Below are 54811 nucleotides of genomic sequence, written 5' to 3'. Positions count from 1 at the left end.
CGAGAGGCGCCCCGCCCGGAGATGCCTTTAGGTGCGAGCCTTCGCATGGGCGTCGGACCGGGTATCCAGGGGCGCGAGGAACTGCGCGACAAGCCACCCACCGGGTCGCGGCCCGAAAAACACCTGCGGCGCCGGACGCGTCCGGCAGGGGCGCCCCGGGGCGCAGGGGCGCTCGGGGGCGCCGGGCCCCGGGAGGTGCGGGACCCGGCGGGAGGCTACTCGGCGGGGGCGACTCCCGCGCGGAGGAGCCCGTAGGTGTAGGCGTCCTCCAGGGCCTGCCAGGACGCCGCGATCACATTGTCCGCCACCCCGACCGTCGCCCACTCCCCCGTCCCGTCACCCGTGGTGATCAGCACCCTGGTGGTGGACTCGGTGCCGTGGCGGCCCTCCAGGATCCGGACCTTGTAGTCCACCAGCTCGAACTTGGCGAGCTGGGGGTAGATCCGCTCCAGACCGACCCGCATCGCCCGGTCGAGCGCGTTGACCGGGCCGTTGCCCTCCGCGGTGGCGACGATCCGCTCGCCCTTGGCCCACAGCTTGACCGTGGCCTCGTTGGCGTGGGTGCCGTCGGGCCGGTCCTCGGTGATCGCCCGCCAGGACTCCGTACGGAAGTACCGGGGGGCGCGCCCGTCGGCCTCGGCGCGCAGCAGCAGTTCGAAGGACGCGTCGGCGGCTTCGTAGGTGTACCCCTGGAGTTCGCGCTCCTTGACCCGTTCGACGACCCGGCCGACCAGTTCGCGGTCGCCGCCGAGGTCGATGCCGAGTTCCTTGCCCTTCAGCTCGACGGAGGCGCGGCCCGCCATGTCGGAGACGAGCATCCGCATGGTGTTGCCGACCAGCTCGGGGTCGATGTGCTGGTAGAGGTCGGGGTCGACCTTGATCGCGGAGGCGTGGAGTCCGGCCTTGTGGGCGAAGGCCGAGACGCCGACGTAGGGCTGGTGCGTGGAGGGCGTCAGATTGACGACCTCGGCGATGGCGTGGGAGATCCGGGTCATGTCGGCCAGCGCGCCGTCGGGCAGCACCCGCTTGCCGTACTTGAGCTCCAGCGCCGCGACGACGGGGAAGAGGTTGGCGTTGCCGACCCGCTCGCCGTAGCCGTTGGCGGTGCACTGGACGTGGGTGGCGCCCGCGTCGACCGCGGCGAGGGTGTTGGCGACGGCGCATCCGGTGTCGTCCTGGGCGTGGATGCCGAGCCGGGCGCCGGTGTCGGCGGCGACGGTCGCGACCACGGCCTGGACCTGCGCCGGGAGCATGCCGCCGTTGGTGTCGCAGAGGACGACGACATCGGCGCCCGCCTCGGCGGCGGCCCGGACGACGGACTTGGCGTAGGCCGGGTTGGCCCGGTAGCCGTCGAAGAAGTGCTCGCAGTCGACGAAGACGCGGCGGCCCTGCTCCCGCAGATGGGCGACGGTGTCGCGGATCATGCGGAGGTTCTCGTCGAGGGTGGTGCGCAGGGCCAGCTCGACATGGCGGTCGTGGGCCTTGGCGACCAGAGTGATCACGGGCGCGCCGGAGGCGAGCAGCGCCTGTACCTGGGGGTCGTCGGCGGCGGCCGTCCCGGCGCGGCAGGTGGCGCCGAACGCCACGAGCCGTGCGTTCTTGAACTCGATCTCCTGCTGGGCGCGGGCGAAGAACTCGGTGTCCCGGGGGTTGGCGCCCGGCCAGCCGCCCTCGATGAACCCCACCCCGAAGTCGTCCAGATGCCGGGCGATGGTCAGCTTGTCCGCGACGGTGAGGTTGATGCCCTCGCGCTGGGCGCCGTCGCGGAGTGTGGTGTCGAAGACGTGGAAGCTGTCGTCCGTGGTGGGCTTCGTCGTCATGGCTGGTGCTGCTCCTGTCGGATGAGTGGCTCCCGGAATGGCTGGCTCCACTTGCCCCTATCCTCTCGCGCCCGTCGGCCTCGGCCGGGGGTGGGGCCGGAAGCCTGACAACGAAAAGACCCCTCGCGGATGCGAGAGGTCTGCGCGCGGGTCTGGGACACGGTGACGGGGTCGTACGGGATCGTCGCGTCGACGACCGTCACTGCGGACCGGCGCGCCTGCCGCCGATAATCATGGCGAGATAGGGCACGCCCGCATCCTGCCATATATCTCCCGAACCGGGCCTGCGGGTCTCACGATACGAAACCCCCGAGGTCACGGCGGGCCTCAGCCCGCCGTGACCTTCTCGACCCCGGTCTCCCCGCCGTCCCGGGGCCCCGGCACGGTCCGGCCGGTGCCCACGGTCTTCAGATCGATGTCGCGGGTTTCCCGCATGGTGAGATAGACGATGAGCGAGACCGCCGCGCAACCCGCCACGTACCAGTAGTAACCGGACTCGGCGCCCGACCGCTTGAACCAGAGGGCGACGTACTCCGCCGTGCCGCCGAAGAGGGCGTTGGCGATGGCGTACGGCAGCGCCACCCCGAGCGCCCGTACTCCGGTCGGGAAGAGTTCGGCCTTCACACAGGCGTTGATCGAGGTGTAGCCGGTGATCACCAGCAGGGCCAGCAGGGAGAGGCCGAAAGCGGGCCAGAAGGAGCCCGCGTGCCGGAGCAGCGTCATGATCGGCACGGTCAGGAAGGTGGAGCCCAGGGCGAAGGTGATCAGCAGCGGGCGGCGGCCGATCCGGTCGGAGAGCGCGCCCGCCAGCGGCTGGATCGCGGCGAAGACGATCAGCGCGCAGAAGGAGACCAGGGTCGCGGTCTCCTTGGGCAGCCCCGCGGAGTTGGAGAGGTACTTCGTCAGATAGGTGGTGTACGTGTAGTACGCCACGGTCCCGCCCGTGGTCAGGGCGATGACCAGGAACGCCTCCCGCTTGTGGACGAGCAGCGCCCGGATGGTGCCCTTCTCGGCGGCCGGGGTGCCGCCGGCCGCCGCGTCCACCTCCTCGTACACCTCCGTCTCCAGCATGTTGCGCCGCAGATAGAAGACGACGGCCGCGCCCAGCGCCCCGATGATGAACGGGATGCGCCAGCCCCAGCTGTGCAGCGCCTCGTCGGACATGGTGCGCTGGAGGACGATCTGGAGGCCGAGGCCGAGGATCTGGCCGACGGTCATGGAGACGTACTGGAAGCTGGAGGCCAGACCCCGGCGGCCGGGGGCGGACGCCTCGGTGAGATAGGTGGCGCTGGCCGCGTACTCGCCGCCGACGGAGAGCCCCTGGAGCAGCCGGGCGATCAGCAGCACCGCGGCGCCGCCGTATCCGGCGACCCCGTAGGTGGGGGCGACGGCGATCAGGACGGCGGAGGCGGACATCAGGGTGACGGTGAGGGTGAGGGCCGCCTTGCGTCCCCTGCGGTCGCCGACCCGGCCCAGCAGCCAGCCGCCGACCGGGCGCATGAAGAAGCCGACGGCGAAGATGCCCGCGGTGTTCATCAGCTTGGCGGTGTCGTTGCCCTCGGGGAAGAACGCCCCCGCGAAGTAGGTGGCGAAGCTGGCGTAGACGAACCAGTCGAACCACTCGACCATATTGCCCGCGGAGCCGACCCAGATCTTCTTCCAGTGCTCTCGTCCCATGGCGGGAACCGTGCCGGAGCCCTGTCCCGGCCGACAAGGGTTGCACCGGCAACGATCAGGAGTACTTGCGTACGTTGCGTTCCCGCCCCGGACAATGGTGTGTTATCAGCTGTCCGGGGGCTCCGGGGATCCCGGCGCCAGCAGGGAATCGGCCAGGAATTCGCGTACGTGTACGAGTGCTTGCTCACGCCCCGTACCGGGCAGGCCCACCGCCACATGGACGCTGAGCCCGTCGAGCAGGGCCCGCAGCCGGACGGCGAACCGGTCGGGGTCGACCTTCCGGAACTCGCCGTGCGAGACGCCGTCGGCGAGCAGCGCGACCAGGTCCCGGTGCCAGGCGCCCTCGACGGCGGCCTGCCGGACGCGGGCCTCGTCGCCCATGCCCGCCGAGCGGTTCCACACCTCCAGCCAGAGGGTCCAGTGGGGGTCGCGCGGCCCGTCGGGGAGGTAGAGGCCGACATAGCCGGTGAGCCGTTCGGCGGCGGGGGCCTGCCGGGAGAGCAGGGCGGCGCGCTCGGCGCCGAGCCGCCCCTCGCTCCATTCCAGCGTCCGCAGCAGCAACTCGTCCTTCGTACCGAAGTAGTAGAGGAGATGACCACTGCTCATACCGACGTCCCGGCCGAGTCCGGCCATGGTCAGCGCGTCGAGTCCGTGTTCGGCGATGGTGGCCATCGCCGCGGCGAGTACGGACTCCCGGGGCGGGGCGACATTGCGCCGCCGGGCGGGCGGGGTCATCGGACGGCCCCCTCGCCGGTGCGGGACGGGCCGCCCCGCGCCGCCGCCGTCGTCGTCGTCCGGGCGGTGTCCGCCCCGCGCCCCGGCCGCTTCCCCCGTGCCGTCTCCGGCAAGTGCCTCACCCGTTCGTTCCTTCGTGCCCGGTGTCCGTCAGATTCTCGGGGCCCCGCCACCGCCGCCGCCCGGCCCGCCGACCTGGGTGATGTCGGACGGGACCGCGGGTTCGGACGGGGAGAGCGCGAGGCTCTGGTAAAGATCCTCCACACAGGTGTCGTGGAGGTACTGCGTCAGGGTGGCCCGTACGCCCATCACATCGCCGCCCGCCTCGATGTGTTCCAGGGCCCGGCAGGCGTAGCCGCAGGCCTCGTACCCCTGGTCGTCGGCGGCCTCGACGGCGGCCAGGCCCGCGTAGAACTGGGCGCGCTGACCGTGGTCGTCGCCCGCGACGCCCCCCATCGCGTACAGCAGGGTGCGCCGGGCCTGCGACACCAGGCCCGCCGCGAGCTGGACCCGGCCCTTGAGCATCCCGATCCGGGCCGTGGTGCACCAGTCGAGCCACTCGGGTACAGGGTGGGCCTCGCCCCGGCTGCGGGCCTCGGCGACCCGGCCGACCAGGCGCAGCGCTCGGGCGTACTCCCCGTCCCGTACGGCGCGTTCGGACTCGACGGCGTCCAGCCAGTCGAGCACTCCGGCGGCCGGGGTACCGGCGGCGGTGAGCAGGGCGCGGGCCGCGGCCAGCGCCGCCGCGGGCTCGCCCGAGCCCTCGCCCTCCGCGCCGCCGACGGCGCGGTCCTCGGCGAGCAGAGCCGAGTGGGCCAGTGCCGCCGCCTCCAGCAGGGGGTCCCCGGCTTCGGCGGCGGTTTCCCGGGCCCGCCGGAGGCTGGCGCGGGCGGCGTCGGTGTCGCGCAGGGCGAGGAGTTCGATCCGCCCCTTGAGCAGCAGGCTCTCGGCGAGCGCGGACCGTACGGCCGTCTCGTCGGACAGGTCCCCGCCGTCGGCGCCGGAGCCGTCGCCGGCTCTCGTGAGCAGCGCTCCGGCCGCCTCGGTGTGTTCCGCCACCGTCGCGGCCAGTTCGGCGGGCTCCGTCGTCCAGTACAGCCTCCGGTGGGCCCGGGTGTCCGCCTCGAAGTCGGCGATACGGGTACCGCCGGGGGTCGTTGTGCCGGAGTCGTCTGCGGTTGGGGACATACTCACTCACCTCCACGGGAAGAACGGCCCCTCAGCACCCCGTGGGCCGTCCGCCGTCTCATTCTCCCCCGGCGTCACGCCCGACCGCGGGCTGTTGCTGGGTGACGCAATGGATTCCGCCACCTCCCGCGAAGATCGTCCGAGCGTCGACCAGGACGACCTCCCGGTCCGGGTAGAGGCGCCGGAAGACCGCGGCGGCCTCCTCGTCGCGCGGATCGTCGAAGGCGCAGAGCACCACACCGCCGTTGCAGACGTAGTGGTTGATGTAGGAGTAGTCGGTCCAGTGGCCCTCGTCGTCCCTGACGGCGGTGGGCGCGGGCACCTCGACGACCTCGACCGGCCGCCCCCGGGCGTCGGTCTGCCGCCGCAGGAACTCCACGTTCCGGGCGCAGAGTTCATGGTCGGGGTGGGCGGGGTCGGGCTGGGTGTGGGCGACGATCACCCCGGGGCCCGCGAAGGCGGCGACGATGTCGACATGGCCGAGGGTGCCGTAGCCGTGCGGCGGATAGTCCGCGGTCAGTCCCCGCTCCAGCCAGATGGCCTTGGTGGTGCCGAGCCGGGCGTGGATCTCGGTCTCGACCCGCTCCTTCGTCCAGCCGGGGTTGCGTTCCGGGCCGAGCTGGACGGTCTCGGTGAGCAGGACCGTGCCCTCGCCGTCGACATGGATCCCGCCGCCCTCGTTGACCAGCGGCGAGGAGTGGACGGGGACCCCCGCGACCTCGGCCACGGCGCGGGCGATCCGGGCGTCGTGGTCCCAGCGGGCCCACTTCTGGGCGCCCCAGCCGTTGAACACCCAGTCCACGGCGGCCAGCCGGGTGCCGTCGGTGACGAAGGTGGGTCCGATATCGCGCATCCAGGCGTCGTCGAGGTCGCGTTCGACGAGCTCGATGCCGGGGCCGAGGAGTTCCCGGGCCCCGGCGCCCTGGCCGGGGCCGACGACCATCGTCACGGGTTCGAAGCGGCTCACGGCCCGGGCGACCGAGGCCCAGGCGCGCCGGGACTCGGCGAGTTCGGCGGCGTCGGCGAAGGTGGTGTTGGGGACGGGCCAGGCCATCCAGGTGCGCTCGTGCGGGGCCCACTCGGGCGGCATACGGAACATCGGGGGTACTCCCGGGGGTGGTGCGGACGGCGGGCGGCGGTCGTGGGCCGCCTGTGGGGATCGGGGGTTCAGAGGAAGTAGAGGCGGTTGAGGGAGACCGATTCCGCGGCCTCGGAGCGGATCGGATCGCCGTCGAGGGTGACGAGTCCGGTCCGGGCGTCCACGCCGACGTCGCCGACGCGGTTGTTGAGCAGCAGATCGGCGGGGCCGATGCCCCGGGTGCCCCGGACGGCGACCCGGCGGCGCCGGGTGGGCAGCAGATCGCCGCCCGCCGCGACGGCCGCCCCGGCGACGAAGGCCACCGACAGCTCGGCGGGGGCGGCGCCGTACGCCCCGAACTGGGGTCCGAGGACCAGTGGTTCACAGGTGTCGGTCGCGGCGTTGGGGTCGCCGGTCACCCCGTAGGCGGGAAAGCCCGATTTGAGGACGAGCTGCGGCTTGGCGCCGAAGAAACGGGGGTGCCAGAGCACGATGTCCGCCATCTTGCCGGGCTCGATGGAGCCGATCTCGTGGGAGAGGCCGTGGGCGATCGCCGGGTTGATGGTCAGCTTGGCCAGATATCGCAGGACACGGGCGTTGTCGTCGTGCGCCCCGTCGTGGGCGCCGTCCTCCGCGAGCGGACCGAGTTCGGCCTTCATCTTGCCCGCCATGGCGAAGGTGCGGCGTACGGTCTCCCCCGCACGGCCCATGCCCTGGGCGTCGGACGAGGTGATCCCGATCGCCCCGAGGTCGTGCAGAACGTCCTCGGCGCCCATCGTCCCGGCCCTGATCCGGTCCCGGGCCATGGCCGCGTCACCGGGCAGGTCGGTCTTCAGATCGTGGACGGAGACGATCATCCCGTAGTGTTCGGCGACCGCGTCCCGCCCGAAGGGCAGGGTCGGATTGGTGGAGGAGCCGATGACGTTCGGCACGCCCGCCATCTTCAGGACGTTCGGTACGTGTCCGCCGCCGCAGCCCTCGATGTGGAAGGCGTGGATCGTCCGGCCCTCCAGCACCCGCAGGGTGTCCTCCACGGACAGGCACTCGTTCAGCCCGTCGCTGTGCAGGGCCACCTGGACGTCGTGCTCGTCGGCGACCCGCAGGGCCGTGTCGAGGGCGCGGGTATGGGCGCCCATGTCCTCGTGGACCTTGAAGCCGCAGGCGCCGCCCTCGGCCAGCGCCTCCACCAGGGGCGCCGGGTGGGAGGACGAGCCGCGCCCCAGGAAGCCGATGTTCACCGGCCAGGCGTCGAAGGCGTTGAAGGCGTGCTTCAGGGCCCAGGGCGAGTTGACGCCGACGCCCCACACCGGGCCGAACTCCTGGCCGATGATCGTGGTGACGCCGGAGGCCAGGGACGCCTCCATGATCCGGGGCGAGAGCAGATGGACATGGGTGTCGACAGCCCCGGCGGTGGCGATGAGACCCTCGCCCGAGACGATGGTGGTCCCGGTGCCGGTGACCACGTCGACGCCGTGGAGGGTGTCCGGGTTCCCGGCCCGGCCGACGCCGGTGATCCGTCCCTCGCGGATCCCGATCGACACCTTGCGGATGCCCAGGACGGCGTCGATGACCAGGACGTTGCTGATGACGACGTCGCAGGTGTCGCGGACTGCCGCGGCCTTGAGATGCAGTCCGTCGCGGGCCGTCTTGCCGAAGCCCGCGAGGAACTCGTCCCCGGGGTGCTGGGAGTCCGACTCGACCCGGACGACGAGCCCGGTGTCGCCGAGCACGACCCGGTCCCCGGCGCGGGGTCCGTGGACCGACGCGTACTCGTACGGATCGATCCCGCCGTTCCCCCGCGGTGCCGCGCTCATCGGTCCGCCCCCAGATAGCCGCAGGCCACCGCCCTGCGCAGGGCTTCCTCCCGGGCGCCGGGCGCGTCCAGCGGGCCGTCGACGAGTCCGGCGAAGCCGATCGCGATCCGGTCGCCGCCGACGGGCAGCAGCCCGACCTCCAGGCTGCCGCCCGGGTCGAAGCGGACGGACGATCCGGCGGGCACGCAGAGCCGCATGCCGTACGCCGCCGAGCGGTCGAAGTCGAGCCGCGGATTGGCCTCGAAGAAGTGGAAATGGGAGGTGACGCTGACGGGCACGTCGGCGGTGTTGCGGACGGTCAGCACCACCGCGGGGACGGGCTCCGGGGTCGCGGGGCCCGGGATGATCGCGCCGGGCGCGGCCGGGTTCGGCCCGGTGGCGGGACCGCCGATGGGATCGGAGACCACCGCGAGCCGGGAGCCGTCGTCGAAGACCGCTTCCACATGGACCTCGGTCACCACATCGGCGACCCCGGGCAGGACGTCGCCGGGACCGAGGACGGACCTGGCCGCCTCGATCGCCTCGGCCAGCCGCCGCCCGTCCCTGGCCGCCTCGCAGACCGTGTCCGCGATCAGCGCCGTCGCCTCGGGGACATTGAGCCGCAGCCCCCTGGCCCGGCGCGCCCGCGCCAGTTCGGCGGCGCCGAAGAGCAGCAGCCGGTCCCGTTCCGTGGGGGTCAGTCGCATCCCGCCCACCTCCTTTTGAGCGCCACTCTAACCAGCGGGCGTGCCGATGAGAAGGATTCGCGGCGGGTTTTCGAGCGTCGCTCTAAGACGGGGTTCGCGGCGACGACGGGAGCGTATGGTCCGGGTCGGCGGCGTAGAAGGCGAGGGCCCGCTCGTAGCCGCGGACGGAGGGGTCGTCGCTGGTGCGCGCGAGCAGCTCCAGCAGCAGCCGCAGGGACTCCCGGTGGCGGCCGGTGTTGTAGAGCGCCAGCGCGAGGAAGGCCCGCAGTCCGCCGTGTTCCGGGAAGGCGGCGGCCCCGGCGCGCAGGGTCCGCTCGGCGTCGTCGAACCGGCCGAGCACGCGATAGGTGCTGCCGAGACCGAGATACGCCTCCGCCCGGTCGGCCGCGGCGAGTCCCTCACTTTCGGCACCGCCGCCCGTGAGGGCGCGCTCGTAGTAGGGCACGGCCTCCGCCTCGCGTTCGAGGACGTCGTGGGCCCAGGCCGTGTGGTAGGCCACCTCGGCGTCGCCCGGGAGCCGTTCGGCCAGCTCCACCAGCAGCCGGCGGGCCCGCTCGCGCTCCTCGGGACCGCCGCCGTCGCGCAGCCGGATCGCCGCGGCCAGCGCGCCGTCCCGGTCCGCTCCCGTGCCCGTACCGCCCCTGCCGTTCCCGGATGTGATCATGCCCCCATCCTCGCCGGAGCGGGGACGGGGGCACGACTGTGTTTTCTTGGGGGTGATCCGGTACGGCTCCGCGGGCTCAGCCCAGCCGGTGCATCCAGCCGTGCGGGTCGGGCGCGGAGCCGGTCTGGATGTCCAGCAGGGCCTTGCGGAGCTTCAGGGTCAGCTCACCCGGCTCGCCGCCGCCCTGGAGCCATTCGCCGGACGCCGACTTGACCCGGCCGACCGGGGTGATCAGGGCCGCGGTACCGCAGGCGAAGACCTCGGTCAGGCTGCCGTTCTCGGTGTCGCGCCGCCACTGCTCGGTGGAGATCCGGCCCTCCTCAGCGGAGGCGCCGAGGTCGGCGGCGAGGGTGAGGATGGAGTCGCGGGTGATTCCGGCCAGCAGGGAGCCCGTGAGCGCGGGGGTGACGATCCGGTCCCCGTACACGAAGTACAGGTTCATCCCGCCCATCTCCTCGACCCACCGGTGCTCCAGGGCGTCCAGCCAGACGACCTGGTCGCAGCCCTCGCGCGCGGCCTCGGCCTGGGCGAGCAGGGACGCGGCGTAGTTGCCGCCGGTCTTGGCGAAGCCCATACCGCCGGGGACGGCGCGGACGTAGTTCTCCGAGAGCCAGACGGAGACCGGCTCGATCCCGCCGGTGAAGTACGCGCCGGCCGGGGAGGCGATGACGACGAAGAGGTACTCGTTGGCCGGCCGGACCCCGAGTCCGTTCTCATTGGCGATCATGAACGGCCGCAGATAGAGGGACTCCTCGCCGCCGTGCGGCGGAACCCAACCCTCGTCCTGCCGGACCAGGGCGTCACAGGCGGCGATGAAGATCTCGTCCGGTAGCTCGGGCATCGCGAGCCGCCGGGCGGAGACCCGGAACCGCTCCGCGTTCTTCTCCGGGCGGAAGGTGGCGACGGACCCGTCGGGGCGGCGGTACGCCTTGAGGCCCTCGAAGATCTCCTGCGCGTAGTGCAGGGTCATATTGGCCGGGTCGATCGAGAGCGGGGCGTACGGCGCGAGCTGGGCGTCGTGCCAGCCCCGGCCCTCGGTCCACTTGATCGTCACCATGTGATCGGTGAAGTAGCGGCCGAATCCCGGGTCCTTCAGGATCGCCTCCCGCTCCGCCGCGGACAGCGGATGGGCGGAAGGCTTCAGCTCGATCGTGGGCGTCGTCATGAGTGCAGTGTCCTTCACCTTGGATGGGTGGACCGCGCACGTCCGCTCCGGTGCCAGCACGTGGTGCTAGGACGTCCGAGCATTCCCGTGGACCACGGCCCGGTTTCGATTATCGCCCCCGGGGGCGGTCGCTCGAAACGGGTGGTACGGGACGAAGGTGCGGTCCGGGCGACCGGCCGGTCGGTGCGACGGGCCGGAGGGGCGGGATCGCCCGGAGACCACATGGAGAAGCCGCCGGGCGCTGTGGGCGACCCGGCGGCTTCGTAGAAGAGTCGTCGGGTCAGTCCGCTACTCGTACCGCGAGCGCGTCGCCGATCTCGTCCGTCGTACGGAAGGTTCCGTCCCGCTCGGCCAGGTCGGCGGAGGCCGCCTCCTCGATCCGGGCGGCCTCGGCCTCGAAGCCGAGGTGGCGCAGGAGGAGGGCGACGGAGAGGATCGTGGCCGTCGGGTCGGCCTTGCCGGTCCCCGCGATATCGGGGGCGGAGCCGTGGACGGGCTCGAACATCGACGGGAAGGCGCCCGTCGGGTTGATGTTGCCGGAGGCGGCCAGGCCGATTCCGCCGGTGACGGCGGCGGCGAGGTCGGTGAGGATGTCACCGAAGAGGTTGTCGGTGACGATGACGTCGAAGCGCTCCGGCTGGGTGACGAAGAAGATCGTCGCCGCGTCGACGTGCAGATAGTCGGTGGTGACCTCGGGGTACTCCTGCCCCACCCGGTCGAAGATGTTCTTCCACAGATGACCCGCGTACACGAGGACGTTGTTCTTGTGGACCAGCGTCAGCTTCTTGCGGGGGCGGGCGTTCGCCCGCTCGTAGGCGTCCCGGACGACCCGCTCGACACCGTAGGCCGTGTTCAGGCTGACCTCGGTGGCGACCTCGGCGGGCGTACCGGTGCGCAGGGAACCGCCGTTGCCCGTGTACGGGCCCTCGGTGCCCTCGCGGACGACGACGAAGTCGATCTCGGGACGGCCGGCCAGCGGGGTGGCGGTGTTCGGGAAGAGCTTCGACGGCCGCAGATTGACGAAGTGGTCGAAGGCGAACCGCAGTTTGAGCAGCAGCCCCCGCTCCAGCACACCGGAGGGCACGGAGGGGTCGCCGATGGCACCGAGCAGGATCGCGTCGTGCCCCTTGAGGGCCTCCAGCTCCGCGTCCGGGAGGGTCTCCCCGGTGCGGTGCCAGCGCTGGGCGCCGAGGTCGTACTCGACGGTCTCCAGCTTCACGTCCTGCGGGAGGACGGAGGTCAGGACCTTGAGTCCCTGGGCGACGACTTCCTTGCCGATGCCGTCGCCGGGAATGACTGCGATGTTGAGGCTGCGGGGCATGTGGGCACCCTACTCGCCATCCCACCCCATGACACAAGCCGTCCATTTACTGGACAACTCACCGGGGCGGCGGACGGCGCGGGGCGTCAGTGTCCGGTGGAGCCGCCGTTGTCACGGCGGTCGAGCGCGCGCTGGAGCGCCGCGGCGGCGTTGCGGCGGTCGGACTCGTCCGTACGGGGGCGGCGAAGGCGGACCCGGTCACGGCGGACGGCCTCGAACGCCGAAGCGGGAACGGCGGCGGGAACGGCGGTGGGAGCAGCGGCGGACATAGTGATCGACTCCTTGGAGATCACGGGGATGTCGAAGGCGCCGGGTGGGGCGGCGAGCGCGCCGCGCAGGGGTCACCTGCCGGTGGGGCGCGTACTCGGAACCGCCATTCGCTGGATCGAGCGAGACGTTCGGCTCCTACAAAGCTAGGGCAGCGACGCGCTTCTGTCTCTACAAGTAGTCGGACTTCCTACTATCTGAGACGGAGATCATGGAACACCCAGGTCACGACCGGTGCCGCCGTCGTGGCGCACATCACTCGAAGGGGTGAAAGACCTTCGCCGGAGGGTCGGTGTCGGGAGGGGCCGGAGTCCGGCGGTCCTCCGGCGGATCAGAGGACGTCGCCGTCCCGCCAGTCGAAGGCGAGGGCGTCCTCCGGGGCCGGGATCCCGCCCCATACGAAGGTGGAGCCCTCCTCGTCGGCCAGCCGGACGATGCCCTCGGGGCCCACGCCCTCGATCCGGCCCTCCCAGGGGCGCCAGCCGCGCGAGCGGTAGAGGCCGGCGCCCTCGGCGGAGGCCGAGAGCGCGCCGAAGTCGTAGGCGCGGGCCACGATCGGTTCGAGGGCCGCCATCAACCGGCCGCCGAGACCCTGGCGCTGCCGGTCGGCGCGGACGCCGAGGGCCTCCACATAGCCGACCCGGAACCAGCGGCCCCCGTGGAGCACCCGTCGCATGATCACGGAGCCGTGGGCGATCAGCCGTCCGGCGGGGTCGTGGATCAGGGCGTGCATCCCGCCGAGCCCGTGTTCGAAGTCCTCGTCGGAGAAGTCCCCCTCGAACGCCTCGTCCAGCAGGGCACGGACGGCTGCCAGTTCGGCGGGGGTGAGCTGGAAGGTATGGAGGACGGAGAGCGGCTCCGCGGGCACGGCGGGCGCGTCCTGACCGGCGGCGGATACGGCGTCGGGTGTGATCGGCATGACAGCAGCCTGACAGGGCGCGCACCCGGGCCGTACTCAATTTCCGATCCGGGTATCCGGCGCTGCTGGGCGGCGGGTTCGCCGTCGGCCTGTCGCTGATCGTGGCCCCACGACTCGTCGAGGGCCCATACGAAGACGTCCGCCCCGACCGCGCGTTCAGGGGAGTCGGGGGAGGCTGACAGGGGTGACCTCGTTGAGAGTGGTGGCGATGTGGGCGGCACGGAACCAGGGGGTGTAGTGGCTGCCCCGGAGAACATGGGTGTTGCGGACGGCGGCCGGCCCGTCCGGGGTGGGGCGGAAGAGGGTGCCGTAGAGATGGTCCGCCTCGGGGCGCCGGGCCCGCAGCGCAGTGGCGTGGCGACGGAGATTGGGGCAGTGGGCCAGAGCGAGGGGAGCACAGGGGGCGCAGACAGGAGGGTGGGTGGTGATCTCGCCCTCGGCCGCTCCGGTGAGCGGACCGGGGAGGAGCCACAGCACGCCTTCGGATGTCCGGTCGGCCGGCTGACCACAGATCTGACAGAGGAGCCGGAGCATGGCGCGGCGCTGACGGGGCGTATGGACGGCGGAGAAGCAGGGGGTTCCGATGCCGGGCGTGATGCGCTGGTGCAGCCACAGCACCCCGTGGGAGTCGAAGTCCCCCGGCAGCGGCGGGTGGTACTGCAACCGTCCCCGGCGCATGACGAGGGGCCGATCATCGGCGGTCTCACCACTCCAGGCGGTGATGTAGGGCACAGGCAGCCCCTTGTAGGAGCGGAGTGCGGCGGAATGCGGAAGGCGTGCCGTCGGCGATGCCGGGAAGGGTGAGGAGGGCGGGGCAGGACTCATCGTGACTCCTGATGGGTTGCGGTAGGCCTGCCGACGGCGGAATCGCCGGGCCTCCGGCACTGCCGGAGAGCATGTCCCCATCGGACGACGCCGACGCCGAGCAGGCCCACGACGTGAGCCGGTCAAGTTAGGTGCTAGCACCTAACTCGTCTGCTGATAGTGTCGCGCCGACTCCGCCGAGTCAAGAGGTACCTGCTAGCACCTAAGCTGAGGTCACCCGCAGGAGGGACCCAGGAGGGGAGTACCGGATGGCGCGCACATCGGAAGAGATCGCGGCCGAACTTCGCGGGCGCATTCACCGCGCGGAGCTCAGGCCCGGGGACCGATTGCCCACCATGGAAGCCCTGGCCGAGGAGCACGGGGTCTCCCGGCAGACCGCACGGGAGGCGCTCGGCCTCCTGAAGCGGGAAGGGCTCGCGGAGTACCGGGGCGGCCGAACAGGGACGACCGTACGCGAGCGGCCGGTGACGCGCATGGTCCGGTCCCGCGGCATGGAGCGCGACGAGCTCGGCTACTACTCCGGGGCGAACGTCCAGCACTGGCGCGCGGTCGCCGGAAGCCGGACCGAGGTGGGCACCCTCCCCGTACCGGGCGACATCGCGGCGGCCCTGGGCGTGGAAGCGGGCTCACCGGTCGTGGTCCGCAAACGCCTCAACGGCGACCCGGACGTACCGGCGCACCGCCAGCTCACCGACAGCTGGCTCCATCCCGACGCGGTCGCCGCACTGCCGGCCCTGGCGGGGCACACCGGGCCGGGCGGGATCTACGACCGGATCGAGGAGTGGGCCGGCGCGCCGATCTCCTGGGAGGAGGAAGTCACGGCCAGCACTCCGAGCCCCGACGAGACGGCGGCGCTCCTCCTCCCGCCCGGCGTTCCGCTCCTGAGGATCATCCGGACCTCGACCGTCACCGTCGATGGCGCCCGACTCGTCGCCGAGGTCAACGACATCCGCATGAGCGCCGAACTCTTCTCCGTGCGTTACCCCATGACGAGGCAGGGTGCCGCCGAGTGGCCGGTACGGCCCGCGAGCGGCGACTTCTACGGGAAGTAGGCCCGACCACGAACGGGCCGCGCGCGGACGGGCCGGTGACAGAACCGCCCCTCGGGGATCCGCGCACGGCAGTGTCGGGCATGCCCACCCACAGCGCGCACCCGGACTCCTCCGCACACCCCGCGACCCCTCACCCATCCCCCTAACGCGCAACTCTCTGGTTGCGTAAAAATCCAATACGCGCAACCATGGGGTAGCACGTCATGGTGGCGTGCGAGGAAGACGGACAGGAGGCTCCGGCCATGACCGACACATCCGCCACCGGCCCCGAGCAGGACCGGATCGAGAAGGAGATCGCCATCGACGCGTCGCCCGAACGCGTCTGGGCGGTGCTCACCGACCCCCGGCACGTCGGGAAGTGGTTCGGGCAGGGCGAGCCCGCGCCGATCGATCTGCGGCCCGGCGGGACGATGTTCCTCGATCACGGGGAGCACGGGGAGTTCCCCACGACCATCGTGACCGTCGAGCCGCCGCGGCGGTTCGCCTACCGCTGGGCCGCCGCCTATCCGGGCGAGCCCGCCGTCGAGGGGAACTCGACCCTCGTGGAGTTCACCCTCGTCCCGGCCGGGGCCGGCACGCTCCTGCGGGTCGTCGAGACCGGCTTCGCGGCCCTCGTCGTCCCGGCCGAACGTCAGGCCACGGCCTCGTACGAGAGCCATGACGGCGGCTGGGCCGGGCAGGTCGTCAATATCAAGAACTACGCGGAGACCGGGAACACCGAGGGCGTGACGGGGGACGACCGCCCGGGCACGGGAACGGACGGGTGAGAATCACCGTATGACTGGAGGCAGCGACACCCCGGCCGGGGGCGGCCCCACGGACCCGGCGGATGCCATGTCCGAGGTGCTGTCGGCCCTCGCCGACCCCACCCGCCGCCGGATACTCGACGGCCTCGCCCGGCACGGCAGCGCCACGGCGACCGTTCTCGCGGCCGAACTCCCCGTCAGCCGTCAGGCGATCGTCAAGCATCTGGGGATCCTCGACCGCGCCGGTCTGGTCGGCGGGCGGCGGGCCGGACGGGAGACGCGGTACACGGTCCTGCCCGCCCGGCTCATGGAGGCGTCCCGGTGGATGGCCCGGGTCGCCTCCGACTGGGATGCCCGGCTGGACGCGATCAAGCGCATCGCGGAGTCCCCCCGTACCGGCGGACCGTCCGGGGACTGACCACCCCCGGACGGGCCCCCGGGCCGGGACCCCGGACATGGATACCGCCCCCGTTCCGGCGTGGGGGCCTGAACGGGGGCGGTGTCTTGGGGGGCGTCCCCACGGGCCTCGGGGCCCGTGCGGGGGCGGCCCGTGCGGGGGTCAGCCCATGTGCGGGTAGTCGTACTCGGTCGGCGCCACCAGCGTCTCCTTGATCGCGCGGGTCAGCGTCCAGCGCATCAGGTTCTGCGGGGCACCCGCCTTGTCGTTGGTGCCCGAGGCCCGGCCGCCGCCGAAGGGCTGCTGGCCGACGACGGCACCGGTCGACTTGTCGTTGATGTAGAAGTTGCCCGCGGCGTACCGCAGCTTCGCCATCGTGTGCGCGGCCGCGGCACGGTCGTTGGCGATGACCGAGCCGGTCAGGGCGTACGCGGACACCGACTCCATCTGGTCCAGCATCGCGTCGTAGCCCTCGGCGGACTCGTCCTCGTAGACGTGGATCGCGAGGATCGGGCCGAAGTACTCGTCCGTGAAGACCTCGTTGCCCGGGTCGGTGCAGAGGATGACCGTCGGACGGACGAAGTAGCCGACCGAGTCGTCGTAGGTGCCACCGGCGACGATCTCGCAGGTCGGGTCGGCCTTCGCCCGGTCGATCGCGGCCTTGTTCTTGGCGAACGCGCGGTCGTCGATCACGGCGCCGATGAAGTGCGAAAGATCGGTGACATCGCCCATGGCGATCCCGTCGACCTCGGCCGCGAACTCCTCCTTGAAACCGGAGTTCCAGATGGAGGCGGGGATGTACGCCCGGGAGGTCGCCGAGCACTTCTGGCCCTGGAACTCGAAGGCACCACGGGTAAGCGCCGTCTTCAGCACCGCGCGGTCGGCGCTCGGGTGGGCGACGACGAAGTCCTTGCCGCCCGTCTCGCCGACGATCCGCGGGTAGGAGCGGTACTTCTCGATGTTGCCGCCGACCGTCTTCCACAGGTGCTGGAAGGTGCGGGTCGAGCCGGTGAAGTGGATACCGGCCAGCTCGGGGTGGTTCAGGGCGACCTCGGAGACGGCGATGCCGTCACCGGTGACCAGGTTGATGACGCCCTTGGGCAGCCCGGCCTCCTCCAGCAGCTGCATCAGCAGCACGGCGGAGTGGGTCTGCGTCGGGGACGGCTTCCAGACCACCACATTGCCCATCAGGGCGGGGGCGGTGGGCAGGTTGCCCGCGATGGCGGTGAAGTTGAAGGGCGTGATCGCGTAGACGAAGCCCTCCAGCGGCCGGTGGTCCAGCCGGTTCCACACACCCGGGGAGTTCGCCGGCGGCTGCTCGGCGAGCAGGTCACGGGCGTAGGCGACATTGAAGCGCCAGAAGTCGACCAGCTCGCACGGGGTGTCGATCTCGGCCTGCTGGGCGGTCTTCGACTGGCCCAGCATGGTCGAGGCGGCCAGCGTCTCGCGCCACGGCCCGGCCAGCAGCTCGGCCGCCCGCAGGATGATCGCGGCACGGTCGTCGAAGGACATCGCGCGCCAGGCCGGAGCGGCGGCCAGGGCGGCGTCGACCGCGTCCCGGGCGTCCTGCTCGGTGGCACCGGCGAATGTGCCGATGACGGCCCGGTGGTTGTGCGGCTGGACCACGTCGACCCGCTCGCCGCCGCCCATCCGGCGCTCGCCGCCGATGGTCATCGGCAGCTCGATCGGGTTCTCGGCCAGCTCCTTGAGCTTCGCCTCCAGGCGGGCGCGCTCCGGGCTGCCGGGCGCGTAGGAGTGGACCGGCTCGTTGACCGGCGCGGGGACCTGGGTGACAGCGTCCATGGGTGCCGACTCTCCTTCGTTCGTGGCGTACGTGGTTCGGGGGGCTCGGTCAGCCGCGGGTGGCGAGGGAGCGCAGGAAGAACGCCAGGTTGGCGGGGCGCTCGGCGAGCCGGCGCATGAAGTAGCCGTACCAGTCGGTGCCGTACGCGATGTACACCCGCATCCGGTGGCCCTCGGCGGCCAGCCGGGCCTGCTCGGCCTCCCGGATGCCGTACAGCATCTGGAACTCGTAGTCGTCGAGCTTGCGGCCCGCCCGGCGGGCCAGCTCCTGGGTGATGGAGATGATGCGCGGGTCGTGGGACCCGATCATCGGGTACCCCTCGCCCTCCATCAGGATCCGCAGGCAGCGGATGTACGCCTTGTCGACCTCGGCCTTGTCCTGGTAGGCGACGGTCGCGGGCTCCTTGTAGGCGCCCTTGACCAGCCGGACCCGGGAACCGGCCTCGGCGAGCATCCGGCAGTCGTCCTCGGTGCGGAAGAGGTACGACTGGACGACGGCACCGGTCCGGGGGAAGCGCTCCCGGAGATCGGCGTGGATCGCCAGGGTGGAGTCGACCGTGGTGTGGTCCTCCATGTCCAGGGTGACCGTGGTGCCGATCTCGGTGGCGGCCTCGACGACCGGAGTGACGTTCCGCAGCGCCAGATCGTGACCGCCGGACAGCGCCTGCCCGAAGGACGACAGCTTCACCGACATCTCGACGCGCTCGCCGAGACCGAGCGGCTTCAGCGCCTCGATCAGCTCCAGGTAGGCGTCCCGGGCGCGGAGCGCCTCCGCCGGGTCGGTGATGTCCTCGCCGAGGACGTCGAGGGTGACCTCCAGTCCGCCGGCGGCCGTGTCGACGACGACGGGAACCGTCTCGTGCACGTTCTCACCTGCGATGAACCGGTTCACGACCGGCTTGGTGACCGGAGCGGCCGAGATGACGCGGCGCATTTTGTCGCTGCGCGACGCGGCGAGGATCACGGGACCCAGCACGGGGACCTCCACGGATGATGTACGAGCAGGCCGGCCCGGGTCGCGGGGAAGGCGATCCGGAACGGCACGAAGAACCACCGTGAAATCTAAGGATCGCTCCGATCGTCGGCCATCGACAGCTGTCACGCATCCGTGGCCCGGATCTCAGACAGATGTCTGAAGGGTGGACCGGACCGTGCCAGAATGTCCGGGTGAAGGGTGATTACCAGGACCTCGTCGACGAGATCTCGGCACTGCTGGCGGCCCCGGCGACGCTGGAGAACCGCGACTTCGGCCTGATCGCCTTCGGCGCCCACGACAGCGACAGCGCCTTCGACGAGGCCCAGCTCGACCCGGTGCGCACCCGCTCGATCCTGACCCGCCGGTCCACCCCGGCGGTCCGGGCCTGGTTCGAGGGGTTCGGCATCACCCGGGCGACGGGCCCGGTCCGGATCCCGGCCGCGCCGGACGCCGGGGTCTACCGCGACCGGCTCTGTCTGCCGGTACGCCATCGGGGTGTCGTCCTCGGCTACGTCTGGCTGCTGGACACCACCCCGGGCCCGACCGCCGAGCAGCTCGCGGCGGCGATGGAGGTGGCCGCCAGGATCGGCGTCCTGCTGGCGGACGAGGAGCGGGCCGACGCCGATGTGGCGCGGGAGCTGCGGGCCGCCCTGACGGCGGAACGCGGCTGGCAGTACGACATGGCGGTGGCCGCGCTCCGGACGGCCCTGGGCGGGGTCGGCCGCGGGGTCGAAGGGCCGCACGCCGTCGTCTGTGTGGCGCCCTGGACTTCGGCGGACGCGCCGTCGGCGCAGTCGCTGCCCGCGGTCGCCGCCCTGTGCACACTCACCGTCCCCTGGAGCCCGGCGCCCGGCGCCCGCTCCCCCGCGGCGGCGGACGAACCGGGCGCGGGCGGGCGCTCGGGCCCGCACTCGGGCTCGGGCTCGGGCTCGCGTTCGGGCGACCGCGACGGTGCCGGTCCTTCGTCCCAGGTGCTCGCGGCGCTGGTACGGCTCCGCTCCGGCGATGTCACGGGACCGGCGCTGGCCGTCGCGGAACAGCTGACGGGCGCGGGTGCCTCCGGCGGTTCGACGCCGCGCGCGAAGACGGGCGCGAAGGGGCCCGGCGCCTCCGCCTCCCCGCCCGCTCCCCCGGCTCCGACCGCGGGCGTCGCCGCCCCGCGTACCGGCCTCTCCGGGCTCGACACCGCCTGGTACGAGGCGACCGCCGCGGCCCGCGCGGCCCATGCCGAGCCCGGGTCGCCGAGGGTCGTGGAGTGGGCCGACATCGGCCCGTACCGCATGCTCACGGCCCTCGCGGACGGTCCGGCCGCGGACGATCCGGCGGTCCGCCCCCTGCTCGCCCCGGCCCACCGGGAGCTGGCCCGTACCGCCGAGGTCTTCCTCGACCACGCCGGACAGGCGGGCCGGACGGCCGCCGCGCTCGGCATTCACCGCCAGACGCTCTACTACCGGCTGTCCCGGGTGGAGCAGCTCACCGGCCTCGACCTGGCCGACGGCGAGCACCGCCTGCTGCTGCACATGGCGCTGAAGACGGCCCGCCTGTAGCGGACCGACCGCCGCGGGCCGACCGCCGCGGGCCGCGCAGGCCCCGGCCCGGATGCCACGGCCGACGAAGGCCGACGCCTGGGGCGAACCGGTGTTACGCCGGGATTCCCGCCAGCGCCTTCAGCCCCTCCGCCAGGTCCTCCGCCGTGGGCGCGGTGTCCGGATCCACCAGCCACTGGGTCATCACGCCCGCCACCAGCGCCTGGGCGAGCAGCCCTGTGCCCCGGGCGCGTTCGGGGTCCTCGCCCGCGTCGACGCCGCCGAAGAGCTGGGCCAGCTCGGTCCGGCCGCGCACCTGCCAGCCGCGCAGCGCCTCGGCCAGCTTCTCGTCCTCGTCGAGCCGGGCCACCACCTCGATCTGGAGCTTCCACAGCGCGCGGTGGACGGGGAACCCCGAGACCATCCGCCGCCAGACCGCCTCGAACCGCTCGGGCCCGGCCCCGGGCAGTCCGGCGGCTTCGGCCGGCTGGTCCACCGAGTCGCCCCAGGCCTCCATCAGCGCGAGGAAGGCGGCCTGCAGCAGCGCGTCCTTGGAGCCGTAGTGGTAGCCGATGGAGGCGAGATTCGTCCCGGACGCGGCGACCACGTCGCGGGCGGTGGTCCGCGCGTACCCCTTCTCCAGCAGGCAGCGCTTGGCGCCTTCGAGCAGATCCTCACGATGTCCCATGCCCGGAGGGTACCGCCGCCCGGAGCCTCTTGGACGAGCGTCCCATACAAGCGTCTTATACGCACGTCATAGACACATGTTTAATACGCTTGTATGGTTCCGCTCATGCCGAACTCAGCCACCGGGGGCCCACGCGCCGGCCGCCGCGAATGGACGGCCTTCGTCGTCCTGCTGCTCCCCCTCCTCCTGGTCTCGATGGACGTCTCCGTCCTCTACTTCGCGATCCCCGCCGTCAACCGCGAACTGGATCCGAGCGCCGCACAGCAGCTCTGGATCCTCGACAGCTACGCCTTCGCCCTCGCCGGACTGCTGATCACCATGGGCGCGCTCGGCGACCGGATCGGCCGCCGCAAGCTGCTGATGGCCGGCGCCGCCGCGTTCGGCGCCGCGTCCGTGCTGGCCGCCTACGCCGACAGCGCCGAGACGCTGATCGCCGCCCGGGTCCTGCTCGGCATCGGCGGCGCGACCCTGATGCCCAGCACCATGGCCCTGGTCCGCACCCTCTTCCGCGACGACCGCGAACGCACCCTGGCGATCGGCATCTGGTCGAGCACCCTGGCCACCGGCGTGGCCCTCGGCTCGGTCCTGGGCGGCGTGCTGCTCGAACGCTTCTGGTGGGGCTCCGTCTTCCTGGTCAACGTCCCGGCGATGGTGCTGCTGCTGGCCCTCGCGCCCGTCCTCGTACCGGAGTCGAAGGACCCGGCGCCCGGCCGCTTCGACGTACCGAGCGTCCTGCTGTCGGCCGGAGCCGTCCTCCCGGCGGTGTACGGACTCAAGGAGATCGCCGTCGAGGGTCCGGCCCCGGCCGCCGTCCTCTGGCTGGTCACCGGGCTGGCCGTCGGCGCCCTCTTCGTCCACCGGCAGCGCACCCGGCCGGACGCGATGATCAGCCGGGAGCTGTTCGCGGACCCGGACTTCGGACGGAGCGCCGCCCTGCTGCTGATCAGCGTCTTCGCCCTGATGGGAACGGCCTACTTCACCACCCAGTATCTGCAGTCGGTGCTCGCCATGGGCCCTTTGGAGGCGGCGCTGTGGAGCGTCCTGCCGGCGGTGCCCGTCGGCGCCGCCGCCCCTGCCGCCGGGGCGCTCGCCCGGGTCTTCTCCCGGCGTATCGTCGTCTGCGCCGCCTTCCTCGTCGCGGCGACCGGCTTCGCCGCCCTCTCCCTCACCGGTACGGATCAGCTCGCCCTGGTCCTGGTCAGCACCTCGGTCACCGGCTCGGGACTGGTCTCCGTCCTGGCGCTGATGAACGACCGGGCGCTGTCGGCCGCGCCGCCCGACAAGGCGGGTTCCGCGGCGTCCCTGCTGGAGACCGCGACCGAGTTCGGCGGCGCGCTCGGGATGGCCGTCCTCGGTTCGATCGGGACGGCGGTCTATCGCGCCGGTGTCGACGACACCGCCCCTGAGGGGCTGCCCGCGGGGGCGGTGGAGACCGCCCGGGAGACCCTCGGCGGCGCGGTCGCCGTCGCCGGACGGCTGCCCGGGGAGCTGGGCGGCCCGCTGCTGACGGCCGCCGGGGAAGCCTTCGTGGAGGGGATGCGGCTGGCGGCCCTGAGCACCGCCGGGCTGATGCTCTTCGCGGCCCTGCTCGCCCTCGTCCTGCTGCGCCGGGAGCGGACCCCGGGGCCGCCCGGGGGACGGCTGCCGGCCGCCGCGCCCGCCCCCGAGCCGGCCGGCCGCCGCCGCTGAACCGGCCGTACGACACCGAACGCCTCCGGGCCCGGTTCATCTGGGTGAACCGGGCCCGGAGGCGTGAGAGTTACCTGAGCCGGCCGGACGGCCGACCGAACGCATGGACCTTGCAGACCGTGCGGACCTTGCGGACCGACCGGACCCGTCGGATCCGCCGGACGGCGATCAGTCGGACAGGTCGACCGAGCGCGCCGACGTGGCGCCGATCTCCTCGGCGATCTCCGTGACCACCGGCTGCGGCACGGTGTCGTCGACGGTGAGCACGACCAGCGCCTCGCCGCCCTCCTCGGCCCGCGAGACCTGCATCCCGGCGATGTTGAGACCGGCCTCGCCCAGGATCCGGCCGACCGTGCCGACCACACCGGGCCGGTCCTCGTACCGCAGGACCAGCATGTGCTCGGAGAGCGCGAGATCCACGTCGTGGTCGTTGATGCCGACGATCTTCTGGACGTTCCTCGGACCGGCGAGCGTGCCGGAGACCGAGATCTCCTCACCGCCGCCGAGCGTGCCGCGCACGGTCACCACATTGCGGTGGTCCGGGGACTCCGAGCTGGTGGTCAGCCGGACCTCGACCCCCCGCTCCTGGGCGAACAGCGGGGCGTTGACATACGACACGGTCTCGTCGACGACGTCCTCGAACACGCCCTTGAGCGCGGAGAGTTCCAGCACCTTCACATCGTGCTGGGTGATCTCGCCGTACACCTCGACATCGAGCCGGACCGCGACCTCGCCCGCCAGGGCGGTGAAGATCCGGCCCAGCCGCTCGGCCAGCGGCAGCCCCGGCTTGACGTCCTGGGCGATCACTCCGCCCTGGACGTTGACCGCGTCGGGCACCAGCTCGCCGGCGAGCGCGAGGCGCACCGAACGGGCCACCGCGATACCGGCCTTCTCCTGCGCCTCGTCGGTGGACGCGCCCAGATGCGGCGTACAGACGACCTGGTCGAACTGGAACAGCGGGGAGTCGGTGCACGGCTCCTTGGCGTAGACGTCCAGACCCGCGCCGCCGACCCGGCCCTCCTTCAGCGCCGAGGCCAGCGCCTCCTCGTCGACGATGCCGCCCCGCGCCGCGTTGACGATCCGGACCGTCGGCTTCACCTTGTGCAGCGCCTCGTCACCGATGAGCCCCAGGGTCTCGGGGGTCTTCGGCAGATGGACGGTGATGAAGTCGGAGACCTCCAGCAGCTCGTCCAGGGAGAGCAGCTTGACGCCCATCTGCGCGGCCCGCGCGGGCTGGACATAGGGGTCGTAGGCGACGATCTTCATCCCGAACGCGGACATCCGCTGGGCGACCAGGACCCCGATCCGGCCCAGGCCGACGACGCCCAGCGTCTTCTCGGCCAGCTCCACACCCGTGTACTTGGAGCGCTTCCACTCGCCGTTCTTCAGCGCCGTGTTGGCCTGCGGGATATTGCGGGCGGTGGCGATCAGCAGCCCACAGGCCAGCTCGGCGGCGGTGACGATGTTCGAGGTGGGCGCGTTGACCACCATGACACCGGCCTTGGTGGCGGCGGAGACGTCGACGTTGTCCAGACCGACCCCGGCGCGGGCGACCACCCTCAGCTTCTTCGCGGCGGCGATGGCCTCGGCGTCGACCTTGGTCGCCGAACGGACCAGGATCGCGTCCACGTCGGCGATCGCGGGCAGCAGCTCCGCGCGGTCCGCGCCGTTGCAGTGGCGGATCTCGAAGTCCGGACCGAGCGCGTCCACGGTGGCGGGCGACAGCTCTTCGGCGATGAGTACGACGGGTTTACGGGCAAGCTCAGCGCTCACGTGAGTCCTCACAAGTCCAAGGAGTCCCGGCGGTGCCCGGAGGGCCCTGGCGGGAGACGGCCGTCCCGACGGCCGCAGGCGGTGGAGGGGCTAGCCGCGTGGAAGACGCACGACACTGTGGGCCTGACGCGTGTTGTTGAGAAGTGTAGTGCCGCCCCGGGGGGAGTCATGCGCCTTCACGGCAGGATCACCCGTCCGAGGCTGGACGAAGTGGCGGACGACGGCCGGGCCCGCGGGCCCGGCCGGGATCCGCCGGAAAGGACCGAAGGGCCGGAGCGTCCCGGGATACGACTCCCCGGGGGCCCCGGCCCTTCCTCCACGACTCAGGCGTCGTCGTTGTCGACCCAGCTCATGAGCTTCCGCAGCTCCTTGCCTGTGGTCTCCAGCAGGTGGTTCTCGTCCTGCGTCTTGTACTCCTGGTACTTCTTCAGACCGCCGTGGTACTCGTCCATCCAGTTCTTGGCGAACGTGCCGTCCTGGATCTCGGTGAGGACCTTCTTCATCTCGGCCTTGGTCTGGTCGGTGATGATCCGCGGGCCGGTGACGTAGTCGCCCCACTCGGCGGTCTCGGAGACCGACCAGCGCATCTTCTCCAGGCCGCCCTCGTACATCAGGTCGACGATCAGCTTCAGCTCGTGGAGGCACTCGAAGTAGGCGATCTCCGGCTGGTATCCGGCCTCGACCAGCGTCTCGAAACCGGCCTTGACCAGGGCGGCCGTACCACCGCAGAGCACCGCCTGCTCACCGAAGAGGTCGGTCTCGGTCTCCTCGGTGAACGTGGTCTTGATGACCCCGGCCCGGGTGCCGCCGATGCCCTTGGCGTACGAGAGCGCCAGCTCGAAGGCCTTGCCGGTGGCGTCCTGCTCGACCGCGGCGATACACGGGACGCCGCGGCCCTCCTCGTACTGACGACGGACCAGGTGGCCCGGGCCCTTGGGGGCGACCATGGCGACGTCGACACCGGCCGGGGGCTTGATGAAGCCGAAGCGGATGTTCAGGCCGTGACCGAAGAAGAGGGCGTCGCCGTCCTTCAGGTTCGGGGCGATGGACTCCTCGTAGACCTGGGCCTGGATCGGGTCCGGGACCAGGATCATGATGACGTCGGCCTCGGCGGACGCCTCGGCGGGCGTCACCACGCGCAGACCCTGCTCCTCGGCCTTGGCCTTGGACTTGGAGCCCTCGTGCAGACCGACGCGGACGTCGACGCCGGAGTCACGGAGCGACAGGGCGTGGGCGTGGCCCTGGCTGCCGTAGCCGATGACCGCGACCTTGCGGTTCTGGATGATGGTGAGGTCGGCATCGTCGTCGTAGAACAGCTCGGCCACTGGGATATCTCCTTGAGTGCTGATGGTGCGTCCCACCGTACGGCGGGGAGGGAAGGGTCTGGCGGGGGGTCTCGCGATACGGGCGGGGACCCGGGGTGGTACGGGCCGGGGCGGGGCCCCGGCCGGGGGCGGACCGCGGTGTCAGGCGGAGCGGTCCAGGGCGCGCAGGGACCGGTCGGTGATGGACCGGGCACCGCGCCCTATGGCGATCGTGCCGGACTGGACCAGCTCCTTGATGCCGAACGGCTCCAGCATCCGGAGCATGGCCTCCAGCTTGTCGCTGGACCCGGTGGCCTCGATGGTCACGGCCTCGGGTGCGACGTCCACGGTCTTGGCGCGGAAGAGCTGGACGATCTCGACGATCTGGGAGCGGGTCTCGTTGTCGGCCCGCACCTTCACCAGGACCAGTTCGCGCTGGATCGCGGCGCTGGGTTCCAGCTCGACGATCTTCAGCACATTGACCAGCTTGTTGAGCTGCTTGGTGACCTGCTCCAGCGGAAGGTCCTCGACACCGACCACGATGGTGATCCGGGAGATGTCGGGGTGCTCGGTGACGCCGACGGCGAGCGAGTCGATATTGAAGCCGCGGCGGGAGAACAGGGCGGCGATCCGGGCGAGGATGCCCGGGGTGTTCTCCACCAGGACGGAGAGCGTGTGCTTGGTTGACATGGGTGGGTCTTCCGTCTCTCTCTGCTCGCTCAGTCGTCTTCGCCGTCGCCGAAGTCGGGGCGCACCCCGCGGGCGGCCATGACCTCGTCGTTGGAGGTCCCGGCGGCGACCATCGGCCAGACCATGGCGTCCTCGTGGACGATGAAGTCGATCACGACCGGCCGGTCGTTGATCGCGTTGGCCTCGGCGATGACCTTGTCGAGGTCCTCGGGGGACTCGCAGCGCAGGGCGTGGCAGCCCATGGCCTCGGACAGCTTGACGAAGTCCGGGACGCGGGTACCGGCGCTCGGACCGGTGCCGTCGGCGCCGGGTCCCGAGTGCAGCACGGTGTTGGAGTAGCGCTGGTTGTAGAAGAGGGTCTGCCACTGCCGGACCATGCCGAGGGCGCCGTTGTTGATGATGGCGACCTTGATCGGGATGTTGTTCAGGGCGCAGGTGGTCAGTTCCTGATTGGTCATCTGGAAGCAGCCGTCGCCGTCGATGGCCCAGACCGTGCGGTCGGGGGCGCCGGCCTTGGCGCCCATGGCGGCCGGGACCGCGTAGCCCATCGTTCCGGCGCCGCCGGAGTTGAGCCAGGTGGCGGGCTGCTCGTACCGGATGAAGTGGGCGGCCCACATCTGGTGCTGGCCGACTCCGGCCGCGTAGACGGTGTCCGGGGGCGCGAGCTGGCCGATCCGCTCGATGACCTGCTGCGGGGAGAGACTGCCGTCCTCCGGCTGGGTGTAGCCGAGGGGGTAGGTGTCCCGCCAGCGGTTGAGGTCCTTCCACCAGGCGCTGTAGTCGCCGCGCCGGCCGTCGCTGTGCTCGGCCTGCACCGCCTGGACCAGGTCGGCCACGACCTCCCGGGCGTCGCCCACGATCGGGACGTCGGCGGTACGGTTCTTGCCGATCTCGGCCGGGTCGATATCCGCGTGGACGATCTTGGCGTACGGGGCGAAGCTGTCCAGCTTGCCGGTGACCCGGTCGTCGAAACGGGCGCCGAGGGCGACGATGAGATCGGCCTTCTGGAGGGCCGTGACGGCGGTGACCGAGCCGTGCATCCCGGGCATGCCGACATGCAGCGGGTGGCTGTCGGGGAAGGCGCCGAGGGCCATCAGGGTCGTGGTGACGGGCGCGCCGGTCAGCTCGGCGAGGACCTTCAGCTCGGCGGTGGCACCGGCCTTGATGACGCCGCCGCCGACGTAGAGCACCGGGCGCTTGGCCTCGGTGATCAGCCGGGCGGCCTCACGGATCTGCTTGGCGTGCGGCTTGGTCACGGGGCGGTAGCCGGGCAGGTCCTGGGCGGGCGGCCAGCTGAAGGTGGTGCGCGCCTGGAGGGCGTCCTTGGCGATGTCGACGAGGACGGGTCCCGGGCGGCCGGTGGAGGCGATGTGGAACGCCTCGGCGATCGTCCGCGGGATGTCCTCCGCCTTGGTGACCAGGAAGTTGTGCTTGGTGATCGGCATGGTGATGCCGACGATGTCCGCCTCCTGGAAGGCATCGGTACCGATCGCGTGCGAGGCGACCTGGCCGGTGATCGCGACCATCGGGACGGAGTCCATATGGGCGTCGGCGATCGGGGTGACCAGATTGGTGGCGCCCGGCCCCGAGGTGGCCATACAGACCCCGACCTTGCCGGTGGCCTGCGCGTATCCGGTCGCCGCGTGACCCGCGCCCTGCTCGTGGCGGACCAGGATGTGGCGCACCCTGGTGGAGTCCATCATCGGGTCGTAGGCGGGGAGGATGGCTCCGCCGGGGATGCCGAAGACGGTGTCGGCACCGACTTCCTCGAGCGAGCGGATGAGGGACTGCGCACCTGTGACGTGCTCGACCGCGGCGGTCGGCGATCCGCCCGTACGGGCGCGCGGCTGGGGATGATGGGCCCCGGTGGCCTGCTCGGTCATCGGCATTCTCTTCTCGAAGCAGAGGGTTCGCGGAGGGGGACTGCGGGTGCTGCTGGGCTTGAGGAGGGCTCGGGAGACGGGTGGGGGTCGTACTGCGTTCTTCGCTGAGTTCTTTGTTGGGTTTTCCGCCGCTTGACTCCGGTTCGCCGCCCGGTGCCGGTGCAACAAAAAACCCCTCGTGCCGTGAGGCAGGCGAGGGGAGCGCGTCGGGAGGAGTCCGCGGGGTCCTGGTGGGGAACCCGCTCAGCCGACGCGCTGTCCAAGTACGAGAATTCGGGTGCGCATGGCACTGACCCTCTCCCCGACGCGCCGCCACTGTCAAGCCGGTGGGACACGAGTCTCATTATGTGAGCCGCCGCGCATCCGGAACGAGCCACCCGCAGCGCCTCCCGTCAGGGCGGGCAGGGCGACCTCGCCCGTGACCGGATAGTCGTCCCTGACCAGGGCCCGGCGCAGCCGGTACTCGTCGAGGGCGCCGGCGAAGGCGGCCCCCTGGCCGTGGGTGCAGCCCATGGCCCGCAGGGCGAGCACCTGCTCGGGGAGGTCGACGCCCTCGGCCACGGACTCCATCCCGAGGTCGCAGGCGATCCCCAGCAGCCCGCTGGTGATCTTGTACTGACGGGAGGACTCCACGATCCCGTCGGTCAGCCCCCGGTCGAGCTTCAGTACGTCCAGTGGAAGCCGGCGCAGCGCGTTGATCGCGGCATAGCCGCTGCCGAAGCCGTCGAGCGCGATCCGTACGCCGATTCTGCGCAGCGCCATCAGCCGCTGCTCCAGCTCGTCCAGGGACGCCCGGGTGTCCTGGTGGATCCGGGGGTCGTTGTCGGAGAGTTCGATGGTGAGCGCGCCGGAGGGCAGCCCGTGCCGGGCGAGCAGCCGCTCGATGCTGCCGGGCGGCAGGGACCGGTCGAGCAGCCGGCGGGTGGAGACCCGTACGGTCACCGGGACGTGGTGGCCGCGTCTGTCGCGCTCGGCGGCCTGGGCGACGGCCTCGTCCAGCAGCCAGCGGCCCAGTTCGTCGGCCCGGTCGCCGTCGCCGGAGACCCGCAGGAACTCGGCGGGGGTGAAGAGGATGCCGTGGGCCGAGCGCCAGCGGGCCTGGGCGGAGACGGCGTCGATCCGGCCGGAGGCGAGATTGATCACCGGCTGGTGGAGGAGGGCGAACTCGCCCTCGTGGAGCGCCGTGCGCAGCCGGGCGGCGAGTTCGGTCCTGCGGACGACCTCGGCCTGCATCTGCGGAGCGTACAGCTCCACCCGGTCCTTGCCCCCGGCCTTGGCCCGGTACATGGCGAGGTCGGCGTTGCGCATCAGCCCCGTGGGGCTGATACCGGGCTCGGTGAAGGCGACGCCGATGGAGGCGGCGACGCGGACGTCCTGTCCGTCGATGCGGTACGGCTGGGAGAGCGTGAGCCGCAGCCGGTCGGCGATCTCCACGACCTGGGCCTCGCGGGACGCCCGGTCCCGGGTGCCGTCGCCGAGGATGAGGGCGGCGAACTCGTCGCCGCCGAGCCGGGCCGCCGTATCACCGGAGCGTACGGATTCGGCGAGCCGTCCGGCGGCGGCGATCAGCAGTTCGTCGCCCGCCTGGTGGCCGAGCCGGTCGTTGACGCCCTTGAAGCCGTCGAGGTCGATGAAGAGCACCGCCGTACCGGCGTCGGGGGCCCGCCGGCCGCCGATCGCGCGCCGGACCCGCTCGGTGAAGAGCGCCCGGTTGGGCAGATCGGTCAGCGGGTCGTGTTCGGCGCTGTGCTGCAACTGGGCCTGGAGCCGGACCCGCTCGGTGACGTCCCGGCTGTTGAAGATCAGCCCGCCCTGGTGGCGGTTGACGATGGACTCCACATTGAGCCACTCGCCGTCGCCCGAGCGGAACCGGCACTCGATCCGGGTCGTCGGCTCGTCCTCGGGGGTGGTGGCCAGGAACCGCCGCACCTCGTGGACGACCCGGCCAAGGTCCTGGGGATGGACGAGACAGGCCAGCTCGGAGCCGGTCAGCTCCTCGGCGTCGCGCCCGTAGACACCGGAAGCGGCGGGGCTGACGTAGCGCAGTATCCCGGACGGCGCGGCGATCATGATGACGTCGCTGGACCCCTGGACGAGGGAGCGGAAGTGGTTCTCCTTCTGGGCCAGCTCATGGGTGAGGGCCATGTTGTCGATGAGCATGATGCCCTGGCGGACGACCAGGGCCAGCACCACCGTGCAGGCGGTGAGGACCACGAACAGATCGACCTGACGGCCCTCGACGACGTGGAAGAGGATCCCCAGGGTGCAGACGGCGGCGGCCAGATACGGCGTGAGCGCCGGGAGGGAGCCCGTGACCGGGCGGCTGAGATGGCGCGGCCCGCGCGGCGGGCGCGGTGACTCGGGAGGTCTGCGGGCGCCCCAGGGGGCGTAGGCCAGCAGCAGCGATCCGGCGAACCAGCCCGCGTCCAGCAGCTGGCCCGAGCGGTAGGTCTCCCGGAGCAGCGGTGAGGTGAACAGCGCGTCGGAGACCACCGTGAGGGCGAGTGCGGCGACGGCGGTGTTGACCGCGGAGCGATGACCGCCCGAGCGGCGGAAGTGGAGTGCCAGCACCATGCTGACCAGCACGATGTCCAGCATCGGATAGGCGAGCGAGAGCGCCGCGGGCGCCACGCTGCGGCCCTGGGCGTTCGCCGTGTGGGCGAGCGCCAGGCTCCAGGACAGGGTCAGCAGGGATCCGCCGATCAGCCAGGAGTCGAGGGCCAGACAGACCCAGCCGGCCCGGGTCACCGGCCGTTTCGCCAGAACCAGCAGTCCGACGATGGCGGGCGGCGGGAAGCAGAGGAAGAACACATCGGCGACGGACGGGCTCGGCACCGGCTGGCCCAGCACCACCTCGTACCAGCCCCAGATGGCGTTGCCGATGGCCGCCATCAGGGAGGAGAGCGCGAACAGCAGCCAGGCCGGGCGCAGCCGGGACGGCACCCGGCGCGCGTAGCAGAGACAGGAGACGGCGGCGATCAGCGCCGCCGCGCTCAGCCCGAAATCACCCATGATCAGGGCGAGTTCGCGCGATCCCCAGCCGAGTGTGGCGCCGACGGCGTACCCGGAGCAGACGACGGCCAGGAGGAGCGGGGTGACGATTCCGCCGCCCGCCGCGCGAGCGGCCCGGCGCGCCTCCGGGGCGGTCACAGGACCGCTCCACTGCTCGCCGCCCCCGGGGGGTGCGAACATGCCCGGGCGCTCCACGGGCGCCGTCGGTGGCGCCCCCGCCGCGCAGGATCCGTGGTCCGTAGCCATTGGCCGTACATCGCCCGTCGCCCCCCTCGAAATCCGTTCGGCAGTCGGGCCGCCACGCTGCACCACCCCATGCGGGTGCGGCCCCCAAGTCGGGACTTTACACCAGCACGGTCACTCAGGGACATAGCACCTCTACACACAGTGACGGCATGGAGGCGTCGCGGCGCGCCCGGCGATCGGATGACTTCGCAGCGTTTTCGGCTGTGACGTCAAGCGGGGTGGGGGCGGGAGGGGTAGGGGTGGCGGGTTCTCACCGGTCAGAAGGGTGTCGGGCCCGGAGGCGTACCGAGGTGCCGTGGGTGCGGAGGGGAGCGCGTCAGGTGGTGAGGACGACGTTGCCGAGGGGTTCACCGGCCGCGAACCGGGTGAGCTGGGCGGTCAGCAGCCGCTTGGCGCGGGGCAGGTACGCCGAGGTGGAGCCGCCGACATGAGGGCTGATCAGCACGCCGGGAGCATGCCACAACGGGTGCCCCGGGGGCAGGGGTTCGGGGTCGGTGACATCCAGTGCGGCGGTCAGCCGTCCGCTCTCCGCCTCGGCGAGCAGCGCCCCGGTGTCGACCACGGCGCCCCGGGCGACGTTCACCAGCAGCGCGCCGTCCTTCATCCGGGCCAGGAACGCGGCGTCCACCAGCCCTTTCGTCCCCTCGTTCAGCGGAGTGGAGAGGATCACCACATCGGCGTCGGGCAGCAGACCGGGGACATCGGTGAATGGTCGCACTTCCCCGCGCTCGGTGGTGCGGGGGGAGCGCGCGACGCGCAGGACCCGCGCACATTCAAAGGGGGTGAGCCGGTCCTCGATCGCCGCGCCGATCGATCCGTAGCCGATGATCAGCACCGTCCTGTCGGCGAGGGCCGGGTAGTAGCCGGCGTGCCACTCCTCGGCGTCCTGGCCCCGGACGAAGCGGGGGATCCCCCGCAGGGACGCGAGGAGCAGGGCCAGTGCCAGCTCGGCGGTCGACGCTTCGTGGACCCCCTTGGCGTTGCAGAGGCGTACACCGGAGTGCAGGCTTCCGAGCGCCGCTTCGACATGGTCGGTGCCTGCGGTGAGTGTCTGAACGACCCGTACGGACGTCATCTCGGGCAACGGACGGACCGCGATCTCCATCCTCTCCAGGGGCACCGTGTAGAAGACGCAGTGGGCCGGGTCGGCCGGGAAGTCCGGCCCGCCGTCCCAGTGGCGGTAGACGAGGCCGGACGCGCCCGCGGGAGGCAGTCCCCCGATCTCGCCGGCCGGTATGGGCAGCCACACATCAGCAGTCATGGTCACGAGGGTAGAACGTGCCGGTGCCGGGGGCCGGGCGACCCGGCGAGAGGGGGAGCGGGGACGATGCCGGGGAGTTGGTTAGCTTGGTGGCGTCCGGGGGTGGGCGCGGGGAGTGGAGGGCAGGGGCGGGTGGAGTGCAGGACGATCGGCGCGGCGGCGTTGCGGGTGGGCGCGGTGGGGCTGGGGTGTATGCCGATGAGCTGGGCGTACACCGCGTCGCAGCGGAACGGTGACCGGTCCCGGCGGGCCGTGCACACGGCGCTGGACGCGGGCACCACCCTGCTGGATACCGCCGATATGTACGGGCCCTACACCAATGAGCTGCTGATCGGCCGGGTGCTGCGGGAGCGGCGGGCGGACGCGTTCGTGTCGACCAAGGTCGGGCTGCTGGTGGCCGACGGGCATGTGGTGGCCAACGGCCGTCCGGGCTATGTGCGCCGGGCGTGCGACGCGTCGTTGCGGCGGCTCCAGACCGATGTGATCGACCTCTACCAGCTGCACAGGACCGATCCGGACATACCCGTCGAGGAGACCTGGGGCGCGATGGCCGACCTGGTCACCGCGGGGAAGGTACGGGCGCTCGGGGTGTGCGCCGTGGGGGCGGCGGGGGGTATCCCGACGTTCCGGCGCGGTACGGCGGCGCCCGGGGATGCCTACGAAGGAACGATCCGGCTGCTGGAGCGGCTCCAGCAGAGCTTCCCGGTGAGCGCCGTCGAGGCGGAGCTGTCGGTCTGGTCGCCCCGGGCTCTGGCCCGGCTGGTGCCGTGGTGCGAGGCGCGCGGGGTGGGTTTCCTGGCCGCGATGCCGCTGGGCAGCGGTTTTCTGACCGGGACTCTGACGCCGGGCGGGGGCTTCGAGCCGGACGATCCGCGGGCCCGTCATCCCCGCTTCACGGCGGAGATGATGGCGGCGAACCAGCCGCTGGTGGCGGGGTTGCGCCGGATCGCCGCCCGGCACGGCCCGGAGACGACACCGGCCCAGGTGGCGCTGGCGTGGGTGCTGGCCCGGGGCCGTCATGTGGTCCCGGTTCCGGGCGCGAAGCGGGAGCGGTGGGCGCTGGAGAACGCGGGGGCGGCGGGGATACGTCTCACCGAGCGCGACGAGTCGGAGATCGGGGCGCTGCCCCCGGCCCGGGACTCCTGGGACTCCTGGGACTGACCGCCCGCCGAACGGTGCTCGGTGAACTCCGTTGCGGGGTAGGGGAACCCGGATCGCGCGGGCGGTGTATGAAGGATAGTCACTGGCTCCCCAGGGCCCCGTCGAAGGGATTGGAATCGTGCGACGTGCTGGTATGAGGGCCGTGCTGGCCGCGGCCGTGCTGATGACGGGCGCGGCGTGCTCGTCGTCCGGTGGCGGATCGGGCGGCCAGGGGGACGGCACGAAGTCTCCGGGCGCCTCGGCCTCGTCGGGGCCCGGTGCGAGCGCGTCCCCGTCGGGGGCTCCGGCCAAGGGGTCCGCGAAGGTGGCCGGGACGGTCGCCGAGGGGCTGAAGTCCCCCTGGGGCGCGGCCGTCCTGCCGGACGGCGATCTGCTGGTCGCCTCGCGCGACGAGGGGACGGTCTCCAGGGTCGACGCGGAGTCCGGGAAGGTCACGGAGATCGGTTCGGTCCCGGGTGTCGCCCCCAACGGCGAGGGCGGGCTGCTGGGCCTGGCGCTGTCGCCGTCCTTCGCCGCCGACCGCCAGGTCTACGCGTACTTCACCACCGAGTCCGACAATCGCGTCGCCCGCCTGCGGTACGACGAACGCCGCCCCGCGGGCCAGCAGCTGGGCGCCCCCGACACGGTCCTTCGGGATATCCCCAAGGGCGTCGTCCACAACGGCGGCCGGATCGCCTTCGGCCCGGACAAGATGCTGTACGCGGGGACGGGCGAGGTCGGTGAGACGGGTCTCTCCCAGGACCCGGAGTCCCTGGCCGGCAAGATCCTCCGGATGACCCCGGACGGCCGGCCCGCGCCGGACAATCCGACCCCAGGGTCGCTGGTGTACTCACTGGGCCACCGCAATGTGCAGGGCCTGGCCTGGGACGACGACAAGCGGCTCTGGGCCGCCGAGTTCGGGCAGAACACCTGGGACGAGCTGAATCTCATCCGGCCCGGCAAGAACTACGGCTGGCCGAAGGCGGAGGGCAAGAAGGGCGACCCCGCCTTCGTGGACCCGGTGGCCCAGTGGAAGACGGAGGAGGCGTCCCCCAGCGGTATCGCCTATGCCAAGGGTTCGATCTGGATGGCGGGCCTGCGCGGCGAACGGCTCTGGCGGATCCCCCTCACCGGGACGGAGCTCTCCGGTGACCCCCAGCCGTTCTTCGAAGGCGACCACGGCCGGCTCCGCACGGTTCTGACCACGGGCACCTCCCAGCTGCTGCTGATCACCAGTGAGACGGACGGCCGCGGCTCCCCCGAGTCGAGCGACGACAAGGTGCTCCGCGTGGATGTGACCTGACCCTCCGGGGCGGTCAGCTCAGGTGCCGAGGTGGCGCTGGGGGTTCCCCCATTGCCGAAGGCATAGGGGGCGGAACCGCGCGACAGGCCACGGACGGCGCGCGGACGCCCGACAACCGCACCCGGCGCGGCGTCACGCGCCCCGGGAGACCCGACGGCAGGGCGGCCCCGGGCAGGAGCCCGGGGGCCCGGCCCTCGGGGGTCACGCCGCCGGGGGGAAGAGGCGGAGGCGGTGGGCTGTCGCGGCGGCCTCGCCCCGGCCCGAGACGCCGAGCTTGGCGAGGATGTTGGAGACATGGACGCTCGCCGTCTTGGGCGAGATGTACAGCGCCTCGGCGATCTGGCGGTTGCTGTGGCCCACGGCCACCAGTCGCAGGACGTCCTCCTCGCGCGGTGTCAGCCCGAACACCGGCCCGGGGCCCCGCTCCGGCGGGACGGGCGCCTCGGGCTCGTCCGGGGCGAGGCTGATCCTGGCCCGCCGGGCCAGGACCGCGATGTCCTCCGTGAGGGGACGCGCCCCGAGCTCCGCCGCGGCCTCCGCCGCCTCGCGCAGCAGCTCCGTGGCGCGGGCGCGATCCGTGGGCAGCAGGCTCTCCGCCCACCGGTGGCGGACCATGGCCAGCCCGTAGGGGAAGCGCGCCGCCTCGAACGCGGCACCGGCCTCCGCCCAGTCGGCGGGGGTGTCCTCCCCCCGGGCGCGGCGCAGTTCGGCCCGGACCCAGCGTTCATGGCCCTGCCACAGGGGGACCGTCGCGGCCAGCCCCTTCGCCAGCCGGTCGAGCCGGTCGAGGATCTCCTCCCGGCCCTCCTCGGCCGCGGGCAGGCCCCGGGTGTCGGCCTCCGCGGTGGCCGCGAGCCGCAGCAGGGGCCAGGCGTAGCGGTAGGCCCCGGGCGGGAAGCCGTCCGTTCCGGTTCTCAGGAGCACCGCCCGGGCGTCGCCCGTTCGGGCCTCCGCGGCGGCCAGTCCGAGTTCCACGGTGTCGACGTAGAGGGTGCTCTGCGGTGTCGGGCCCCCGGTGCCGAAATGTTCGTGGGCTTCCTTCAAGTGGCGGGCGGCGGACTCGTACTCCCCCCGGCCGAGTTCCAGCATGCCGAGAACGGCGGCCGCCCAGCCGCGCGGCTGGGGGCCCATGCCGACTTTGAGGGCCCGCTCGGCGGCGGTACGCGACTCGTCCCACCGGCCGAGGGTGTAGCAGGACTCGGCGAGATTGCCGAGCGCCCATGCCTCGGAGCTGTGCAGCCCGAGCCGGGAGCCGATCTCGAGACCCTCCCGGAGGAGCGTGACGGCGTCCTCGGAGCGCCCCACGCTCTCCAGCGTGAAGGGCAGGTTCACATGGCTGTTGGCGACGAGATTGGGCAGACCGAGTTCGAGGGCGCGGTCCTTCACCGCGTACATCTCGGCGAGCCCCTCGGCGATCTGCCCGGCGTCGGCCATCAGACCGCCGAGGGAGAGCCGGGCGGTCAGTTCGGTCTCCTCGTCGCCGACCATCCGGGCGTACTCCACGGCGCGTTCGGCGGTGGTGAGGCTCTCGGGCCCCGGGGCGTGGATGCGGTACCAGTGGGCGACCTCGGAGAGGACCTGGGCGTGCACCACCGACGGCGGCAGCCCGCGGACCAGCTCCTGCGCCTCCGCCAGTTCGGCCCGGCCGTCGCCCCGGCCGGTCGCGCAGACCAGCTTGGACCGCTGGACGCCGAACCACGCGGCGCGCAGCGAGTCGCCCTCGACTACGGCCAGCCGCTGCCCCCGCTTGGCGATCTTCAGCGCCCGTTCGCGGTCATGGCTGTACCGGCCCGCGACGGTGGCCTCGGCGATCAGGTCGAGAAAGCGCAGCGGGGTGGTGTCGGGATCGCAGCCGCACGGCGGATACGCCTCCGCGTAGTCCAGCGGCCGCAGTTCCTCCCGTACGCCGTCGGGCGCGGTGTCCCACAGCCGCATGGCCCGCTCCAGCAGCCGCAGCTGCTCCGAGTAGGCGTGGCGGCGGCGGGCCTCGACGGCGGCGCCGAGCACGGCGGGCAGCGCCTTGGCGGGGTCGTTGGCGTGGTACCAGTAGCCGGCGAGCCGCATGGCCCGCTCCTCGTCGGGCACGAGCGCCGGATCGGCCTCCACCGCCAGGGCGTAGGACCGGTTGAGCCGGGAGCGCTCGGGCGGCAGCAGATCGTCGCTGACGGCCTCCCGGGCCAGGGCGTGACGGAAGCGGTATCCCCCGCCGTCGGCCGTGGGCTGGACGATATGCGCCTCGACGCCCGCCCGCAGGGCCTCGATGAGGTCGTCCTCGGGGACTTTGGCGACGGCCAGCAGCAGCCCGTGCTCCACCGTGGAGCCGCCTTCGGCGAGGATCCGCACCACGCGCTGGGCGCTCTCCGGCAGCGCCTCCACCCGGACCAGGAGGATGTCGCGCAGGGATTCCGAGAGTCCGCAGGCGTTGCCGTCGGCGAGGCTGCGGGCCAGTTCCTCCACGAAGAAGGCGTTGCCGTCGGAGCGTTCGAAGACGCGGTCCACCAGGCCGGGTTCGGGCCGGGTCGCGAGGATCCCGGTGAGCTGGCGCCGGACCTCCCCCCGGTTGAAGCGGCGCAGTTCGATCCGCCGGACCGCTCGGGTCCGTTCCAGCTCGGCGAGGAAGGGCCGCAGCGGATGGCGGCGGTGGACGTCGTCGGAGCGGTAGGTCGCCAGGAAGAGGAGTCTGCCCCGGCGCAGGGCGCGGGTGAGATAGGTGATCAGATGCCGGGTGGACGCGTCCGCCCAGTGGAGGTCCTCCAGGACCAGGACCACGGGGCGGTCCGCCGAGATCCGCTCCAACATCCAGGTGGTCAGTTCGAAGAGGCGGGCCAGCTCTTGGTCGTCATGGCCGCCCGCGTCACCCAGGGGCCGCTCCGCGAGCTCGGGCAGGAGGCGGGACAGCTCGCGTTCGTGTCCGGCGACTGCGGCGGCCATCTCGTCGGGCATCAGCCGGCGCAGGGTCCGCAGCGCGGCGGAGAAGGGGGCGAACGGCAGTCCGTCGACGCCGATCTCCACACAGCCCCCGACGGCGAAGGCCGCGCCCCGGCGGCACGCCTGCTCCCACAGCTCTTCGACGAGGCGGGTCTTGCCCACTCCGGCCTCGCCGCCGATGAGGAGCGCCTGCGGCTCGCCCGCCGGGTGGGCCTCGCCCTCCCCCGCGGCACGGCTGAGCGCGCCGGTGAGTACGGACAACTCACCGGCGCGGCCCACGAACAACGGACTGACGGACCTGGTCTCCACGTCGCCGAGCATCGCACAGTCGTCCGACACCGTGGCAGTCGTGCCCGTCCGCCCTGTGGACAACTCTCCGGGGGCCGGGCCGGCGCCGGTCGTCGTCGGCACCGGCTCAGGCGGCGGGGACGTATCGGTCGGCGGGTGTCACCCCGCCCTCCGGTGCTGTGGCGGCCCGTAGAGCGGCCCGCCTGGCGCGCTTGGCGATGCGGTGCTCCTCGGCCCGGCGGATCAGCTCGGCGCGGTGCAGCGCGGACGCCTGGAGGGCCTGGTGGGGGTGGAAGAAGTGCTCGGACATCTGGGGACTCCCCGGTGGGTGGTGGTGTGCGCGGCGATCGCCGTGGACACCAATCTCGTCCCCCAGTTCCCCCGGCCGCATCGGGAGGGTGCGGTATCCCCGGCTGCCCGCCTGCCTTAGGCGGCCCTTCCGGGTGCCTTACTCCGGGGCGGAGCGCCCTAAGGTGCCCTCCTCAGACGGCTTCGCGCGCGGCCGGGATGAGGCTCAGCCCTGTCCGGGGGCCGGGCGGACGTACGGTGTGGTGGTGGTGAGGGCCCGGAAGCCGAGCCGTTCGAGTACGGGGCGGCTCATGGCGCCCGCGTCGACCTGGAGCCAGTGGTAGCCGCGGGCCGCGGCGATCCGGGCGCGGTGGGCGACCAGGGCCCGGTAGATGCCCCGGCCGCGCCAGTCGGGGGTGGTGCCGCCGCCCCACAGGCTGGCGAAGCCCGTCCCGGGGTGCAGATCCATCCGGGCAGCCGACACGGGGACGTCCCCGGCGAGGGCGACGGTCATCACCGTGGTGTCCCGCCCCAGGGTGCGCAGCAGTTGCTCCCGCATCCCCGGGGCGTCCCGCTCGAACGCGGCCCGGTGCACCTCGTCCATCAGGTCCACGCCCGCGGGGTCGGTGACGTCGACGAGTCGTACGCCCTCCGGAAGTACCGGCTCCGCGGCCAGGGCGGCGGCGCCGCCCGCCATGAGAGTCTCCTCGTCCTCCGGGACGAACCCGGCGGCCACCAGCCGGTCGGCGAGATCGGCGGGGCGGTCGTGGGCGTAGAGCTTCCACTCTGCGGTCGCCCCGATGGCGTCGAAGTGGGCTGTCTCGGCGGCGATGGCGGCGTCGGCGGTGGTCTCGTCGAGCGCGGACCACAGGACGCCGTTCCAGTCGGGTCCTGTACACCGTACGACGTCGCCGACGCGTTCGATCAGGGTCCCCGGGGTGTCGTCGACGGCGTCCCTGCGCAGCCGCCGGTCGAAGTCGGCGAGCAGGGCGGCCGGGTCCGTCACGGTGAAGGTCATGGCCCCATGGGAGCACCGCGGGCCCGCCGCCCACCACCGGGTTTCCCCGGCCCCCGGGGCCGGTGCGGCGAAGGGGCCGGTCCGGCGGAAGGGCCCGTCAGCCCTCCGTCCGCGCCCGCTCCTGCCGCAGCTCGCGCCACTCGGGGGCGAGGACCGACCACACCTCCATGTCGTACCGCTCACCGCGGTGCGGGAAGGACTCCCGCAGCACGCCGTCCCGCCGCAGGCCCAGCCGCCGGGCGACATTGACGCTGGCGGCGTTGGCGGTGGCGGCGACCCACTCGACGCGGTGGACGCCCCGGGCGTCCACGGCCCAGTCCACCAGGTGCCGTACGGCCTGTGTCACCAGTCCCCGGCCGACCGCGGCGGGCTCCAGCCAGCAGCCCACCTCACAGGTGCCGCCGTCGCCTTCGAGGGAGACGAAGAGCACCCCGCCGACGAGGGTCCCGTCCAGCCAGATGCCGTAGATCCGGCCGCCGCCCGCGGCCTGCCGGTCGGCGTACTTCTGGAGCAGCGCCCGCGCGCCCGCCGGGTCCGCGGCGGCGTCGGCGAAGCCGATGTACCGGCCGATGAAGTCGCGCCCGCGTTCGACATGGGCGTAGAACTCCTCCGACTGCCACGGCTCCAGGGGCCGCAGCTCCGCGCGCTCGCCGTCCCGGGCCCGCAGGGGTATCGCAAACATCGTCATCCGTCCTTCGTCGTCCTCGGTGCGTCGTGCGTGGCGCGAGGTGTCACGGGCCGGTCCCCGGGGCGGGGTGGCTGTCCCCGGAGACGGTTCCGACCTGCTCGTACCGCTGTTCGGGGATCTTCGCACGGCGGCAGTCGGGACGCTCGACGGATATCCGCGGCAGCCGGCGCTCCAGCCAGCCGGGCAGCCACCAGTTCGCCCCGCCGAGGAGATGCATCAGGGCGGGCACCAGGAGCGTGCGGAGGACGAAGGCGTCCAGGGCGACGGCGGCCGCCAGGGCGATCCCGAACATGGCGATCACCCGGTCGCCGCTGAGGACGAAGGCGAGGAAGACCGCGATCATGATCACCGCGGCGGAGTTGATCACCCGGCTGGTCTCGGCGAGGCCGACCCGGACGGCCCGCCGGTTGTCGCCGGTCTCCAGCCACTCCTCGTACATCCGGCTGACCAGGAAGACCTGGTAGTCCATGGAGAGCCCGAAGAGCACCGAGACCATGATCACGGGCAGGAAGGGCTCGATCGGCCCCGCGCGGCCGAGTCCCAGCAGCTCGCTCCCCCAGCCCCATTGGAAGATCGCCACGACCACGCCGAAGGACGAGGCGACGGCGGCCACGTTCATGACCGCGGCCTTCAGGGGGATGCCGACGGAGCGGAAGGCCAGGAGCAGCAGTACGCAGCCGAAGGTGACGACGGCGCCCACGAAGAGCGGCAGCTTGCCGACTATGACCTCGGCGAAGTCGTCGTATCCGGCGGTCACCCCGCCGACGAGGACCGTCAGCGATGTGCCCGCGGTGGCCCGGGGCAGCAGATCGCCCCGCAGCCGGTCGACCAGCTCGCTCGTGTCCTTCGACTGCGGCGCCGACGCGGGCACGACGGTGATCAGGGCCGTATCGCCGTTGCCGCTGTACGCCACCGGACCGGCGGACGCGACTCCGCGCGCGCCCTCCAATGCCTCCGGGAGCCGGTCCATGGCGACCCGGTCGGCGGCGCTGTCGATCCGGGCGACCAGGGTCAGCGGGCCGTTGACGCCGGGCCCGAAGCCCCCGCCGGAGCCTTCGCCCTGGCCGGGGCCGCCGTGGGCCAGCAGGTCGTACGCCTTGCGGGTGGTCGAGGACGCGGGGTTGTTGCCCTGGTCGGAGGTGCCGAGGTGGAGGGAGAACGCGGGAAGCGCCAGGACGGCCATCACGACCACGGCGATCGCCCCCAGCAGGACCGGGCGGCGCTCCACGAGGGCCGCCCAGCGGGCCGCGAACCCGGTCGGCACCTCGGGCCGCGGGCCGTGCTCGGCGAGCCGCCGCCGCTCGCGGGCGCCCAGCGCCCGGGGGCCGATGTACGACAGCAGGGCGGGCAGCAGGGTCACGGCGGCGGCCACCGTCAGGACGACGGTCAGCGCGGCGGCGACGGCGACGCCGTTGAGGAAGTCGAGCCGCAGTATCAGCATCCCCAGAAGGGCGATACAGACGGTCGCCCCGGCGAAGACCACGGCCCGGCCGGTGGTGGCGACGGCGTTCCGGGCGGCCTCGGGGACCGGGAGCCCGGCCCGCAGGCCCTTGCGGTGCCGGGTGACGATGAACAGGGCGTAGTCGATCCCGACCCCGAGCCCGATCAGCATGCCCAGCATGGGGGCGAAGTCGGCCACCGTCATCACCCGGCCGAGGAGCACGATGCCCGCGTAGGCCGTACCGACCGAGACCAGGGCCGTGGCGATGGGCAGCAGGCTGGCGGCGAGGGAGCCGAAGGCGAGGAAGAGCACCACGGCGGCGACGGCGACCCCGACGGCCTCCGCGAGATGACCGGGCGACGACTCGGTCAGGCCGACCGCGGGCCCGCCCAGTTCGACCAGGAGCCCGTCGCCCCGCGCGCCCTCCGCCGCGGCCGTCACCTCGGCCACCCGGGCCTCCGGCAGCTCGGCGGCGGGCCGGTCGTAGACGAGTTCGGCGTAGGCGGTACGGCCGTCGGGGCTGATCCGCCCCGCGCCGTCGGCGGAGTACGGACCGGAGACCGCGGCCACCCCGTCCACCCCGGCGATCTCGTCCAGGGCGGCGGTCATCCGCTCCTGGACGGCCGGATCGCGGACGGTGCCGGTGCCGCGTTCGGTGTGCCAGACGACGGTGTCGCCCTCACCGGCGAGGCCGGGGAAGCCGTCGGCGACGAGCGCGGCGGCCCGGCTCGATTCGGTGCCCGGGACGTCGTAGTCGGTGGAGTACGCGGTTCCGGCGGCCAGCGCCGCCGCGCCCGTCCCCACGAGGGCGGCCAGCCAGAGCAGAACGGTGGCGAGTCGGTGCGCGATGCACCACCGGGCGATGGCTGCCAACGACGTACTCCCTGGTGGTTCGTGGATCTTTGTCCGGGGAGTCGGGAACAGCCCGCAAAGAACGCGAAGGGACTCACAGAAGTCCGAGGCCGGCGGAGTCCCGGCCTCTGGGGGCACTCTGCCAGCCAATCGTGATCCTTTGCCCCTTTGGGGCATGTTTCGTGGGCTTCCTCACAACCTCCCGGGCAAGCCCGTTCCGACCGGGCCCGGCACCCCGTGACCACGCGGTTTCCCCCGGAGCGCACCGTTCCGGCGGATATCACCCACGGGATATCTCCAACACCCTTTCCGGTAGCGCCCGTTCCGGTTCCTTCGGCCCGTCCGGTGGGCGGCCCGATTGTCGGTGGCGGCTGGCACGATGGGTGACATGGAGACCACGGGGACCAACCGGCCGATCCTCGATCCGGACGCCGCCGCCGACCTCGCCGGGGCGCTGTTCGACTCACCGGGGCAGTTCATCGGCCGCGATCCGGTGCCGGTGCTCTCCTTCGAGCCGTGCTCGACGCTCCACCGGCGGCGGGAGTCCTTCGGCGAGGTCTACGGGGCGATCGCGGCGAGACTCGGCGAGCCGACGCTGTACGGGGGCTCGGCCTGCGGTCCCGATATCCGCTGGCGCGACGGCGGCCGTACGGTCCTGCTCAACGGCACGGGCCACTGGGCCCTGCTGTCCGTCCACGACACGGTGCTGCTGGAGGCCGCCGAACGGCGTTCGTTCGCCTGGGGCGGCGCCTGGTCGGCGGGCGAGCCGCACGACGTCGACCTGCTGCCCTATCTGTGGCGGCTGGACCGCGGCGGCCCCGGCGAGCGCCCCACCGAGCACCCCGCGGTGCGCCCCGTCCCCGGCCTCGACCACTTCGAGAGCGCGCTGGTCCTGCTGCTCATCGCCTGGATCGAGCAGCTTCCGGTGCAGGTCGGCGACGACTGGGCGCAGTTCACCCTGACCAGCGCGGCCGACCGGGGCCGCCGCCTCCAGGTGTCGTACGCGATCGGGGACGGCCTGCTCGTCTCGGTGGACGACCGCGACGGGCCGGGCTCCCCGGAGCACGAGCTGCTGATGCGCTCCCGGGGCTGGCACTCCCACGACCGGGGCTGGTGGCAGACGGAGTTTCCCGACCCGGACCGGGCGGAGGCCGCCGAGGGCGCCCGGATCGTCCTCACCGAACTCCGCGCCCGGGGCACGGTCTCCCCCGACCAGCTGCGCGCCCGCGACATCACCTGCCGCGACCGCGGCGAACTCCTCCTCCCCGGCCTGGGCATCCGCTCCTGACCCGCCCTGCTTCCCGGGAGCATGGCCCCAGGACCCATGGGGCGCTGGGGGTCCCCCCGCGCCGCCAGGCGCAGGGGGCGGAACTGCGCGACCAGCCACCCACCGGGCCGCGGGCCGACGAGCGCCTGGGGACGCCGGACGCGTCCGATCCTGGCCCCGACCACGGGTAGCCAAGGCGCCGGGGACTCTCCCGCCCCGCCAGCGGGCCGGCCACGACACGGGTAGCCGTACCCCCGCCAAAAGAAGAAGGGCGGTCATCGGGTGACCGCCCTTCTCCTTTTCACTACCGCGCCGGACGGCGAACCGTCAGCCCTCGGAGACGCCGAGCCTTTCCAGGATCAGCTCCTTGACCCGGGCCGCGTCGGCCTGGCCGCGGGTGGCCTTCATGACCGCGCCCACCAGCGCGCCCACGGCCGCCACCTTGCCGCCGCGGATCTTCTCCGCGATCGCCGCGTTCCCGGCGATGGCCTCGTCGACGGCGGTTCCGAGCGCGCCCTCGTCGGACACGACCTTGAGGCCCCGCTTCTCGACGACGGCGTCCGGACCGCCCTCGCCCGCGAGAACGCCCTCGATGACCTGCCGGGCCAGCTTGTCGTTGAGGTCACCGGCGGCGACCAGCGCGGCCACCCGGGCGACCTGCGCCGGGGTGATCGGCAGCTCGTCCAGCGCCCGCCCGGACTCGTTGGCGTTCCGGGCCAGCTCGCCCATCCACCACTTGCGCGCCTGGTCGGCCGGGGCGCCCGCGTCCGTCGTGGCCACGATCAGATCGACCGCGCCCGCGTTCAGGATGGACTGCATGTCGTGCTCGGAGACGCCCCACTGCTCACGGAGCCGGTTGCGCCGGACCCGCGGCAGCTCGGGCAGCGTCCCCCGCAGCTCCTCGACCCACTCCCGGGCAGGGGCGACGGGCACGAGGTCGGGCTCCGGGAAGTACCGGTAGTCCTCGGCCTCCTCCTTCACCCGGCCGGAGGTCGTGGAGCCGTCCTCCTCGTGGAAGTGCCGGGTCTCCTGAATGATCTTCCCGCCCGATTCCAGTACGGCGGCGTGCCGCTGGACCTCGAACCGCGCGGCCCGTTCGACCGAGCGCAGGGAGTTGACGTTCTTGGTCTCCGAACGGGTACCGAAGACGGAGGCGCCCTTGGGCATCAGGGACAGATTGACGTCGCAGCGCATCTGGCCCATCTCCATCCGGGCCTCGGAGACGCCGAGCGCCCGGATCAGCTCGCGCAGCTCGGCGACGTACGCGCGGGCGATCTCGGGGGCCCGCTCGCCCGCACCGGTGATCGGCTTGGTGACGATCTCGATGAGCGGGATCCCGGCACGGTTGTAGTCGAGCAGGGAGTGCGAGGCGCCGTGGATCCGGCCGGTGGCCCCGCCGACGTGCGTCGACTTGCCGGTGTCCTCCTCCATGTGGGCGCGCTCGATCTCCACCCGGAAGACCTCGCCGTCCTCCAGCTGGACGTCCAGATAGCCGTTGAAGGCGATCGGCTCGTCGTACTGGGACGTCTGGAAGTTCTTCGGCATATCCGGATAGAAGTAGTTCTTCCGGGCGAAGCGGCACCATTCGGCGATCTCGCAGTGGAGCGCGAGTCCGATCTTGATGGCGGACTCGACACCGATCGCGTTGACGACCGGGAGGGCGCCGGGCAGACCGAGACACGTCGGACATGTCTGCGTATTGGGCTCGGCGCCCAGCTCGGTGGAGCAGCCGCAGAACATCTTGGTCTTCGTACCGAGTTCGACATGGACCTCAAGGCCCATGACGGGGTCGTACGCGGCGAGCGCCGCCTCGTACGAGACCAGTTCAGTGATGGTCACAGGAGACTTTCCCTCTCAGCCCAGCAGGACGTCGTCGTCGCCGATGCGCTTCAGCTCGCGCAGCAGCAGGGCGACGCCGGTGACGATGGCGGCGCCGGTGATCACGGCGTCGACCAGCCGCAGCGTGTCGTGCTCGTCGCGGGCGGCCCGTACCTGCTTGACCACGCCGAGCACGCCGAACGCGGTCGTCCCGATGGACAGGTACGTGCCCGCCTTCGACTTCTTGAAGCCCTTGGCCTTACTGAGTGCGCTCACAGCGACGGTGCCTCCTCCAGCAGTGGGTGTCCCCACTTTTCCACGAACGCGGCCTCGACGGCGGCGCCGACCTTGTACAGGCGCTCGTCCTTCATCGCCGGGGCGATGATCTGGAGCCCGACCGGCAGATTGTCCTCCGGGGCCAGCCCGCAGGGCAGGGACATCGCGGCGTTGCCGGCCAGGTTGGTCGGAATGGTGCACAGGTCCGCCAGGTACATGGCCATCGGGTCGTCGGCACGCTCGCCGATCGGGAACGCGGTCGTCGGCGTGGTCGGCGAGACGATCACGTCGACCTGCTCGAACGCCTTCTCGAAGTCCCGGGCGATCAGCGTGCGGACCTTCTGAGCGCTGCCGTAGTAGGCGTCGTAGTAGCCGGAGCTGAGGGCGTACGTACCCAGCATGATCCGCCGCTTGACCTCGTCGCCGAAGCCCGCCTCACGGGTGAGGGCGGTGACGTCCTCGGCCGACTTCGTCCCGTCGTCGCCGACGCGCAGTCCGTAGCGCATGGCGTCGAAACGGGCGAGGTTGGACGAGCACTCGGACGGTGCGATCAGGTAGTACGCGGAGAGCGCCAGGTCGAAGGAGGGGCAGTCCAGCTCGACGATCTCGGCGCCCAGGTCCTTCAGGAGGGCGACGGACTCGTCGAAGCGCTGGACGACCCCGGCCTGGTAGCCCTCGCCACGGAACTGCCGCACGACGCCGACCCGCATCCCGGCCACGCTGCCGTTGCGGGCGGCCTCGACGACCGGCGGGACCGGGGCGTCGATGGAGGTGGAGTCCAGCGGGTCGTGACCGGCGATGACCTCGTGGAGCAGGGCCGCGTCCAGCACCGTACGGGCGCACGGGCCGCCCTGGTCGAGCGACGAGGAGAAGGCGACCATGCCGTAGCGGGAGACCCCGCCGTAGGTGGGCTTGACGCCGACCGTGCCGGTGACGGCCGCGGGCTGGCGGATGGAGCCGCCGGTGTCCGTACCGATGGCCAGCGGGGCCTGGTAGGCGGCGAGCGCGGCGCTGGAGCCACCGCCGGAGCCGCCGGGGATCCGGGTCAGGTCCCAGGGGTTGCCGGTGGGGCCGTAGGCGCTGTTCTCGGTGGACGAGCCCATGGCGAATTCGTCCATGTTCGTCTTGCCGAGGATGACGACGTCCGCTTCCTTCAGCTTGCGCGTGACGGTGGCGTCGTAAGGCGGGATCCAGCCCTCGAGCATCTTGGAGCCGACGGTGGTCGGGATGCCCTCGGTGGTGAAGATGTCCTTCAGCGCGAGCGGGACGCCCGCGAGGGGGCCCAGCTTCTCACCGGCCGCCCGCTTGGCGTCGACGGCACGGGCCTGGGCCAGCGCGCCCTCCCGGTCCACGTACAGAAAGGCATGGACCTTCTCGTCGACGGCGTCGATCCGGGCCAGATGCGCCTCGGTGACCTCGACGGCCGTCAGTTCGCCCGAGGCGATCTTCGCGGCGGTCTCGGCCGCGGTGAGCTTGATGATGTCCGTCATGACCTTCTAGTCCTCCCCCAGGATCTGCGGCACCTTGAAACGCTGCTGCTCCTGGGCGGGGGCGCCGGAGAGCGCCTGCGCGGGCGTGAGCGACGGACGGACCTCGTCCGCGCGCATGACGTTCGTCAGCGGCAGCGGATGGGAGGTCGGGGGTACGTCCTGGTCGGCGACCTCGGCGACACGGGCTACCGCGCCGATGATGTCGTCGAGCTGACCTGCGAAGTGATCGAGTTCTTCGCCGGACAACTCCAGACGTGCCAGCCGGGCGAGGTGGGCGACCTCCTCGCGCGTGATGCCAGGCATGCGGAGATCCTCATCAGGGTGAGTGTGGGTGTTTGGCCCAATCCTATGGGTCGGCGACACCTGCTGACGCAACGGTTTGCCGGAGGCATGACGCCCGGGCCCGATCCGACCCCGTACGGCGCCCCGTCCGGGGCCTCGTCCGACCCTGCCGATACGGCCCCGGAGGCGTGACACCCCGCCCCGTACGGCGGCCGTTCCCCGACCCGGCCCGACCCGCCCCGGCCCGGCCCGTACCGGCGGCCGTTCCCCGGCCTCGTCCGACCCTGCCGATACGACTCCGGAGCCGCGCCCGGTACGTCCTGGCCCCGACCGGCTACGTGCCCGGCTCGCCCGGGTGGCGGGAGCCCGCGGCGGCCGGCGGCGCCACGGTCCCGGCCGACGGCTGGGCGGCGGGGGCGGGCGGCGCGGGCGCGGCGGAAGCCGGCGGCACCACCGGGGCCGGGGCAGGGGGCGCCGGGGTGTCGGTCTGGCGGTGCCAGCCCCGCTCGCCCCGGGCCCGCAGCCAGGCCGTGGTCTCCTGCGGCGGCATCGCCGCCGCCACCAGCCAGCCCTGGACCGCGTCGCACCCCAGATCGCGCAGCCGTTCCCAGGTCTCGTCGTCCTCGACGCCCTCCGCGACGACCAGCAGCCCGAGGGAGTGGGCGAGGTCGACCGTACAGCGGACGATCTCCGCGTCCTGGGTGTCCACGGCGAGCCGGGCCACGAAGGAGCGGTCGATCTTCAGCTCGCTCACCGGCAGTCGGCGCAGATGGACCAGGGACGAGTAGCCGGTGCCGAAGTCGTCGAGGGACATCCGCACCCCGTGGTCGGCGAGCCCGGCCAGAGTGTCCGCGGCGCGCTGCGGGTCCTCCAGCAGCACATGCTCCGTTATCTCCAGCTGGAGCGACCCGGCGGGCACGCCGTACCGGGCGAGGCGGGCGGCGACGGAGCCCGCGAACCCGGGGGTGTGGACGTCACGCGGCGAGACGTTGACGGCCACCGGGACGTCAAGACCCTGGGCCCGCCACTTGGCGACCTGGCCGAGCGCCGTGTCGAGCACGTACTCCGTGAGCAGCGGCATCAGACCGGAGGACTCGGCGATCGCGATGAACTCGTCCGGCGGGACCCGCCCCCGGTCCGGGTGCACCCAGCGGACCAGCGCCTCCAGACCGGCGACATGGCCGTCGAAGCGGACCTTCGGCTGGTAGTGCAGCTCCACCTCGCGGGCGTCCAGCGCCCGGCGCAGATCGCCGAGGAGCCCCAGTCGGTCGGGGGTGTTGCTGTCGCGTTTGGACTCGTACACCTCCACCCCCGTACGGTCCCGTTTCGCCTGGTACATCGCGACATCGGCGCGGCGCAGCAGCCCCTCGGCGTCCCGGGCGTGCTCCGGGAAGACGGCGACCCCGGCACTGGCCTCCAGAACGAGGGTCAGCCCGTCGAGGTCGAGCGGTGACGACAGTTCGGCGGCGAGGCGGCGGGCGACCCGCTGGGCGCTGGTGATGGAGTCCGTCGTCGGCAGCAGCACGGCGAACTCGTCGCCGCCGAGCCGGGCGGCCTCCGCGCCGCGCGGCAGCGCCTGCCGCAGCCGCTGCGCTATCTGCAACAGCAGCCGGTCGCCCGCGAGATGGCCGAGGGTGTCGTTGACGGACCGGAACCGGTCGAGGTCGATCAGGACGAGCGCGGCCCGGGAGCCGCCGCCCTCCGCGTCCTCCAGGGCCGTCCAGGTCCGCTCCAGCAGCCACTGGCGGTTCGGCAGTCCGGTGAGCGGGTCCCGCAACTGCTCCTCGGCCCGGGCGCGGGCGATCCACAGGGTGGAGTCGAGGGCGATCAGGGGCACCGCGAACAGCGGCAGCAGCAGCGGCCGGGCGACGGCCACGACGCAGATCAGGGGCGCGATCCCGAGCAGCGCGACGGCGACGAGGCCCTGCCGGAACAGGGCGGTACGGGCGACGGTGGGCAGCCCGCCGCCCTGGGGTGCCCGGACGTACCACAACAGCAGTCGGCTGACCGCGAGATAGGCCGCGGCCGCGATGAGGACTTCCGCCGCGGCCCCGATCCCCCAGTCGAGTGGTGACCAGGGGTCCTCGACGCTCGGCGTCCGGTCGAAGAGGGCGAGGACGAGCGCGGCGGCGCCGAGGCCGAGGACGTCGACGGCGCCGTGCAGCAGCCCGTGCCGCCGGCGCTGACGGCGGGCGGAGCCGACCAGGGCGACGACGGCCAGGCTCACCAGGACCGCGGGGACCCAGCCGTACAGAAGCAGGACCGCGAGGGTGAGCGCCGCTCCCGAACCCGTACCGCCGGACCAGCGGTCCCGGCCGAGGGCGACGAGATGGCCGACGACGATCCCGGTGAGGACGGCGAGGGACCAGCCCTCGGTGGCGCCGGGGAAGAGCGCCCGGCCGTCGTGGACGCCGGCGGCGATCCCGCCGGCGACGACGATCCCGGCACCCGCCACCGCGGCGACGGGCAGTCCGGCCGGCACACCCGCCGCTCCACCGGTCAGGGCGGCGAGCCCCCGCAGCCTCGGGACCGGGGCGGCGCTCTCGGTCGGTTCCATTCCCGTCCCTCTCACAGCCGGCGGTGCCGATCGTCCCGCGATGGTTCCGGTGCTGCCCGCGGTCCCCATGGTCATGCGAGTCGTGCCCCCACGACTGAAATCCCCTCACGCAGCCGTGCACGACGGGGCGCACGTCTCAACAGTAGGCCGGGACGGGCTCCGACGGGCAGCGCTCTACAGCTCTTGCCCGAATGCGACCCGGCCACCCTTATCCATCTGCTATGCGCTGAACGGGTGACTGTTACCGGTCGTTCCCGCCGTGTGCCGGACGTCTTGTTCCCATCGTGTGCGCCCCGTTCGTCCGGGCGCGGGCGCCGCTCCCGCGCCCCGGACACGCCCCCCGTTTCACGCCTCCGGGGGCACAGCCGCCTCACGAGCCGCGTCCGGCCCCTGCTCCAGGAGGACGACGAAGCCGTCCTCGTTCAGAACGGGCACCTTCGCCTGCATCGCCTTGTCGTACTTGGATCCGGGGTTGTCACCGACCACGACGAAGGCGGTTTTCTTCGAAACGGATCCGGTCACTTTCGCACCGAGGCTCTGGAGGGCTTCTTTTGCGCCATCCCTGGTGTAGTTCGTCAGGGTCCCGGTGACCACGACGGTGAGGCCTTCCAGCGGGCGCGGGCCGCTCTCCTCGGCTCCGCCCTCCTCCTCCATCCGTACCCCCGCGGCCCGCCACTTGCGGAGGATCTCCTGATGCCATTCCTCGGCGAACCACTGCTTCAGGGATACGGCGATGATCGCCCCGACGCCTTCGGTGGCGGCCAGCTCCTCTTCGGTGGCCTGCTCGATCCGCTCCACCGAACGGAACTCCCGGGCCAGCGCCTCGGCGGCGACCGGGCCCACGTGCCGGATGGAGAGACCGGTCAGGATCCGGGCCAGCGGACGGCTCTTGGCCGCCTCGATGCCCTCCAGCAGCGCCAGGGTGTTCTTCCTCGCCTCGCCCTGTTTGTTGGCGAAGACGGTGGCCTTCTTCTCCTCACCGGTCTGCGGGTCCCGCTTGGGCAGCCCGCTGTCCTGGTCGAGGACGTACGCCACGATCGGCAGCAATCGCTCCACGGTGAGGCCGAAGAGGTCGCCCTCGTCCTTCAGCGGCGGCTCCGAAGGCTCCAGCGGTCTGGTGAGCGCGGCGGCCGTCACATAGCCGAAGTGGTCGATGTCGAGCGCCTTGCGGCCCGCGAGATAGAACAGCCGCTCCCGCAGCTGGGCCGGGCAGGAGCGGGCGTTGGGGCAGCGCAGATCGACATCGCCCTCCTTCATCGGCCGCAGCGGGGTGCCGCATTCGGGGCACTCGGCGGGCATCACGAACTCCCGCTCGGTGCCGTCCCGCAGATCGACCACGGGCCCGAGGATCTCGGGGATGACATCACCGGCCTTGCGGAGCACGACGGTGTCGCCGATGAGGACGCCCTTGGCCTTCACTACGTCCTGGTTGTGCAGGGTGGCGAACTCGACCTCGGACCCGGCCACCTTCACCGGCTCGACCTGGGCGTAGGGCGTGACCCTGCCGGTGCGGCCGACACCGACGCGGATGTTGACCAGCTTGGTGTTGACCTCCTCCGGCGGGTACTTCCAGGCGATGGCCCAGCGGGGCGCGCGGGAGGTGGAGCCGAGCCGCCCCTGGAGCGGGATCTCGTCGAGCTTGACGACGACGCCGTCGATCTCGTGCTCCACCGAGTGCCGGTTCTTGCCGAAATAGGCGATGAACTCCCGTACTCCGTCGAGGGAGTCCACCACCTTGTTGTGCCGGGCGGTGGGCATCCCCCACTCGTGGAGCAGCTCGTAGGCGTGCGACAGGCAGTCGATGTCGAAGCCGTCCCTGGCCCCGATGCCGTGGACCACCATGTGCAGCGGGAGCGTCGCGGTGACCTTGGGGTCCTTCTGGCGCAGCGATCCGGAGGCGGAGTTGCGGGGGTTGGCGTACGGCTGTTCGCCGGCGGCGACCCGGCGGGCGTTCAGCTCCTGGAAGGCCTCCATCGGGAAGTAGACCTCGCCGCGGATCTCCACGAGGTCCGGGATGCGGTCCCCGTCCAGCCGGTCCGGGACGTCGCCGATGGTGCGGACGTTGGGGGTGATGTCCTCGCCGACGCGCCCGTCGCCGCGGGTCGCCGCGCGGACCAGCCGCCCCTTCTCGTAGGTCAGGTTGACCGCGACGCCGTCGACCTTCAGCTCGCACAGGAAGTGGAAGTCGGGGGTGCCGACGTCCCGGGCGACGCGTTCGGCCCAGGCGGCCAGCTCCTCCTCGTCGAAGGCGTTGTCGAGGGAGAGCATCCGCTCGCGGTGTTCGACCTTCGCCAGGTCCGTCTCGTAGTGCCCGGCGACCTTCTGGGTCGGCGAGTCCGGGGTCCGCAGCGCCGGATACTCCTCCTCCAGCGCCTCCAGGGACCGCATCAGCGTGTCGAACTCGCCGTCGCTGACGACGGGCTGGTCCTTCACGTAGTACCGGAAGCGGTGGTCCTCGATCTCCCCGGCGAGCCGTGCGTGCTCCTCACGTGCCCGCGGGGGCAGGTCGGCGTCGTCCCGCGCGGGCAGCTCGCCGTCCCGCACGGCCGTCGGTGCCGTACCGTCCCGCGGGGCGGTCTCCTCGCCGCCGTCCGCGGGCTGTTCCGTCCGCTCTTCGCCCGTCACGTCGTGTCCTCCCGTCGTCACCGGACTTTCCCGGCGCCCGTCGCTGCTGATCCGGTCGCCCGGCACCCCGCATTGTTACTCAGGGTGTTCCGCGAGCGATCGCGCGGCCCGGACGCAGTGGTCGAGCGCGGCCCGGGCGTACCCCGGGGACGCGCCCGCGAGACCACAGGTCGGGGTAATGACCACGGAACGGCTCAGCGTCCCCGGATCCAGCCCCAACCTGCGCCACAGCGCCCTGACACCCATGACGCTACCTGCCGGGTCCGACAATCCGGTGTCGGTGGAGGGTACGACGCCCGCGAAGAGTGTCAGGCCGCCTTCCACGGCTTCCCCGACAGCGTCGTCGTCACGTTCGGTGAGCAGGTCGAAGTCGAGGGAGACGGCGGCGGCTCCGGCCCGGCGCAGCAGGGCGACGGGGACGTCCGGGGCGCAGGAGTGCACGACGGCGGTCTCGTCGCCGATCACCTCGCGCAGCGCCGCCTCCACGAGCTGCCGGTCCACGGCGCGGTGGGTGTGGTAGCCGCTGGCGGTACGGACCCGGCCGCGCAGGACGGCGGTGAGGGACGGTTCGTCGAGCTGGAGTACGACATCGGCGCCGGGGATCCGTCGGCGTACCTCCGCCAGATGTGTACGGATTCCTTCCGTGAGGGACTCGGCGAGGTCGCGGCAGGCGCCCGGGTCGCGGAGCACCGACTCGCCGGTGCGCAGCTCCAGTGCGGCGGCGAGCGTCCACGGGCCCACGGCCTGGATCTTCAGCGGCCCCCGGTAGCCCTGGGTGAACTCCTCCAGGGCGTCGAGGTCCTCTCGGAGGAACGACCGTCCCCGCCGGGTGTCCCGGCCGGGGCGGTCGCTGATCCGCCAGCCGCTGGGTTCGACATGGGCGTACATCTCGACGAGCAGACCGAGGGTGCGGCCGATCATGTCGGCGCCGGGGCCGCGGGCGGGCAGCTCGAACAGGTGGGGGAAGTCCTCAAAGGACCCGGTGACGGTCTTCGCCGCCTCGCGGGCGTCGCCGCCGGGCAGGGAGCCCACTCCGGTGGCGGCGCCCCAGCTGAACTTGGTCTTCTCAGTCACCCCGGCAGCGTACGTCCCCACCCCGGCACGCTCGGACCGGGCGGCCTCGCCTCGGGACGGCGAGTGAGCCGAAGGGGCGCGCCGTGGTCCGGAAGGAGAACGCACGCCCCGACCCGCTCGAATCGGGCAGCTTCGCCTCGGGACGGCGAGTGAGCCGAAGGGGCGCGTCGTGGTCTGGAAGGAGAACGCACGCCCCGACCCGCTCGAATCGGGCAGCTTCGCCTCGGGACGGCGAGTGAGCCGAAGGGGCGCGTCGTGGTCTGGAAGGAGA

General features: G+C 72.2%; 42 protein-coding genes. 8 read left to right on the top strand and 34 right to left on the bottom strand.

Going from position 1 to position 54811, the window contains the following annotated elements:
- Positions 1–215 precede the first annotated feature (215 nt).
- The 13 genes from cimA to ACFXG1_RS22765 all read right to left on the bottom strand — a co-directional run bounded on the left by cimA (position 216) and on the right by ACFXG1_RS22765 (position 14066).
- Positions 216–1820 (bottom strand): citramalate synthase, encoded by a 1605-nt coding sequence (gene cimA, locus ACFXG1_RS22825; protein WP_384713527.1) that lies wholly within the window; start codon positions 1818–1820, stop codon positions 216–218.
- 327 nt (positions 1821–2147) lie between these two features.
- Complete coding sequence (locus ACFXG1_RS22820; protein WP_384744312.1) at positions 2148–3497, bottom strand: MFS transporter; 1350 nt, start codon at positions 3495–3497, stop codon at positions 2148–2150.
- A 105-nt stretch (positions 3498–3602) separates the two neighbouring features.
- The gene (locus ACFXG1_RS22815; RefSeq protein WP_384744310.1) at positions 3603–4232 is read right to left on the bottom strand and encodes a TetR/AcrR family transcriptional regulator; all 630 of its coding nucleotides are present in this window, start codon (positions 4230–4232) and stop codon (positions 3603–3605) included.
- A gap of 150 nt (positions 4233–4382) precedes the next feature.
- Positions 4383–5420: a hypothetical protein gene (locus ACFXG1_RS22810; RefSeq protein ID WP_384744308.1), complete on the bottom strand. Its 1038-nt coding sequence runs from the start codon at positions 5418–5420 to the stop codon at positions 4383–4385.
- Positions 5421–5478: 58 nt separating this feature from the next.
- Positions 5479–6519, bottom strand: coding sequence for an agmatine/peptidylarginine deiminase (locus tag ACFXG1_RS22805; protein WP_384715630.1), 1041 nt, complete (start codon positions 6517–6519; stop codon positions 5479–5481).
- A 68-nt stretch (positions 6520–6587) separates the two neighbouring features.
- Positions 6588–8312 carry an urease subunit alpha gene (locus ACFXG1_RS22800; protein WP_384744306.1) on the bottom strand — a complete coding sequence of 575 codons (1725 nt, stop codon included), beginning with the start codon at positions 8310–8312 and terminating at the stop codon, positions 6588–6590.
- Entirely contained in the window at positions 8309–8998 is a 690-nt protein-coding gene (ureA, locus tag ACFXG1_RS22795; protein ID WP_384715636.1) for an urease subunit gamma, read from the bottom strand. The genes ACFXG1_RS22800 and ureA overlap by 4 nt, the downstream gene beginning before the upstream one ends.
- An 82-nt stretch (positions 8999–9080) precedes the next feature.
- Positions 9081–9662 (bottom strand): tetratricopeptide repeat protein, encoded by a 582-nt coding sequence (locus ACFXG1_RS22790; protein WP_384715639.1) that lies wholly within the window; start codon positions 9660–9662, stop codon positions 9081–9083.
- Positions 9663–9738: 76 nt separating this feature from the next.
- The gene (locus tag ACFXG1_RS22785) at positions 9739–10827 is read right to left on the bottom strand and encodes a branched-chain amino acid aminotransferase (RefSeq protein WP_384715642.1); all 1089 of its coding nucleotides are present in this window, start codon (positions 10825–10827) and stop codon (positions 9739–9741) included.
- Between the two features lie 280 nt (positions 10828–11107).
- A complete protein-coding gene (locus tag ACFXG1_RS22780) occupies positions 11108–12148 on the bottom strand; it encodes a 3-isopropylmalate dehydrogenase (protein WP_384744303.1) in 1041 nt (346 codons plus the stop codon).
- An 86-nt stretch (positions 12149–12234) separates the two neighbouring features.
- A complete protein-coding gene (locus ACFXG1_RS22775) occupies positions 12235–12417 on the bottom strand; it encodes a hypothetical protein (RefSeq protein WP_384715481.1) in 183 nt (60 codons plus the stop codon).
- A 329-nt stretch (positions 12418–12746) separates the two neighbouring features.
- The gene (locus ACFXG1_RS22770) at positions 12747–13334 is read right to left on the bottom strand and encodes a GNAT family N-acetyltransferase (RefSeq protein WP_384744301.1); all 588 of its coding nucleotides are present in this window, start codon (positions 13332–13334) and stop codon (positions 12747–12749) included.
- A gap of 156 nt (positions 13335–13490) precedes the next feature.
- Positions 13491–14066, bottom strand: coding sequence for a hypothetical protein (locus ACFXG1_RS22765; protein ID WP_384715464.1), 576 nt, complete (start codon positions 14064–14066; stop codon positions 13491–13493).
- Between the two features lie 341 nt (positions 14067–14407).
- Between ACFXG1_RS22765 and ACFXG1_RS22760 the strand changes: the two genes are divergently transcribed.
- The 3 genes from ACFXG1_RS22760 to ACFXG1_RS22750 all read left to right on the top strand — a co-directional run bounded on the left by ACFXG1_RS22760 (position 14408) and on the right by ACFXG1_RS22750 (position 16375).
- Positions 14408–15211, top strand: coding sequence for a GntR family transcriptional regulator (locus tag ACFXG1_RS22760; RefSeq protein ID WP_384715467.1), 804 nt, complete (start codon positions 14408–14410; stop codon positions 15209–15211).
- Between the two features lie 242 nt (positions 15212–15453).
- Entirely contained in the window at positions 15454–15978 is a 525-nt protein-coding gene (locus ACFXG1_RS22755) for an SRPBCC family protein (protein ID WP_384715470.1), read from the top strand.
- Between the two features lie 67 nt (positions 15979–16045).
- Entirely contained in the window at positions 16046–16375 is a 330-nt protein-coding gene (locus ACFXG1_RS22750; protein ID WP_384715478.1) for an ArsR/SmtB family transcription factor, read from the top strand.
- 141 nt (positions 16376–16516) lie between these two features.
- On the opposite strand, the gene pruA is transcribed toward ACFXG1_RS22750, so the two are convergent.
- Both pruA and ACFXG1_RS22740 read right to left on the bottom strand, forming a co-directional pair.
- On the bottom strand, positions 16517–18157 hold the full coding sequence (gene pruA / locus ACFXG1_RS22745; protein ID WP_384715473.1) for an L-glutamate gamma-semialdehyde dehydrogenase: 1641 nt from the start codon (positions 18155–18157) through the stop codon (positions 16517–16519).
- A gap of 49 nt (positions 18158–18206) precedes the next feature.
- Positions 18207–19133 (bottom strand): proline dehydrogenase family protein, encoded by a 927-nt coding sequence (locus tag ACFXG1_RS22740; protein ID WP_384715476.1) that lies wholly within the window; start codon positions 19131–19133, stop codon positions 18207–18209.
- Between the two features lie 191 nt (positions 19134–19324).
- On the opposite strand from ACFXG1_RS22740, the gene ACFXG1_RS22735 reads away from it, so the two are divergent.
- A complete protein-coding gene (locus ACFXG1_RS22735) occupies positions 19325–20680 on the top strand; it encodes a PucR family transcriptional regulator (protein WP_384744298.1) in 1356 nt (451 codons plus the stop codon).
- A 94-nt stretch (positions 20681–20774) separates the two neighbouring features.
- Here ACFXG1_RS22735 and ACFXG1_RS22730 read toward each other — a convergent pair whose 3' ends face one another.
- Positions 20775–21347: a TetR/AcrR family transcriptional regulator gene (locus ACFXG1_RS22730; protein ID WP_384722782.1), complete on the bottom strand. Its 573-nt coding sequence runs from the start codon at positions 21345–21347 to the stop codon at positions 20775–20777.
- Between the two features lie 105 nt (positions 21348–21452).
- Between ACFXG1_RS22730 and ACFXG1_RS22725 the strand changes: the two genes are divergently transcribed.
- Positions 21453–23036, top strand: coding sequence for an MFS transporter (locus ACFXG1_RS22725; protein WP_384744296.1), 1584 nt, complete (start codon positions 21453–21455; stop codon positions 23034–23036).
- Between the two features lie 168 nt (positions 23037–23204).
- On the opposite strand, the gene serA is transcribed toward ACFXG1_RS22725, so the two are convergent.
- From serA to ACFXG1_RS22695, 6 genes are all read right to left on the bottom strand, one after another.
- Positions 23205–24809, bottom strand: coding sequence for a phosphoglycerate dehydrogenase (gene serA / locus ACFXG1_RS22720; protein WP_384711932.1), 1605 nt, complete (start codon positions 24807–24809; stop codon positions 23205–23207).
- Positions 24810–25132: 323 nt separating this feature from the next.
- Positions 25133–26134 (bottom strand): ketol-acid reductoisomerase, encoded by a 1002-nt coding sequence (gene ilvC / locus ACFXG1_RS22715; protein WP_384711929.1) that lies wholly within the window; start codon positions 26132–26134, stop codon positions 25133–25135.
- Between the two features lie 141 nt (positions 26135–26275).
- Positions 26276–26803 (bottom strand): acetolactate synthase small subunit, encoded by a 528-nt coding sequence (gene ilvN / locus ACFXG1_RS22710; RefSeq protein ID WP_384711926.1) that lies wholly within the window; start codon positions 26801–26803, stop codon positions 26276–26278.
- A gap of 29 nt (positions 26804–26832) precedes the next feature.
- Positions 26833–28692: an acetolactate synthase large subunit gene (locus tag ACFXG1_RS22705; protein ID WP_384711923.1), complete on the bottom strand. Its 1860-nt coding sequence runs from the start codon at positions 28690–28692 to the stop codon at positions 26833–26835.
- A 312-nt stretch (positions 28693–29004) separates the two neighbouring features.
- Positions 29005–31836: a putative bifunctional diguanylate cyclase/phosphodiesterase gene (locus ACFXG1_RS22700; RefSeq protein WP_384744316.1), complete on the bottom strand. Its 2832-nt coding sequence runs from the start codon at positions 31834–31836 to the stop codon at positions 29005–29007.
- 424 nt (positions 31837–32260) lie between these two features.
- Entirely contained in the window at positions 32261–33205 is a 945-nt protein-coding gene (locus ACFXG1_RS22695; protein ID WP_384711918.1) for a 2-hydroxyacid dehydrogenase, read from the bottom strand.
- 132 nt (positions 33206–33337) lie between these two features.
- On the opposite strand from ACFXG1_RS22695, the gene ACFXG1_RS22690 reads away from it, so the two are divergent.
- On the top strand, positions 33338–34366 hold the full coding sequence (locus ACFXG1_RS22690; RefSeq protein WP_384711916.1) for an aldo/keto reductase: 1029 nt from the start codon (positions 33338–33340) through the stop codon (positions 34364–34366).
- Between the two features lie 118 nt (positions 34367–34484).
- A complete protein-coding gene (locus ACFXG1_RS22685; protein WP_384711914.1) occupies positions 34485–35648 on the top strand; it encodes a PQQ-dependent sugar dehydrogenase in 1164 nt (387 codons plus the stop codon).
- A 201-nt stretch (positions 35649–35849) separates the two neighbouring features.
- Here the strand turns inward: ACFXG1_RS22685 and ACFXG1_RS22680 are convergent, their stop codons facing one another.
- The 5 genes from ACFXG1_RS22680 to ACFXG1_RS22660 all read right to left on the bottom strand — a co-directional run bounded on the left by ACFXG1_RS22680 (position 35850) and on the right by ACFXG1_RS22660 (position 43172).
- The gene (locus ACFXG1_RS22680; RefSeq protein ID WP_384744314.1) at positions 35850–38897 is read right to left on the bottom strand and encodes an AAA family ATPase; all 3048 of its coding nucleotides are present in this window, start codon (positions 38895–38897) and stop codon (positions 35850–35852) included.
- 94 nt (positions 38898–38991) lie between these two features.
- Positions 38992–39174, bottom strand: coding sequence for a hypothetical protein (locus tag ACFXG1_RS22675; protein WP_384723991.1), 183 nt, complete (start codon positions 39172–39174; stop codon positions 38992–38994).
- 204 nt (positions 39175–39378) lie between these two features.
- A complete protein-coding gene (locus tag ACFXG1_RS22670; protein WP_384723993.1) occupies positions 39379–40170 on the bottom strand; it encodes a GNAT family N-acetyltransferase in 792 nt (263 codons plus the stop codon).
- Positions 40171–40267: 97 nt separating this feature from the next.
- Complete coding sequence (locus ACFXG1_RS22665) at positions 40268–40852, bottom strand: GNAT family N-acetyltransferase (RefSeq protein ID WP_384744291.1); 585 nt, start codon at positions 40850–40852, stop codon at positions 40268–40270.
- 49 nt (positions 40853–40901) lie between these two features.
- Positions 40902–43172: an MMPL family transporter gene (locus tag ACFXG1_RS22660; RefSeq protein WP_384719595.1), complete on the bottom strand. Its 2271-nt coding sequence runs from the start codon at positions 43170–43172 to the stop codon at positions 40902–40904.
- A gap of 367 nt (positions 43173–43539) precedes the next feature.
- On the opposite strand from ACFXG1_RS22660, the gene ACFXG1_RS22655 reads away from it, so the two are divergent.
- On the top strand, positions 43540–44439 hold the full coding sequence (locus tag ACFXG1_RS22655; protein ID WP_384719593.1) for a hypothetical protein: 900 nt from the start codon (positions 43540–43542) through the stop codon (positions 44437–44439).
- A 306-nt stretch (positions 44440–44745) separates the two neighbouring features.
- Here ACFXG1_RS22655 and gatB read toward each other — a convergent pair whose 3' ends face one another.
- The 7 genes from gatB to ACFXG1_RS22620 form a co-directional block, all read right to left on the bottom strand.
- Positions 44746–46257 (bottom strand): Asp-tRNA(Asn)/Glu-tRNA(Gln) amidotransferase subunit GatB, encoded by a 1512-nt coding sequence (gatB, locus tag ACFXG1_RS22650; RefSeq protein WP_384744289.1) that lies wholly within the window; start codon positions 46255–46257, stop codon positions 44746–44748.
- Between the two features lie 15 nt (positions 46258–46272).
- Complete coding sequence (locus ACFXG1_RS22645; RefSeq protein WP_384719508.1) at positions 46273–46512, bottom strand: hypothetical protein; 240 nt, start codon at positions 46510–46512, stop codon at positions 46273–46275.
- Positions 46509–48002, bottom strand: a complete 1494-nt coding sequence (gene gatA, locus ACFXG1_RS22640; protein ID WP_384719510.1) for an Asp-tRNA(Asn)/Glu-tRNA(Gln) amidotransferase subunit GatA — start codon at positions 48000–48002, stop codon at positions 46509–46511. Before gatA ends, ACFXG1_RS22645 begins: the two co-directional genes overlap by 4 nt.
- A gap of 6 nt (positions 48003–48008) precedes the next feature.
- Positions 48009–48305: an Asp-tRNA(Asn)/Glu-tRNA(Gln) amidotransferase subunit GatC gene (gatC, locus tag ACFXG1_RS22635; protein WP_006346410.1), complete on the bottom strand. Its 297-nt coding sequence runs from the start codon at positions 48303–48305 to the stop codon at positions 48009–48011.
- Between the two features lie 313 nt (positions 48306–48618).
- Entirely contained in the window at positions 48619–50841 is a 2223-nt protein-coding gene (locus ACFXG1_RS22630) for a putative bifunctional diguanylate cyclase/phosphodiesterase (protein WP_384744286.1), read from the bottom strand.
- A gap of 345 nt (positions 50842–51186) precedes the next feature.
- The gene (gene ligA / locus ACFXG1_RS22625) at positions 51187–53370 is read right to left on the bottom strand and encodes an NAD-dependent DNA ligase LigA (RefSeq protein ID WP_384719529.1); all 2184 of its coding nucleotides are present in this window, start codon (positions 53368–53370) and stop codon (positions 51187–51189) included.
- Between the two features lie 171 nt (positions 53371–53541).
- Entirely contained in the window at positions 53542–54540 is a 999-nt protein-coding gene (locus tag ACFXG1_RS22620) for a methionine synthase (protein ID WP_384719528.1), read from the bottom strand.
- Between the last annotated feature and the right edge of the window lie 271 nt (positions 54541–54811).

The sequence above is a fragment of the Streptomyces sp. NPDC059248 genome (genome assembly GCF_042753905.1).
Lineage (GTDB): Bacteria > Actinomycetota > Actinomycetes > Streptomycetales > Streptomycetaceae > Streptomyces.
This window is presented reverse-complemented; position numbering and strand designations above follow the sequence as displayed.

Bases quoted from the DNA above. Each gene is read 5' to 3' on its own strand.
- ACFXG1_RS22665 (WP_384744291.1), bottom strand. From the start codon at position 40,852: ATGTTTGCGATACCCCTGCGGGCCCGGGACGGCGAGCGCGCGGAGCTG.
- ACFXG1_RS22775 (WP_384715481.1), bottom strand. From the start codon at position 12,417: ATGTCCGCCGCTGCTCCCACCGCCGTTCCCGCCGCCGTTCCCGCTTCG.
- ilvN (WP_384711926.1), bottom strand. From the start codon at position 26,803: ATGTCAACCAAGCACACGCTCTCCGTCCTGGTGGAGAACACCCCGGGC.
- ACFXG1_RS22785 (WP_384715642.1), bottom strand. From the start codon at position 10,827: ATGACGACGCCCACGATCGAGCTGAAGCCTTCCGCCCATCCGCTGTCC.
- pruA (WP_384715473.1), bottom strand. From the start codon at position 18,157: ATGGACGCTGTCACCCAGGTCCCCGCGCCGGTCAACGAGCCGGTCCAC.
- cimA (WP_384713527.1), bottom strand. From the start codon at position 1,820: ATGACGACGAAGCCCACCACGGACGACAGCTTCCACGTCTTCGACACC.
- ureA (WP_384715636.1), bottom strand. From the start codon at position 8,998: ATGCGACTGACCCCCACGGAACGGGACCGGCTGCTGCTCTTCGGCGCC.
- ACFXG1_RS22805 (WP_384715630.1), bottom strand. From the start codon at position 6,519: ATGTTCCGTATGCCGCCCGAGTGGGCCCCGCACGAGCGCACCTGGATG.
- ACFXG1_RS22810 (WP_384744308.1), bottom strand. From the start codon at position 5,420: ATGTCCCCAACCGCAGACGACTCCGGCACAACGACCCCCGGCGGTACC.
- ACFXG1_RS22755 (WP_384715470.1), top strand. From the start codon at position 15,454: ATGACCGACACATCCGCCACCGGCCCCGAGCAGGACCGGATCGAGAAG.
- ACFXG1_RS22770 (WP_384744301.1), bottom strand. From the start codon at position 13,334: ATGCCGATCACACCCGACGCCGTATCCGCCGCCGGTCAGGACGCGCCC.
- ACFXG1_RS22695 (WP_384711918.1), bottom strand. From the start codon at position 33,205: ATGACTGCTGATGTGTGGCTGCCCATACCGGCCGGCGAGATCGGGGGA.
- ACFXG1_RS22780 (WP_384744303.1), bottom strand. From the start codon at position 12,148: ATGCCCCGCAGCCTCAACATCGCAGTCATTCCCGGCGACGGCATCGGC.
- ACFXG1_RS22725 (WP_384744296.1), top strand. From the start codon at position 21,453: ATGCCGAACTCAGCCACCGGGGGCCCACGCGCCGGCCGCCGCGAATGG.
- ACFXG1_RS22820 (WP_384744312.1), bottom strand. From the start codon at position 3,497: ATGGGACGAGAGCACTGGAAGAAGATCTGGGTCGGCTCCGCGGGCAAT.
- ACFXG1_RS22790 (WP_384715639.1), bottom strand. From the start codon at position 9,662: ATGATCACATCCGGGAACGGCAGGGGCGGTACGGGCACGGGAGCGGAC.
- ACFXG1_RS22760 (WP_384715467.1), top strand. From the start codon at position 14,408: ATGGCGCGCACATCGGAAGAGATCGCGGCCGAACTTCGCGGGCGCATT.
- ACFXG1_RS22705 (WP_384711923.1), bottom strand. From the start codon at position 28,692: ATGCCGATGACCGAGCAGGCCACCGGGGCCCATCATCCCCAGCCGCGC.
- ACFXG1_RS22670 (WP_384723993.1), bottom strand. From the start codon at position 40,170: ATGACCTTCACCGTGACGGACCCGGCCGCCCTGCTCGCCGACTTCGAC.
- ACFXG1_RS22680 (WP_384744314.1), bottom strand. From the start codon at position 38,897: ATGCTCGGCGACGTGGAGACCAGGTCCGTCAGTCCGTTGTTCGTGGGC.
- gatA (WP_384719510.1), bottom strand. From the start codon at position 48,002: ATGACGGACATCATCAAGCTCACCGCGGCCGAGACCGCCGCGAAGATC.
- ACFXG1_RS22730 (WP_384722782.1), bottom strand. From the start codon at position 21,347: ATGGGACATCGTGAGGATCTGCTCGAAGGCGCCAAGCGCTGCCTGCTG.
- gatC (WP_006346410.1), bottom strand. From the start codon at position 48,305: ATGCCTGGCATCACGCGCGAGGAGGTCGCCCACCTCGCCCGGCTGGCA.
- ACFXG1_RS22630 (WP_384744286.1), bottom strand. From the start codon at position 50,841: ATGGAACCGACCGAGAGCGCCGCCCCGGTCCCGAGGCTGCGGGGGCTC.
- ACFXG1_RS22750 (WP_384715478.1), top strand. From the start codon at position 16,046: ATGTCCGAGGTGCTGTCGGCCCTCGCCGACCCCACCCGCCGCCGGATA.
- ACFXG1_RS22815 (WP_384744310.1), bottom strand. From the start codon at position 4,232: ATGACCCCGCCCGCCCGGCGGCGCAATGTCGCCCCGCCCCGGGAGTCC.
- ACFXG1_RS22675 (WP_384723991.1), bottom strand. From the start codon at position 39,174: ATGTCCGAGCACTTCTTCCACCCCCACCAGGCCCTCCAGGCGTCCGCG.
- ACFXG1_RS22655 (WP_384719593.1), top strand. From the start codon at position 43,540: ATGGAGACCACGGGGACCAACCGGCCGATCCTCGATCCGGACGCCGCC.
- ACFXG1_RS22800 (WP_384744306.1), bottom strand. From the start codon at position 8,312: ATGAGCGCGGCACCGCGGGGGAACGGCGGGATCGATCCGTACGAGTAC.